This is a genomic window from Clostridium sp. L2-50 (assembly GCF_000154245.1).
Taxonomy (GTDB): domain Bacteria; phylum Bacillota; class Clostridia; order Lachnospirales; family Lachnospiraceae; genus Coprococcus.
Genome location: NZ_DS480316.1, coordinates 57,672 through 115,342 on the forward strand (window position 1 = coordinate 57,672; position 57,671 = coordinate 115,342).

The 57,671-nt window shown below is 40.0% G+C and carries 48 protein-coding genes and 1 pseudogene (2 of these 49 cut by a window edge); 45 read left to right on the forward strand and 4 right to left on the reverse strand.

All coding sequences use genetic code 11. The annotated features are described in order from the left end of the window. The 4 genes and pseudogenes from CLOL250_RS03450 to mnmA all read left to right on the forward strand — a co-directional run. Window positions 1–1,509, forward strand: partial view of an MATE family efflux transporter gene (locus tag CLOL250_RS03450; protein WP_274922232.1) — the 3' portion only. Its footprint begins 21 nt before the window's first position; 1,509 of the gene's 1,530 nt are visible here — the last part of the coding sequence; the start codon falls outside the window, past its left edge; its stop codon occupies window positions 1,507–1,509. 124 nt (window positions 1,510–1,633) lie between these two features. Continuing rightward, window positions 1,634–2,820 (forward strand): annotated as a pseudogene (nifS, locus tag CLOL250_RS03455) (cysteine desulfurase NifS). A 99-nt stretch (window positions 2,821–2,919) separates the two neighbouring features. Next, a complete protein-coding gene (gene nifU, locus CLOL250_RS03460; RefSeq protein WP_044944931.1) occupies window positions 2,920–3,360 on the forward strand; it encodes a Fe-S cluster assembly scaffold protein NifU in 441 nt (146 codons plus the stop codon). A gap of 75 nt (window positions 3,361–3,435) precedes the next feature. After that, on the forward strand, window positions 3,436–4,524 hold the full coding sequence (gene mnmA / locus CLOL250_RS03465) for a tRNA 2-thiouridine(34) synthase MnmA (protein ID WP_008400721.1): 1,089 nt from the start codon (window positions 3,436–3,438) through the stop codon (window positions 4,522–4,524). Window positions 4,525–4,755: 231 nt separating this feature from the next. Here the strand turns inward: mnmA and CLOL250_RS03470 are convergent, their stop codons facing one another. Then, entirely contained in the window at window positions 4,756–5,571 is an 816-nt protein-coding gene (locus CLOL250_RS03470; protein ID WP_008400722.1) for a histidinol-phosphatase HisJ family protein, read from the reverse strand. Window positions 5,572–5,986: 415 nt separating this feature from the next. Here CLOL250_RS03470 and gap point away from each other — a divergent pair, with 415 nt between their 5' ends. The 8 genes from gap (at window position 5,987) to eno (ending at window position 14,617) form a co-directional block, all read left to right on the forward strand. Then, window positions 5,987–7,024: a type I glyceraldehyde-3-phosphate dehydrogenase gene (gap, locus tag CLOL250_RS03475; RefSeq protein WP_004852921.1), complete on the forward strand. Its 1,038-nt coding sequence runs from the start codon at window positions 5,987–5,989 to the stop codon at window positions 7,022–7,024. A gap of 145 nt (window positions 7,025–7,169) precedes the next feature. After that, entirely contained in the window at window positions 7,170–8,381 is a 1,212-nt protein-coding gene (locus CLOL250_RS03480) for a phosphoglycerate kinase (protein ID WP_008400723.1), read from the forward strand. A gap of 78 nt (window positions 8,382–8,459) precedes the next feature. Continuing rightward, a complete protein-coding gene (gene tpiA, locus CLOL250_RS03485; protein ID WP_044945023.1) occupies window positions 8,460–9,212 on the forward strand; it encodes a triose-phosphate isomerase in 753 nt (250 codons plus the stop codon). Window positions 9,213–9,476: 264 nt separating this feature from the next. Beyond that, entirely contained in the window at window positions 9,477–10,250 is a 774-nt protein-coding gene (locus CLOL250_RS03490; RefSeq protein WP_008400726.1) for an ABC transporter permease, read from the forward strand. Window positions 10,251–10,260: 10 nt separating this feature from the next. Beyond that, the gene (locus CLOL250_RS03495) at window positions 10,261–11,025 is read left to right on the forward strand and encodes an ABC transporter ATP-binding protein (protein WP_008400727.1); all 765 of its coding nucleotides are present in this window, start codon (window positions 10,261–10,263) and stop codon (window positions 11,023–11,025) included. Between the two features lie 13 nt (window positions 11,026–11,038). Beyond that, window positions 11,039–12,583 carry a 2,3-bisphosphoglycerate-independent phosphoglycerate mutase gene (gene gpmI, locus CLOL250_RS03500; RefSeq protein ID WP_008400728.1) on the forward strand — a complete coding sequence of 515 codons (1,545 nt, stop codon included), beginning with the start codon at window positions 11,039–11,041 and terminating at the stop codon, window positions 12,581–12,583. 21 nt (window positions 12,584–12,604) lie between these two features. Beyond that, entirely contained in the window at window positions 12,605–13,030 is a 426-nt protein-coding gene (gene mscL / locus CLOL250_RS03505; protein WP_008400730.1) for a large conductance mechanosensitive channel protein MscL, read from the forward strand. 297 nt (window positions 13,031–13,327) lie between these two features. Then, window positions 13,328–14,617: a phosphopyruvate hydratase gene (eno, locus tag CLOL250_RS03510; protein ID WP_044944935.1), complete on the forward strand. Its 1,290-nt coding sequence runs from the start codon at window positions 13,328–13,330 to the stop codon at window positions 14,615–14,617. 14 nt (window positions 14,618–14,631) lie between these two features. Here eno and CLOL250_RS03515 read toward each other — a convergent pair whose 3' ends face one another. After that, entirely contained in the window at window positions 14,632–15,897 is a 1,266-nt protein-coding gene (locus CLOL250_RS03515; protein ID WP_008400734.1) for a tRNA(Met) cytidine acetate ligase, read from the reverse strand. Between the two features lie 418 nt (window positions 15,898–16,315). Between CLOL250_RS03515 and recA the strand changes: the two genes are divergently transcribed. The 12 genes from recA (at window position 16,316) to CLOL250_RS03575 (ending at window position 28,215) form a co-directional block, all read left to right on the forward strand. Next, the gene (gene recA, locus CLOL250_RS03520; protein ID WP_008400736.1) at window positions 16,316–17,350 is read left to right on the forward strand and encodes a recombinase RecA; all 1,035 of its coding nucleotides are present in this window, start codon (window positions 16,316–16,318) and stop codon (window positions 17,348–17,350) included. A gap of 29 nt (window positions 17,351–17,379) precedes the next feature. After that, the gene (locus CLOL250_RS03525) at window positions 17,380–17,997 is read left to right on the forward strand and encodes a regulatory protein RecX (RefSeq protein ID WP_008400737.1); all 618 of its coding nucleotides are present in this window, start codon (window positions 17,380–17,382) and stop codon (window positions 17,995–17,997) included. A 131-nt stretch (window positions 17,998–18,128) separates the two neighbouring features. Beyond that, a complete protein-coding gene (gene rny / locus CLOL250_RS03530; RefSeq protein ID WP_008400739.1) occupies window positions 18,129–19,682 on the forward strand; it encodes a ribonuclease Y in 1,554 nt (517 codons plus the stop codon). Between the two features lie 142 nt (window positions 19,683–19,824). Continuing rightward, window positions 19,825–20,382: an NUDIX hydrolase gene (locus tag CLOL250_RS03535; RefSeq protein WP_008400740.1), complete on the forward strand. Its 558-nt coding sequence runs from the start codon at window positions 19,825–19,827 to the stop codon at window positions 20,380–20,382. Window positions 20,383–20,436: 54 nt separating this feature from the next. Next, window positions 20,437–20,898, forward strand: a complete 462-nt coding sequence (locus tag CLOL250_RS03540) for a hypothetical protein (protein WP_044944938.1) — start codon at window positions 20,437–20,439, stop codon at window positions 20,896–20,898. Window positions 20,899–21,090: 192 nt separating this feature from the next. Beyond that, window positions 21,091–21,969: a site-specific tyrosine recombinase XerD gene (xerD, locus tag CLOL250_RS03545; protein ID WP_008400742.1), complete on the forward strand. Its 879-nt coding sequence runs from the start codon at window positions 21,091–21,093 to the stop codon at window positions 21,967–21,969. Window positions 21,970–22,154: 185 nt separating this feature from the next. Beyond that, the gene (locus CLOL250_RS03550) at window positions 22,155–23,003 is read left to right on the forward strand and encodes a formate/nitrite transporter family protein (RefSeq protein WP_008400743.1); all 849 of its coding nucleotides are present in this window, start codon (window positions 22,155–22,157) and stop codon (window positions 23,001–23,003) included. 190 nt (window positions 23,004–23,193) lie between these two features. Further along, window positions 23,194–23,589: a hypothetical protein gene (locus CLOL250_RS03555; protein ID WP_008400744.1), complete on the forward strand. Its 396-nt coding sequence runs from the start codon at window positions 23,194–23,196 to the stop codon at window positions 23,587–23,589. Window positions 23,590–23,645: 56 nt separating this feature from the next. Next, the gene (locus tag CLOL250_RS03560) at window positions 23,646–24,848 is read left to right on the forward strand and encodes an FtsX-like permease family protein (RefSeq protein WP_008400745.1); all 1,203 of its coding nucleotides are present in this window, start codon (window positions 23,646–23,648) and stop codon (window positions 24,846–24,848) included. Continuing rightward, window positions 24,849–26,162, forward strand: a complete 1,314-nt coding sequence (locus tag CLOL250_RS03565) for an ABC transporter permease (RefSeq protein ID WP_008400746.1) — start codon at window positions 24,849–24,851, stop codon at window positions 26,160–26,162. Continuing rightward, a complete protein-coding gene (locus CLOL250_RS03570; protein WP_008400747.1) occupies window positions 26,163–26,840 on the forward strand; it encodes an ABC transporter ATP-binding protein in 678 nt (225 codons plus the stop codon). Continuing rightward, the gene (locus CLOL250_RS03575; RefSeq protein WP_008400748.1) at window positions 26,806–28,215 is read left to right on the forward strand and encodes a hypothetical protein; all 1,410 of its coding nucleotides are present in this window, start codon (window positions 26,806–26,808) and stop codon (window positions 28,213–28,215) included. The genes CLOL250_RS03570 and CLOL250_RS03575 overlap by 35 nt, the downstream gene beginning before the upstream one ends. Before the next feature lie 229 nt (window positions 28,216–28,444). On the opposite strand, the gene aroC is transcribed toward CLOL250_RS03575, so the two are convergent. Beyond that, window positions 28,445–29,542, reverse strand: a complete 1,098-nt coding sequence (gene aroC, locus CLOL250_RS03580) for a chorismate synthase (protein WP_008400749.1) — start codon at window positions 29,540–29,542, stop codon at window positions 28,445–28,447. 354 nt (window positions 29,543–29,896) lie between these two features. Here aroC and rpsO point away from each other — a divergent pair, with 354 nt between their 5' ends. From rpsO to CLOL250_RS03680, 20 genes are all read left to right on the forward strand, one after another. Next, the gene (rpsO, locus tag CLOL250_RS03585) at window positions 29,897–30,163 is read left to right on the forward strand and encodes a 30S ribosomal protein S15 (protein ID WP_008400751.1); all 267 of its coding nucleotides are present in this window, start codon (window positions 29,897–29,899) and stop codon (window positions 30,161–30,163) included. A gap of 231 nt (window positions 30,164–30,394) precedes the next feature. Next, a complete protein-coding gene (locus tag CLOL250_RS03590; protein WP_008400752.1) occupies window positions 30,395–32,497 on the forward strand; it encodes a polyribonucleotide nucleotidyltransferase in 2,103 nt (700 codons plus the stop codon). A 33-nt stretch (window positions 32,498–32,530) separates the two neighbouring features. Further along, the gene (locus CLOL250_RS03595; protein ID WP_044944943.1) at window positions 32,531–34,927 is read left to right on the forward strand and encodes a GH36-type glycosyl hydrolase domain-containing protein; all 2,397 of its coding nucleotides are present in this window, start codon (window positions 32,531–32,533) and stop codon (window positions 34,925–34,927) included. 168 nt (window positions 34,928–35,095) lie between these two features. Continuing rightward, complete coding sequence (locus tag CLOL250_RS03600) at window positions 35,096–35,755, forward strand: ClpP family protease (protein ID WP_008400754.1); 660 nt, start codon at window positions 35,096–35,098, stop codon at window positions 35,753–35,755. 125 nt (window positions 35,756–35,880) lie between these two features. Then, window positions 35,881–36,756 carry an undecaprenyl-diphosphate phosphatase gene (locus CLOL250_RS03605; protein WP_008400755.1) on the forward strand — a complete coding sequence of 292 codons (876 nt, stop codon included), beginning with the start codon at window positions 35,881–35,883 and terminating at the stop codon, window positions 36,754–36,756. 26 nt (window positions 36,757–36,782) lie between these two features. Further along, the gene (locus CLOL250_RS03610; protein WP_008400756.1) at window positions 36,783–39,485 is read left to right on the forward strand and encodes an FtsK/SpoIIIE family DNA translocase; all 2,703 of its coding nucleotides are present in this window, start codon (window positions 36,783–36,785) and stop codon (window positions 39,483–39,485) included. Window positions 39,486–39,596: 111 nt separating this feature from the next. After that, window positions 39,597–41,267, forward strand: a complete 1,671-nt coding sequence (locus tag CLOL250_RS03615) for a formate--tetrahydrofolate ligase (protein ID WP_008400758.1) — start codon at window positions 39,597–39,599, stop codon at window positions 41,265–41,267. A 17-nt stretch (window positions 41,268–41,284) separates the two neighbouring features. Continuing rightward, window positions 41,285–42,127, forward strand: a complete 843-nt coding sequence (gene folD / locus CLOL250_RS03620) for a bifunctional methylenetetrahydrofolate dehydrogenase/methenyltetrahydrofolate cyclohydrolase FolD (protein ID WP_008400760.1) — start codon at window positions 41,285–41,287, stop codon at window positions 42,125–42,127. Window positions 42,128–42,145: 18 nt separating this feature from the next. Next, window positions 42,146–43,462: a 30S ribosomal protein S12 methylthiotransferase RimO gene (gene rimO / locus CLOL250_RS03625; RefSeq protein ID WP_008400761.1), complete on the forward strand. Its 1,317-nt coding sequence runs from the start codon at window positions 42,146–42,148 to the stop codon at window positions 43,460–43,462. Next, the gene (gene pgsA, locus CLOL250_RS03630; protein WP_008400762.1) at window positions 43,459–43,989 is read left to right on the forward strand and encodes a CDP-diacylglycerol--glycerol-3-phosphate 3-phosphatidyltransferase; all 531 of its coding nucleotides are present in this window, start codon (window positions 43,459–43,461) and stop codon (window positions 43,987–43,989) included. The genes rimO and pgsA overlap by 4 nt, the downstream gene beginning before the upstream one ends. Window positions 43,990–44,264: 275 nt before the next feature. Next, a complete protein-coding gene (locus CLOL250_RS03635; protein WP_008400763.1) occupies window positions 44,265–45,677 on the forward strand; it encodes an acyl-CoA carboxylase subunit beta in 1,413 nt (470 codons plus the stop codon). Window positions 45,678–45,693: 16 nt separating this feature from the next. After that, window positions 45,694–46,626 carry an OadG family protein gene (locus CLOL250_RS03640; RefSeq protein WP_008400764.1) on the forward strand — a complete coding sequence of 311 codons (933 nt, stop codon included), beginning with the start codon at window positions 45,694–45,696 and terminating at the stop codon, window positions 46,624–46,626. Between the two features lie 18 nt (window positions 46,627–46,644). Next, complete coding sequence (locus CLOL250_RS03645; protein ID WP_008400765.1) at window positions 46,645–47,028, forward strand: biotin/lipoyl-containing protein; 384 nt, start codon at window positions 46,645–46,647, stop codon at window positions 47,026–47,028. Window positions 47,029–47,066: 38 nt separating this feature from the next. Then, window positions 47,067–48,197, forward strand: a complete 1,131-nt coding sequence (locus CLOL250_RS03650; protein ID WP_008400766.1) for a sodium ion-translocating decarboxylase subunit beta — start codon at window positions 47,067–47,069, stop codon at window positions 48,195–48,197. A 39-nt stretch (window positions 48,198–48,236) separates the two neighbouring features. Continuing rightward, window positions 48,237–49,643 (forward strand): oxaloacetate decarboxylase subunit alpha, encoded by a 1,407-nt coding sequence (locus tag CLOL250_RS03655; RefSeq protein WP_008400767.1) that lies wholly within the window; start codon window positions 48,237–48,239, stop codon window positions 49,641–49,643. A 170-nt stretch (window positions 49,644–49,813) separates the two neighbouring features. Next, the gene (locus tag CLOL250_RS03660) at window positions 49,814–51,196 is read left to right on the forward strand and encodes a TrkH family potassium uptake protein (RefSeq protein ID WP_008400769.1); all 1,383 of its coding nucleotides are present in this window, start codon (window positions 49,814–49,816) and stop codon (window positions 51,194–51,196) included. Window positions 51,197–51,206: 10 nt separating this feature from the next. Further along, the gene (locus tag CLOL250_RS03665) at window positions 51,207–51,854 is read left to right on the forward strand and encodes a potassium channel family protein (protein ID WP_044944946.1); all 648 of its coding nucleotides are present in this window, start codon (window positions 51,207–51,209) and stop codon (window positions 51,852–51,854) included. After that, window positions 51,851–53,101 (forward strand): NAD(P)/FAD-dependent oxidoreductase, encoded by a 1,251-nt coding sequence (locus tag CLOL250_RS03670; RefSeq protein ID WP_008400771.1) that lies wholly within the window; start codon window positions 51,851–51,853, stop codon window positions 53,099–53,101. Before CLOL250_RS03665 ends, CLOL250_RS03670 begins: the two co-directional genes overlap by 4 nt. 26 nt (window positions 53,102–53,127) lie before the next feature. Next, window positions 53,128–53,781, forward strand: coding sequence for a (d)CMP kinase (gene cmk / locus CLOL250_RS03675; protein ID WP_044944949.1), 654 nt, complete (start codon window positions 53,128–53,130; stop codon window positions 53,779–53,781). Window positions 53,782–53,801: 20 nt separating this feature from the next. Beyond that, window positions 53,802–55,754 (forward strand): bifunctional 4-hydroxy-3-methylbut-2-enyl diphosphate reductase/30S ribosomal protein S1, encoded by a 1,953-nt coding sequence (locus CLOL250_RS03680; RefSeq protein ID WP_008400773.1) that lies wholly within the window; start codon window positions 53,802–53,804, stop codon window positions 55,752–55,754. 150 nt (window positions 55,755–55,904) lie between these two features. Here CLOL250_RS03680 and CLOL250_RS03685 read toward each other — a convergent pair whose 3' ends face one another. Continuing rightward, window positions 55,905–56,969 (reverse strand): ribonuclease H-like domain-containing protein, encoded by a 1,065-nt coding sequence (locus tag CLOL250_RS03685; RefSeq protein WP_008400774.1) that lies wholly within the window; start codon window positions 56,967–56,969, stop codon window positions 55,905–55,907. A 210-nt stretch (window positions 56,970–57,179) separates the two neighbouring features. Between CLOL250_RS03685 and ruvA the strand changes: the two genes are divergently transcribed. Then, a protein-coding gene (ruvA, locus tag CLOL250_RS03690; RefSeq protein WP_008400775.1) for a Holliday junction branch migration protein RuvA crosses the window boundary here: on the forward strand, window positions 57,180–57,671 show its 5' portion. It continues 111 nt past the right edge of the window; only the first 492 of its 603 coding nucleotides appear in the window; its start codon is at window positions 57,180–57,182; its stop codon lies off the right edge, out of view.

Sequence of the window (57,671 nt, forward strand, 5' to 3'; positions counted from 1 at the left end):
GAAGAATTAAAACGAGAAGAATTAAGTCAGGAAGGGCAACTGTTAAAAACAGAGGTTGACAACGCAAAATTGACAGGCGACAGTATGGATGTAAAAATGACAGATGCAAGTGAAGAAAGCAAAACTAACAATACTACCGGAGAAAATAAGATGGGAACCATGCCGATGGGGAAGTTATTGATATCAGTATCACTTCCGATGGTAATTTCAATGTTGGTACAGGCACTTTATAATGTAGTCGATAGTGTATTTGTATCGCATTTTGATCAGGATGCACTGACGGCAGTATCGACAATATTTCCGTTACAGAATCTTATGATCGGAGTTACCTCCGGTCTCGGTGTCGGTTTTAATGCATTGATATCCAAGTCACTTGGTGAAAAAAATCAGAAAAAAGCAAATGATGCAGCCAGACAGGGAATCTTTCTGGAACTTATTGGATTTGCAATTTTCTTATTGATCGGTTTATTTGGGATCGATGCATTTATGAAGAGTCAGACGGATGTTGCAAAAATCATTGATTATGGAGTGGATTATGGACGTATCTGCTGTATCTGTTCCTTTGGTATCTTTGCACAGATGACATTTGAACGTATGCTGCAGTCAACAGGACGGACGCTTTACACAATGAAGACACAGGCACTTGGAGCCGTTATTAATATTATACTTGATCCGATTATGATCTTTGGATATTTCGGACTTCCGGCAATGGGTGCTGCAGGTGCGGCAATAGCAACAGTTATCGGACAGTGTATTGCGGCATCACTTGCAATCTATTATAATCTGAAAAAAAATCCGGATATCCAGTTATCATTTAAAAGCTTTCGGCCGGAGGGAGATGTGATCGGCAGAATTTTGTCCATTGCTGTTCCTTCAATCGCGATGGTTGCGGTAGGTTCAGTTATGACATATGGATTTAATCGTATTTTATTTACATTTACACCGATCGCAGTTTCAGTGTTTGGTATTTTTTATAAAGTACAGAGTATGGCATTTATGCCGGTATTTGGTCTGAATAATGGTATGATCCCTATCGTATCATATAATTACGGAGCAAAACAACCGGATCGAATGCTCAAAGCTGTTAAATATACAATGATGGCTGCGATCTGTTTCATGCTTTTGTGTCTGACTGCGATGCAGGTAATTCCGGGATTGATCCTTAAGGTATTCGATGCACAGGAGGACATGATGGCGATCGGTATTCCGGCACTTCGAACAATGAGCATTTCATTCCTGTTTGCAGGAATCTGTATTGTATGTTCCGGTATGTTCCAGGCGCTTGGTAAAGGTGTGTACAGTCTGATCGTATCTCTAGCCAGACAGTTGATCGTGCTGCTTCCGGTTGCTTATGCATTTGCAAAATTGACACACAATCTCGAGCTGGTATGGTTGTCTTTCCCGATTGCGGAGGTTGTCAGTGTGATTCTTTCGGTCTTCATGGCGCTACAGACAAAAAAGAAAATTATCGATCCTTTGAAGAATTCGGTGAAAGTAGTACAGGAATAAGCAGAACATTTGTCAGTAAAGAGCATATTCTATAAAATAGCAAAATAATTTATAAATGATCTGTAGAAAATGATGGTTCAGGATATAGCTATAGTACATAAAGAATCAGAAAGAAGGAAAAGAAATGAGTGATTTGGTCTATCTTGATCATGCGGCAACAACGGCAGTTCATCCGGATGTTTTAAAAGAAATGCTGCCATATTTTACAGATAAATTCGGAAATCCGTCCAGTGTTTATGGATTTGCGGCAAATAATAAAAATAAATTGACAGAGGCAAGAGAGACGATAGCCGGAGTTCTTGGTGTAAAACCGGAAGAAATTTATTTTACGGCAGGTGGGTCTGAGTCCGATAACTGGGCGTTAAAATGTACGGCAGAAGCCTATGGAGTACATGGGGGACATATCATTACGACTAAGATTGAGCATCATGCGATCCTGCATACCTGTAAGTATCTGGAGAATAGAGGGTATGATGTAACGTATCTGGATGTAGATGAAAATGGATTGGTTGATCTGAATATACTTGAGGCAGCCATCCGGCCGGACACCTTTCTGATCTCGATCATGTTTGCAAATAATGAGATTGGAACGATTGAACCAATAAAAGAAATCGGAGAGATCGCACACAGACACGGTATTTTGTTTCATACGGATGCAGTTCAGGCATTTGGACAGATCCCGATTCGCGCAGATGAAATGAATATTGATATGTTAAGTGCGAGCGGACATAAGTTTAACGGACCAAAGGGAATTGGTTTTTATATATCAAAAAAGGCTTAAAGTTAAAGAGCTTTATTCATGGTGGCCAGCAGGAGCGAGGACGCAGAGCCGGTACAGAAAATGTACCGGGAATCGTAGGTATTGCAAAAGCGTGTGAGATCGCAATGGCAGAAATGGAAGAACGGATGAAAAAGGAGACGGAGCTCAGAGATTATCTGATCGAACGGATATTGAAGGAAATCCCGTATACCAGACTGAATGGACATTCAAAGAAACGACTGCCAAATAATGTAAATATCAGCTTTCAGTTCGTGGAGGGAGAATCCATTCTGATCATGCTAGACATGGCGGGTATCTGTGCATCCAGTGGCTCTGCCTGCACATCGGGTTCTGTTGATCCTTCTCATGTGTTGCTTGCGATCGGACTTCCGCATGAGATTGCGCACGGTTCTCTGAGGCTAACCCTTGGATATGAGAATACGAAAGAAGAAATGGATATGGTTGTCGATAATCTGAAACGGATCATTACAAATCTTCGGAATATGTCACCTTTATATGAGGATTTTGTCAAGAAAAATCATATACAGTAAGATTGTTAGAAATGAAAGATCAGATTCGGTCGGAGTGAATATAAGAATGCAATTGTGAAATGCGTGAGATAAAACGCCCCAAGTGTGAAGGAGAAAGATATGTACAGTGATAAAGTGATCGATCATTTCCAGAATCCAAGAAATGTCGGAGAGATTGAGGATGCCTCCGGTGTCGGTACGGTTGGAAATGCTAAATGCGGGGATATGATGCGGTTGTATCTGAAGATTAATGAGGAACAGGTGATCATAGACTGCAAATTTAAGACCTATGGGTGTGGAGCTGCAGTAGCATCCAGTTCCATGGCAACGGAGATGATCAAAGGAAAAACAGTTGCTGAGGCAATGAAGCTTACAAATAAAGCAGTTATGGAAGCATTGGATGGGCTTCCACCGGAAAAAGAACATTGTTCCCTGCTTGCAGAAGAAACACTGCATGCAGCTTTGTGGGACTATGCAGAAAAACATGGAATCAAGATTCCGGGACGTGTAAGACCGGTACAGGATATTGAAGACCGGATGGTGAGAGAACTGGAAGATTAAACAGTATTTGTATACTTGACAGCCGGAGAAATCCGGTTCTATACTGCAAGCAGGAATTGCAGGAAGGAAGATAAGATGGATAAAAAGACAGTATGTGTCGGTATGTCAGGAGGCGTGGATTCTTCTGTAGCCGCATATCTTTTAAAAGAACAGGGATATAACGTGATTGGTGTGACTATGCAGATCTGGCAGGATGAGGATGCAGATCAGATCAGTGAGCATGGCGGCTGCTGTGGCTTGTCGGCGGTAGATGATGCGAGAAGAGTAGCTGCACAGCTTGAGATTCCTTATTATGTAATGAACTTTAAAGAGGATTTCCGAAAATACGTCATTGACTATTTTGTAGATGAATACCGGAACGGAAGAACTCCGAATCCATGTATCGCATGCAACCGGTATGTAAAATGGGAGTCACTGTTAAGAAGGTCTTTAAGTATCGGTGGAGACTATATTGCTACCGGACATTATGCTAGAGTGGAACAGCTTTCAAGTGGCAGATATACCTTACGCGTGGCAAAAGGAATCGAGAAGGATCAGACCTATGCACTTTATAATCTGACACAGGATCAGTTATCAAAGACGTTGATGCCGGTTGGGGAATATAATAAGACACAGATCCGGCAGATTGCCGCAGATATCGGTATCCAGGTAGCAAATAAACCGGACAGTCAGGATATCTGTTTTGTACCGGATGGTGATTATGCCGGATATCTGGAACGGGAAGAGGGCTTAAAGGCAGTACCTGGAAATTTTGTAGATATGAATGGAAAAGTCCTTGGTACACATAAAGGTATAATCCATTATACGATCGGACAACGGAAGGGACTTGGACTTGCAATGGGACACCCGGTATTTGTTGTGGATATTATCCCGGAGACAAATGAAGTGGTGATCGGAGAAAATGCAGATACATTTTCAAAAGAACTGATCGCAGATAAAACGAACTTTATGTCTGTCGAGCGGCCGGAAGATGGGATGCAGGTGATCGGAAAGATCCGGTATGCACATAAGGGCGCGCCATGCAGGATCTACATGTTGGATGCTGACAGGGTCCGGGTTGTATTTGATGAACCGGTCCGGGCAGCGACCAAAGGACAGGCGGTTGTCTTTTATGAAGATGACCATATTGTCGGAGGCGGTACAATAAAAGAGATCATACGATAGGAATAAAAATGACGCTGGTGTGGATGCTATTATTTAAAAAATTATTATTGTTCTGCCACATACTCACCTATTATTACGCAAGACACTTCCGTTCTAGTCCTCGTGCAGCGGTTCTAAGCTCGCCACAAAGTGGCTTGCTAAGTACCGGCCTCGGACAAGGCTTGCTCCATAATAGTGAATATGTGGTAGAACAGCAAGATTTTTTGTAATAGCATCCACACCAGCGTCACTTTATAATTTATGAAATACAGGCTGCATCTGTTCAAAGGTGCAGTAATAGCGGAAACCTGTGGCGGTCAGAATGTCTCTGGCATAGGTTTCAAAGTCATAGCCAATGTATTTTGGAATATGTGCATCGCTTCCGACAGTGATGATCTCACCACCTAACTCCTTGTAGAGTTTAAGAATAGACGGATGAGGATGTGCATAAGTCATGTTTTTATACAGGCTTCCGGTATTGATCTCGATGCCCTTCCCATGTTCGATGATTGTTTTCAGAATTGCTTCAAAGACATCTGCATAATCAGAAAAGCGGAAGGCTGCTTCGCCGGATGGACAATAACGGACGGCATAGTCCAGATGGCCGTATATGGAATAATTATCAAAGGTCTGCACATTTGCAAGAATGGATTCAAAATATTCCAGTAGTGCTTCTTTTTCCGAACGTCCTTCATAGTAAGCGGGATAGTAGGGATCTTTGCCATATACAAGATGAGAGGACCCTATAATAAAGTCAAAATCATGATATTTATCTGTGTAAGCAATGATCTTGTCTGCGATATGAGACATCAGACCGAGTTCGATGCCGAGGTGGATCGTAAGTTTGTCTTTGTACTGTTCCTGCAACTTTCTTACAGCAGAAATATATCGGTCTGTATCTAACAGAAAGGTATGGCCTTCCTCGTCTTTTGGATAATCAATATCATGATGATCTGTAATGCAGATCTCAGACATACCAAGATGAATTGCCTGTTCAGCAATATCTGTAAGTCCTGTTTCAGAATCATCGGAGAATCCGGAATGTAAATGATGATCGCAAAGCTTCATATGTAAAACCTCCTGTTGACTGCAGATGTTGTGAAAATTAATGTTATTATAGCACGTTAGAAAATAAAACACAGCTACAGGGACTGAAAAAATAGTGAAGAAGAGCCGAAGATAAGAAGAAATCATACAAAAGAAGCATATATTGGTAACACAAGAATCATGTGTGAAATATCTCGAAATACGGGTTTAATGGTTGCAATAAATATGAAAATATCATAAAAAGTTGATTCTTTGTACATTTTGCAATATAGTGTTTGTTTATTTTTGCGTGAATTGGACAATTTTTTTTTGAGAAAGACTTGAAATTTACACACAAATTAGGTATGATTTTGTTGTGTGAATAGCACGATTAATTACTGCGCTTTGCAGTATATTATAAATACTTTTATTATTCAAAACTTAGGAGGAATAAAAAATGGCAGTAAAAGTAGCAATCAATGGTTTTGGACGTATTGGTCGTCTCGCATTCAGACAGATGTTCGGAGCAGAAGGATATGAAGTTGTTGCAATCAACGATTTAACAAAGCCTTCAATGCTTGCAGATCTTCTCAAGTACGATACAGCACAGGGTGGTTACTGTGGTAAGATTGGTGAGAACCTTCATACAGTTTCAGCTGATGATGAGGCTAACACAATCACAGTTGATGGTAAGACACTTACAATCTACAAGGAAGCAGATGCAAACAATCTTCCTTGGGGTAAGATCGGTGTTGACGTAGTTCTTGAGTGTACTGGTTTCTACTGCTCAAAGGAAAAGTCAATGGCTCATATCAATGCAGGTGCTAAGAAGGTTGTTATCTCAGCTCCAGCAGGAAATGATCTTAAGACTATCGTATTCTCAGTTAACCAGGATACATTAACAGCAGATGATCAGATCATCTCAGCTGCTTCATGTACAACAAACTGTCTTGCACCAATGGCTAAGGCTCTTAATGATTATGCTCCAATCCAGTCAGGTATCATGTCAACAATCCACGCTTACACAGGCGATCAGATGATTCTTGACGGACCACACAGAAAGGGCGACTTAAGAAGAGCAAGAGCAGGTGCTGCTAATATCGTTCCTAACTCAACAGGTGCTGCTAAGGCTATCGGTCTTGTTATCCCAGAGTTAAATGGTAAGTTAATCGGATCAGCTCAGAGAGTTCCAGTTCCAACAGGTTCAACAACAATCCTTACAGCAGTTGTTAAGGGTGCTGACGTAACAGTTGATGGAATCAACGCTGCAATGAAGGCTGCTGCATCAGAGTCATTCGGTTACAACACAGATCCTATCGTTTCATCAGATGTAATCGGTATGAGATATGGTTCATTATTTGATTCAACTCAGACAATGGTATCAAAGATCGCTGATGACTTATATGAGGTTCAGGTTGTATCATGGTATGATAATGAGAACTCATACACAAGCCAGATGGTTAGAACAATTAAGTACTTCGCAGAGTTAGCATAATTGACTGACAAATTGTAGTAATTAATTTGACCTTACAAGGGGTCCGGTCTTCATGGACCGGACCCTATATTTCTTTTACGGAGATGTATTTGCACTCTGTACAAATATGAAGATAAAAGTATAAAAATCAGGAGGTTTAATAGTAATGTCATTAAACAAAAAATCAGTAGATGATATTAATGTAAAGGGACAGCGTGTCCTTTGCAGATGTGACTTTAATGTACCATTAAAGGAAGGTAAGATCACAGACGAGAATCGTCTTGTAGCAGCACTTCCTACAATCAAGAAATTAATTGCTGATGGTGGAAAGGTTATTCTTTGCTCACACCTTGGCAAGGTTAAGACAGAAGAAGACAAGAAGACAAAGACTCTTGCACCGGTTGCGGTAAGACTTTCAGAGCTTCTTGGACAGGAAGTTAAGTTTGTTGCTGAGCCTGAAGTTGTTGGACCAAAGGTAAGAGAAGCTGTAGCAGCTATGAAAGATGGCGAAGTTATCTTACTTGAGAACACACGTTTCAGACCGGAAGAGACAAAGAACGGTGAAGCATTCTCTAAGGATCTTGCTTCTATCTGTGATGTATTTGTAAATGATGCATTTGGTACAGCTCACAGAGCACACTGCTCAAATGTAGGTGTTGCAGGTCTTGTTGATACAGCAGTTGTTGGATACTTAATGCAGAAGGAGATCGACTTCCTTGGAAATGCGGTAGAGAATCCGGTAAGACCATTCGTAGCTATCCTTGGTGGAGCAAAAGTTGCAGACAAGTTAAATGTTATCTCTAACTTACTTGAGAAGTGCGATACACTGATCATCGGTGGTGGTATGGCGTATACATTCTTAAAGGCAAAGGGATATGAGATCGGTAAATCATTAGTTGACGAGTCTAAGATCGACTACTGTAAGGAAATGATGGAAAAGGCTGAGAAGCTTGGTAAGAAGTTATTACTTCCGGTTGATTCCGTTATGATCGACGATTTCCCTAATCCGATCGATGCTCCGGTTGAGACAGAGATCTTTGATGCAGACAAGATGTCAGCAGACAAAGAGGGCTGTGATATCGGACCTAAGACAATCAAATTATATGCAGATGCTGTTAAGACAGCTAAGACAGTTGTATGGAACGGACCTATGGGTGTATTCGAGAATCCTACACTTGCTGCCGGTACAAAGGCTGTAGCTGCTGCTCTTGCTGAGACAGATGCTACAACTATCATCGGTGGTGGTGATTCTGCTGCTGCTGTTAACCAGTTAGGATATGGTTCTAAGATGAGCCACATCTCAACAGGTGGTGGAGCTTCCCTTGAATTCTTAGAGGGTAAGGAACTTCCGGGCGTTGCTGCTGCAAACGACAAATAAATTATGTACATGCTCCATCTGAATCGGATGGAAAAATATGCAGATAATGAAAATAATATTTTCAAGGAGATAAAAGACATGTCAAGAAAGAAAATCATCGCTGGTAACTGGAAGATGAACATGACTCCAAGCCAGGCTGTAAAATTATGTGAAGAGTTAAAGCCATTAGTTGCAAATGACGACGTAGATGTTGTATACTGCGTACCTGCAATTGATATTGTACCTGTAGTAGAAGCTGTTAAGGGCACAAATGTAGAAGTTGGTGCTGAGAATATGTACTTCGAAGAAAAGGGTGCATACACAGGTGAGATTTCAGCAGAAATGTTAGTTGATGCCGGTGTTAAGTATGTCATCATCGGACATTCAGAGCGTCGTGACTACTTCAAAGAGTGTGACTGTCTCTTAAATAAGAAAGTTAAGAAGGCATTTGAAGCAGGCCTTACACCTATCCTTTGCTGTGGTGAGTCATTAGAGCAGAGAGAAATGGGTATCACACTTGACTTCATCCGCCTTCAGATCAAGAGTGATCTGAAAGATATCACAGCAGATCAGGTTAAGAGCATGGTAATCGCTTACGAGCCGATCTGGGCTATCGGAACAGGCAAGACAGCTACATCCGATCAGGCACAGGAAGTATGTAAGGCAATCCGTGACTGCATCGCTGAAGTATATGATACAGACACAGCAGAAGCTGTAAGAATCCAGTATGGTGGATCTATGAACGCCGGTAACGCAGCAGAGCTTCTTGCAAAGCCTGATATTGATGGTGGTCTTGTAGGTGGTGCTTCACTGAAGGCTGACTTTGGAAAGATTGTAAATTACAATAAGTAATTAATTTTGCAGTAATTTTTGTAACTCATATATTTGAAATATACAAAGTTAATGCAATAAAGATACCGTAAAATACCAGATGACGACAAAATGTGCACTGTGTATTTTGCGGTATTTTTATTTTAATTGGTAATTCGTGCTAAATGAATAGATTCATACAATGTTTTTGTACATCCCGGCAATCTATACTTCGTTGACGATTATGTTTAACTGTGATATAATTCAAACGATTTTTGAACAAATTAAAAGAAAAAGGATGTAAATATGGAATATTTAAAGACATTCTGGAGCAGAAGATATCTGCTTGCTGAACTGGTAAAGAAGGGAATCAAATTAAAATACAGACGTTCGTATCTTGGTATTTTATGGTCCTTGCTGGAACCGTTGATGACAACAGCAGTATTAACTGTTGTATTCGGAACATTGTTTGACAACAAAAATAAGTTATTCCCGCTTTATATTTTAAGCGGACGTTTGTTGTATTCGTTTTTTAGCAGTGGAACAAAGGCATGTTCCAAGGCAATTCGTGCAAATGCCGGTATGATTAAAAAGGTATATGTACCAAAGTATCTGTATCCAATGTCATCGGTTCTTTTTAATTTTATAATTTTTATGATATCATTATTAGTAATGATACCATTATTTGTTTTTTGTCATCATGTGCCGAAGCTGCAGATACTTCTGATGTTTATCCCGTTGTTGATTCTGCTGCTTATGACATTCGGTGTTGGAATGATCCTAGCAACTGTTACGGTATTTTTCCGGGATATGGAATATCTGTGGGATGTATTTCTAATGATCATTATGTATACATGTGCGATTTTCTATTATCCGACGCGTTTGTTAAAAAGTGGATATTCCTGGCTGTTAAAGTATAATCCATTATATTGTGTTATACACAATTTCCGTGCATGTGTGATGGGTGATCCATTGAATTGGAATTATATGCTGTATGCATTTATTTTTTCGATAGTTGCTATTATAATCGGAACATACACGTTCTATAAGAAACAGGATAAATTTATTCTTCATATTTAAGGGGACAGGAATGGGTAAAGAAGCACTTATTGTTGATAATGTCAGTATGAAATTCAACCTGAGCAGTGAAAAGGTTGATAATATAAAAGAATATATTATTAAATCTATTAAACATCAGATCAGTTATGATGAATTCTGGTCTTTAAGGAATGTCAGTTTTACAATGAACAAGGGTGAACGAATGGGAATCCTTGGATTAAACGGTGCTGGAAAGAGTACGCTGTTAAAGGTTATTTCCGGCGTTTATAAACCAACGGAAGGTAAAGTGATCCGTCATGGGAAAGTGGTGCCTCTGTTGGAGCTTGGGGCAGGCTTTGACCAGCAGTACACCGGTAAAGAAAATATATTTTTATATGGAACTGTTCTTGGATATACAAAGGGGTATCTGGAAGAAAAATATGATGAGATCGTAGAATTTTCCGAGCTTGGGAAATTTATCGATGTGCCGATCAAGAATTATTCATCCGGTATGAAGTCCAAACTTGGATTTTCGATTGCAACGATTGCGAATCCGGATATTTTAATCCTGGATGAAGTGTTATCCGTAGGAGATGCAAAGTTCCGAAAAAAGAGTGAGGCTAAGATCATGCAGCTTATGGAGGGTGGAACAACCGTTTTATTTGTTTCTCATTCTCTTGCACAGGTTCGAAGAATCTGTGATCGGGCAATGATCCTTGACCATGGCACGTTAAAAGCCATTGGAGGAATAGATGAGATATCAAATCAGTATGAAGCGATGATAGAAGCGACGGATACTGGTAAAAAGAAAAAGTAGAAGGAGAATAACAATGAGTAAAAAACCTGTAGTTTTAATGGTACTTGATGGTTATGGAATTAGTGATAAGACAGAAGGCAATGCGATCGCACTTGCAAATACTCCTGTTATGGATAAGCTAAAGGCTGAGTATCCTTATGTAAAGGGGGCTGCTTCCGGTCTTGCAGTTGGACTTCCGGACGGACAGATGGGTAACTCTGAGGTTGGTCATATGAATATCGGTGCAGGAAGAATTATATATCAGGAATTAACCAGAATTACAAAGTCCATTCAGGATGGTGAATTCTTTGATAATGCAGAAATGTTAGAAGCTATCGAGAACTGCAAGAAGAACAATTCTGATCTTCATGTATGGGGATTATTATCAAGTGGTGGTGTACACAGCCATAATACACATTTGTATGCGATCCTTGAGTTGTGTAAGAAACAGAATTTTGAAAATGTATATGTTCATCCGTTCTTTGATGGTAGAGATACTGCTCCTGCATCAGGAAAAGGATTTTTAGAGGAATTGATTGCAGAGATGAAGAAGATCGGCGTAGGTAAGGTCGCTTCTCTATCCGGTCGTTATTATGCTATGGATCGTGATAACAGATGGGATCGTGTTGAACTTGCGTACAAGTCACTTGTAACAGGTGAGGGTGTACAGGCAGAAGATCCTGTTGCTGCAGTACAGGCATCTTATGACAAAGAAGTATATGATGAGTTTATCCTTCCTACCGTTATTACAGAGAATGGTAAGCCAGTATCACTTGTAAAGCCAAATGATTCGGTTATTTTCTTTAACTTTAGACCAGACAGAGCAAGAGAGATCACCAGAGCATTCTGCTGTGATGATTTTGATGGCTTTAACAGACCAAACGGAAGATTCCCACTGGTATATGTATGCTTCAAAGATTATGATGAGTCTATACCAAACAAGATTGTTGCATTTAAGAAAGAAGAAATCGACAATACATTTGGTGAGTATCTTGCAGCAAATGGCAAGACACAGGTTCGTCTTGCAGAGACAGAGAAGTATGCACATGTTACTTTCTTCTTTAATGGCGGTGTAGAAGAACCAAATAAGGGTGAAGACAGAATCCTTGTAAAATCCCCTGCTGTTGCAACCTACGATCTTCAGCCTGAGATGAGTGCTCCGGAAGTATGTGAGAAGCTGGTGGATGCTATCGGTTCTGATAAATACGATGTGATCATTATTAACTTTGCAAATCCTGATATGGTAGGTCATACAGGTGTTATTCCGGCAGCAATCAAGGCTGTAGAGACTGTTGATGCTTGCGTAGGAAAGGCAGTAGAAGCAGTTAAGAAGGCAGATGGTGTATTATTTATCTGTGCAGATCACGGTAATGCAGAGCAGATGATCAATTATGAGACCGGTGAGCCACATACAGCTCATACAACAAACCCGGTACCATTTGTACTTGTAAACTATGATGAGAGCTATGGTTTAAGAGAAGGTGGATGTCTTGCAGATATCGCACCTACACTTCTTGAGATCATGGAGCTTCCACAGCCAAAGGAAATGACAGGTAAATCACTGCTTATTAAGAAATAAAAAATAGGAACGTACAAATAAATGAAGAAATTTTTTCAGGAGTTTAAAGAATTTGCATTAAAGGGAAATGTTCTGGATATGGCGATCGGTGTTATCATCGGTGGTGCATTTTCAGGACTGGTAACGTCGCTGACAGACTGTTTTATCAATCCGATCATTGGATGCATCGGTGGTGCTGAAGTACAGGGTAAGATTCATCTGCTGGGAGATCAGTATATTGATTATGGTTCTTTCATTACAGCAGTGATCAACTTCATCATCATGGCGTTTATCATTTTCCTTCTGATGAAGGGAATAAAAAAGCTGTTATCTCTCGGTAAGAAAGAGGAAGCTGCGGCACCTTTAACAAGAAAATGTCCATATTGTTATGGTGACATTGATGTTAAGGCTACAAAGTGTATGTATTGTACATCTAATGTTGAACCGACAGTAAAAGCAGAAGAATAAAAATGATTGATATTCTGCATTATTCGTATTCATGCATCAGAATAAGAATGAATTGAAAATACCCGCCGGAGGATCATAGTAACAGATGATTTCTCCGGCAGGTATTTTTTTATTGCAGGAAAGTTTTTTGTCAGATAAAAACATTTTATTAAGATCATATAGAGTTTCTACGATCTGTTTACATCATATAAAATCCGATTCGTTATAAGATGAATACTTTGATAAAAAGTGTGAATACTATAAAAGAATAAAAATTGCCAATAATTGTACGGATAGAAAGGCAGAATGGAGAATCATATGAACAGATTGGAAATAATTGAAATTAAAGCAAGAGAAATACTTGATTCAAGAGGAAATCCGACAGTTGAAACAGATGTTACACTGGCATGTGGATGTAAAGGCCGGGCAATGGTTCCGTCCGGTGCATCAACTGGACAGTATGAAGCACATGAACTCCGTGATGGAGAGAAACGATATATGGGGCAAGGCGTATATGGGGCATGTAATAATGTAAATAACAGAATTGCAGATAAGTTGATCGGTATGGATGTTTCAAGACAGAACGAGATCGACAGGATCATGATAGAAGCAGATGGAACAGATAATAAGACACGTTATGGTGCAAATGCAATGCTCAGTGTGTCTCTGGCCTGCGCAAAGGCGGCTTCGATGGCACTTGGAATGCCGCTTTATAGGTATTTGGGAGGTGTTAATGCAAAAAGACTTCCTGTTCCGATGATGAATATATTAAATGGAGGAAGACATGCCGATAATACAGTAGATTTTCAGGAGTTTATGATCGCTCCAGTTGGGGCAGAATCCTTTCGGGAAGCGATGGAGATTGCCTGTGAAATCTATCATACATTAAAGATAGAATTAAATATCAGAAATTTAAGTACAGGTGTCGGGGATGAGGGAGGTTTTGCGCCGAATCTGGCAACGACATATGATGTATTAAATCTTCTTGTGGAAGCAATCGCAAAAGCCGGATATAATCCCGGCGTGGATGTGCAGATAGCAATGGATGCAGCTGCATCTGAATTATATGATGTAGCATCTGACCGGTATATCTTCCCGGGAGAGTCGAAAATGACCGGAAAAGAGATCCGAAGAAATTCAGAGGAAATGGTACAATTTTATGAGGATCTTGTTACCAGATATCCGATTTATTCAATTGAGGACGGACTGGATGAAAATGATATGAACGGATGGAAGGTTCTGACATACAGACTTGGAAAACAGATACAGCTTGTAGGAGACGATCTGTTTGTTACAAATAAAAAGCGTTTGTTAAACGGAATTGAAGATGGGATTGCAAATTCAATTCTTGTAAAGGTAAACCAGATAGGAACACTGACAGAAGCAATGGATGCAGTTGAGACAGCTCATAAAGCAGGGTATTCATCTGTGATATCACATCGTTCAGGAGAAACAGAGGATACGTTTATTGCAGATCTTGCAGTAGCCATGAACTGTGGGCAGATAAAAACCGGTGCTCCGGCGAGAAGTGAAAGAACTGCAAAATATAATCAGCTGATCCGGATTGAGGAGGAACTCGGTAAATCAGCTGTATATGGTATAGATTAGATTTACGTTATTATTTATCTTACAGGGGTCTGTACAGTAAAATCATCCGGAAGCTTATTTCCGAATTTATTATAAACTGTATGATTATAAATTCTTGTAGCTGTTATATCATAAGAAAGCATTTTATATCCTACAGAATCTAATTGCCTGATGCCGTCTGCTGTTTTTGTAAAAACAGGAAAGGCGGCATTTTTCTTTATTTTCTTTAAGACAGCCGATCCGTTTCTGCGAAGGGCAAGGATATGTCCGTAAAAGCTCCAGCCTTTATCCTTGAACTGTTCCATATCTGTTTTCTTCACATCAAGCAGCAAATGCAGAATCGCACGGTTGATACGTGTCTGAGTGATCTCTTTTGATTTTGCGGATTCAAGGATGTCATGATAGCAGCTGCATGTATCTGCCTTTCTGAGCTTATTATAAAGCTCAGGTGTCATATCGGCTGTATCCGGCATGGTTGTTTGCTGCAACAGCCGGTACTGTAATAAAGCAGAGAGATCATTTTCAAATACAGGGAATGATCTGCCATATTCAGACAAAAATAAAGAGGCAGATGCATCCGGCAGGATCTTCTTTATGGTATCAATAATATTTGAAGATATCTCAGCTTTATTTGTTTCCTGAATAAGAGATCGAATGGCGGAAGCGGAGCAGATCGTACCATTAATATCGGTGCTGTTATACGCAGCTTGTTCGCGTTTGATAATGTATGGTTTTATCGATGAATTCAATTTCTTTAAGGCGGCAAGATATTCGATCGCAAGAATATTGTTTGGTTCAGCAATAACAGAAACAGCATCCGGTAAAAGGCCGGCAAATGCTTTTGCACGTGCAGCCGGATAACTGTTACCATCTGTGATGTACTGTCGGATCAAATCTGAAAATTCGGTAGGCTCATCTATAAGAAAATTTGCAATTGTATTTAAAAGATCAACATCATCACATTCCGCACCAAAGACTAGATAATCAACAGCATGAAGTTTTTCAAGCAGGGAGACTCCGGCAAATGCGAAATCTCCGGCACTGGCTGTCGCAAAGACCATTGGAAGTTCAAATACAGCATCAATGCCGTTTGAAACAGCCATATCCGCACGCAGATATTTGCTGCAAACAGCAGGAAGACCACGCTGGATATAATCACCGCTCATAACAGAGATAATATGCTCGCATCCAAGCGTGGAACAAATCTGTTCCGCCTGATACAGATGTCCGTTGTGAAAAGGATTGTATTCTGCTATGATTCCGGCTGTTGACATATTATACCTCCGTGTTTTTTTCTTCATTATTTCATATGCTTCGCATATTCAATGCACTCGAAAAAAAACATCCCTTGCAAGCAAGTGGATTTTTCTTCATTATTTCATATGCTTCGCATATTCAATGCATTCGAAAAAAAACATCCCTTGCAAGCAAGTGTTTTTTTTCTTCATTATATTTTATATTTTATTTTCTGTAAAGTATGGTATAATTGAAATGTGCATGGTCGGCGTAGTCTGGCCTTTTTTTCGTGAAGATGTACGATTTTTATCACATGGGTTCATGTATGATGAAACAGAAGATTTCGGGAGCTGTTAAACAGAACGGATAAGAAGAAGTCTTGCAGAAAAAACAGGAGTGAATTCGATTTTCAGGATTGACATTTAAGAGAAAGGCTAGTAGTATAATAACAGGAATCGAACATTTGTTTATGGAGGTAGAAAGATGATAAAAGATGATGATAAGAAGAAGGCATTGGATGCTGCATTAGCACAGATTGAGAAGCAGTATGGTAAAGGATCTGTTATGAAGTTAGGAGATTCTTCAGCCAATATGAATATAGAAGTAATACCAACAGGATCATTAAGCCTTGATATTGCACTTGGACTTGGCGGAGTTCCGAGAGGAAGAATTATAGAAGTATTCGGACCTGAGTCCAGTGGTAAGACAACAGTTGCTTTGCATATCGTTGCCGAGATCCAGAAAAGAGGCGGTATTGCCGGATTTATTGATGCTGAACATGCGCTTGATCCGGTATATGCGAAGAATATAGGTGTTAATATTGACGATTTATATATATCGCAGCCGGATTGTGGTGAACAGGCACTTGAGATCACAGAGACGATGGTTCGCTCCGGTGCGGTAGATGTAATTATCGTTGACTCTGTAGCGGCTCTTGTTCCAAAGGCAGAGATCGATGGAGAGATGGGTGATTCACACATGGGCCTTCATGCCAGACTGATGTCACAGGCACTTCGTAAGCTGACGGCTGTTGTCAGTAAGACGAACTGTGTTGTTATCTTTATCAACCAGTTACGTGAAAAGGTTGGTGTTGTATTTGGTAATCCTGAGGTAACGACCGGTGGACGTGCGTTGAAGTTCTACGCATCCGTGCGAATGGATGTCAGAAGAATCGATACTCTGAAGATGGGTGGAGAGATCGTAGGTAACCGTACCAGAGTTAAAGTAGTAAAGAATAAGGTTGCTCCTCCGTTTAAAGAGGCAGAATTTGATATCATGTTTGGAAAGGGCATTTCCAGAGAAGGTGATATACTGGATCTTGCCGTTGCAAATGATATCGTTGATAAATCCGGTGCATGGTATGCTTACATGGGCGATAAGATCGGACAGGGACGTGAGAATGCGAAGGCATTTCTGGCAGAGAATCAGGCAATCTGTGATGAGATAGATGAGAAGATCCGGGAGAAGCTTGGTCTGGTTGAATCTGAGGATGCTGAAGAAAAAGGAACAGAGAAATAGGAACAGAGAAATAGAAAGGCTGTTTATATATGCTGGTAACGGATTTAAAACGGATTGATGATAAAAGATTCTGTCTGTATCTTGATTATGAGGCGTTTGGACCATTGTATGCTTCGGATATCAAGCGGTTAAAGCTGATTGTAGGAGAGAATACAGATGCGGAGAAGCTTACACAGTTCCGAAAAGATTATTTCTTTAAGAGAGCAATGGATAAAGCCATTGCGGCGATTAAATATTCAGAAAAATGTGAATATGATATCAGGCAGAAGCTACAAGAGCTTTGTTATGATAACGAAGTAATTGAAACTACGGTTGAGAAATTAAAAAAATATAAATATGTAGATGATGCCAGATATGCATCTGTATATGTCAGAAGTCATATTAATCGTAAAAGCAGAAGGGAAATCACATATGCGTTATCAGCAAAGAAGATATCGGATGAATGGATTGAGGAAGCCTTTGAAGAAAATCCGCTTCCTGACGAACACGAGATAGTAATGAGATTGATACAAAAGAAATGTCCGGCTTCAGAATTGAAGGACAGAAGGGATAAGGTTATTGCATATCTGCTTCGAAAAGGATATCCATATAGGTTGGTTGCGACCTGCGTAGATGATATTTTAAGAGATGAAACAGCGGTTATATAAGAAAATTTGCACAGAAAATGAGGCAGAAAATTGTTGTTTTTGTTTGTTTTCACTTGACATAATTAGTAAAAAATATTAAACTGAAATAGTTGTATAAGTGTACAATGAAAACTTAATAAGGAGGTGCTCCTGTGAGTGATGTTGCGTGGATAATCATTTATATTTGCATCCTTGTTGTATGTATTGTAGCTACATGGTTCATCGCTATTGCATATAGAAAAAATATTGCAGAAGCAAAGATCGGTAAAGCAGAAGTTGCAGCAAGAGAAATTATAGATGAAGCTCAGAAAGATGCTGAAGCAAAGAAACGTGAGATCTTACTCGAAGCTAAGGAAGATGCTTTAAAGACACGGAATGATCTTGAAAAAGAAGTCAAGGACAGACGTGGTGAAATTTCCAGAATGGAGAAACGAGTTCTTGCACGTGAAGAAAGCATTGACAGAAAGACCGAAGCAATCGAGAAAAAGGAAGCAAGTCTTGCATCCAAGGAAGGTCAGCTCGAAAAGCAGAAAGCAAGAGTGGAAGAGCTTCAGGCAAAACGTTTACAGGAACTGGAAAGAATTTCAGGTTTAACCTCTGAACAAGCAAAGGAATACTTATTAAAGACTGTTGAAGATGAAGTAAAACATGAAACAGCAGTCATGGTCAAGGAATTAGAAACCAGAGCTAAAGAAGAAGCGAACAAGAAGGCAAAGGAGTATGTTGTTTCTGCAATTCAGAAATGTGCAGTTGATCACGTTGCTGAGACAACAATTTCACTGGTACAGTTGCCAAATGACGAGATGAAGGGAAGAATCATTGGTCGAGAGGGACGTAATATCCGTACACTCGAAACAATGACAGGTGTAGATTTGATCATCGATGATACACCGGAAGCAGTTATCCTTTCCAGCTTCGACCCGGTAAGAAGGGAAGTTGCAAGAATTGCACTTGAGAAGCTGATTGTTGATGGAAGAATCCATCCAGCAAGAATCGAAGAAATGGTAGAAAAAGCGCAGAAGGAAGTTGAAACCATGATGCGTGAAGAAGGTGAAGCCGCAACTCTGGAAGTTGGTATTCATGGTATTCATCCTGAATTAGTAAGACTTCTTGGTAAGATGAAGTTTAGAACAAGCTATGGTCAGAATGCATTAAAGCATTCGATTGAGGTAGCACATTTATGTGGTTTATTGGCCGGAGAGATAGGTGTTGATGTCAAGGTTGCGAAACGTGCCGGATTACTTCATGATATCGGTAAATCAATCGATCATGATATGGAAGGTTCCCATGTACAGATTGGTGCAGACTTATGTAGAAAGTACAAAGAGTCTCCGATTATTGTAAATGCAGTGGAAGCCCATCACGGTGATGTTGAGCCAGAATCTTTGATAGCATGTCTTGTACAGGCTGCTGATGCAATTTCAGCTGCAAGACCGGGTGCTAGACGAGAAACACTGGAAACCTATACTACACGTCTTAAGAAACTTGAGGATATTGCAAATTCCTACAAGGGCGTGGAGAAGACATATGCTATTCAGGCAGGTAGAGAGATTCGAGTAATAGTTGTTCCTGAACACGTCAATGATTCCGATATGGTATTACTGGCAAGAGATATTGCAAAGCAGATTGAAAATGAGCTTGAGTATCCTGGTCAGATTAAGGTTAATATTATTAGAGAGTCTCGCGTAGTTGATTATGCTAAGTAAAAGTTTTACAGCCTGTGGAAGAAATTCCACAGGCTGTTTTTAACTATAAAGAAGATTTAAGTATATATAATTGTTTATAAATGGATGGAAGATTTACAGGAGGCGTTATTTATAGAGAGGATGTTTAGATAAGGAGAGAAATATGGAAGAACGATTTATCAGAGAGAAAAAGGAATTGGCTTATCATGCACATATATTTGATGTATATAATGATTATCTGATCCTGCCGGATGGACAGAAGGTGATATATGATCTTATCGATCATATACCCGGGTGCTGTGTTCTGCCGGTGGATGAGAATGGACAGTTGATATTTGTCAGACAATATAGAAATGCAGTGGATGATATGACATTGGAAGTGCCTGCCGGTTGTATGGATAAAGGGGAAACACCGGAACAGTGTATCAGACGCGAATTAAAAGAAGAAACAGGATATACAGCAGAACAGCTTATGTTTGTGACAAAAACATGTCTGGCGATAGGAACCAGCAATGAGATGACATATGTTTATATAGCAACTGGTCTGACGCATGGGGAACAGATGCCCGATCGGGAAGAATTTATCAAACTTGAAAAGTACTCACTGGAAGATACAATGCAGATGATTGAAGATGGAAAAATCATCGATTCAAAGACATTGATAGCAATCTATGCATATGCGAATCATGTATTAAAAAAGCAGATCAGACAGGGTATATAATATTTCATTCCGACATATAAAATACAAGTATCCTGAATGCATGGGGAGGGTGTAATGAAGAAGAATCTGCTTATCTATGTTTACGTTATTGGTCTGATCCTTGGAACTGTGCTGATAAATACGCAATTTGATATGACAGCATTTATTTCCGGTGAACCGATGGCGTGGAGCTTGCCTGTTTATGGGATGCTTGTGTTAAAACGTGGGTTGGGGCTTATATTATGCTATTGGTTTATATATATTCTTCCTGAAAAAATAAGAATGCCCGCGCTCGCCTGTCTGGCGGGATGCATAATCGGAGTGACGGTATCCATACGGGCATATAGCGGATATTTTTTTGGATGTCTGCTGTATGGTATGATAGTTTGTGTAATGGTGATGGTTTATATGGGATTGATTCGTTGGATTCTTGTAGATGGGTCGGAAAAATGTGGTATTCGTGAGCCGCAAGGGCGAAAAAAATCTGGTGAAACGATTAGTTATTATTACAATTGTATTAATAAACTGTATTTTTGAGTTAAAAATTCTGAAATTTTTTTGAAAAGAGTTTTACTACATGTGGTATACATAATTCTGGAGGAACACATGATTTGGTAAAAATAAAGAAAATACTGAAAAACCTTGATTTTACTTGTAAAAATTATGTTTGATTTTATAGAAATTTGTATTTATAATGATATTTAGTCTACATAATAAGGGGAAAAATGCGTGGAAATTTACATAGAGAAATATGTTGATTATCTCAAAAATATTAAGAAATCAAGTGAAAATACAGTAGCTTCTTACCGGCGTGATCTGGTTAAGTTTTCTGATTTCTATCGGGAGAATGGAACAGAGGATATTCGTTCGATAAATGAGACAAATATCAACACTTATATTCTGTATTTAGAAAAAAACGGAAAATCAATGGCAACTGTATCAAGAAGCATAGCGTCGATCAAGTCGTTTTTTGGATTCCTTTTTCGGGAGAAGATATTAATGGATGATCCATCGGTTAATATAAAACCTCCAAAGATTGAAAAGAAAATGCCGGATATCTTAACGATAGAGGAAGTGAACCGGCTTCTTGACCAGCCGGGAGACCAGTCTCCAAAGGAGATCCGTGACCGTGCAATGTTGGAACTGTTATATGCAACAGGAATACGTGTATCGGAGCTTGTTACATTGAAGATTACAGATGTGAATCTGAAGATGGGGTATATTGAATGCCATGACCTCAGAAAGTCGAGAATTATTCCAATCGAAGATTCGGCACAGCGCGCGCTTGATAATTATATCTCGAATGTTCGAGGAGATATGTGTAAGAATTCAGAATATTTATTCTCAAACTGCAAGGGAACACCGATGACCAGACAAGGCTTCTGGAAGATCATCAAGGTATATGCCGATAAGGCAGGAATTGATAAGGATATTACACCACATATGATTCGTCATTCGTTTGCGTCACATCTTGTAAACAATGGTGCAGATTTAAAGGCTGTACAGGAAATGTTGGGACATGCAGATATCTCAACGACACAGATTTATCTGAACAGCAAGCAGAGCCGCTTAAAAGAGGAATATCAGAAAGCACATCCGCGGGCATAAGCTGAATGCACATAGCAAAAAACATATTTGTGGGCGGTTATGCTGTATACAAGGTTAATACGCAGTAAAGTATGGATTGTACGAAAAAAAATACATGGAAATAGTTGCATCTTGTCTGTAAAATAGAATATAATCCTTTCGGTTGATAAAAGTTTAAAAGTGAAGGACGACAGGAGAAAGAAAAAATGGAGAACAATTATTACTCACCGGTACAGATTCTGGAAAATAATATAAAGGCAGGTATCAATAAAGCAAACATGGGCCTGCTTAAGATGATATTGCTTGGTATGTTCGCAGGTATGTTTATTGCGATCGGAGCAGAGGGTTCAAACCTTGCAGCTCATAATCTGACAGGCGTTGGTGTTGCAAGAACGTTAACCGGCGTGATCTTCCCGATCGGTCTTATGATGTTAGTTGTAACCGGCGGTGAGTTATTTACTGGAAACTGTATGCTTACAATGGCACTTGCAGACCATAAGATCAAAGCATTACAGATGATAAAGAACTGGGGCGTTGTGTATTTCAGCAATATGCTTGGATCTATATTGACAGCAGCTTGTGTATATGCTTCCGGTCAATATGATTACTCAGATGGAGCACTTGGTGCATTCACGATCAAGGTTGCCATGGGTAAGGCAGATATCGATATCAGCAAAGCAATCTTTTCCGGTATCCTTTGTAATATTCTGGTATGTATCGCAGTATTGATGAGCAGTGCAGCGAAAGATCTGATCGGTAAGCTGTTTGGAGCATTTTTTCCAATTTTAATCTTCGTTATCTCAGGGTTCGAACACTGTGTTGCAAATATGTACTACATTCCGGCAGGAATCATTGCATCAGGCAACAGCAAATATGTAGATAAAGCCTGTGAGCTTTATGGATATACATCAGCACAGATTTCAGATACACTTACAGTTGGCGGTTTTGTTCATAACCTGTTGCCGGTTACACTTGGTAACATTATTGGTGGCGGCATCATTGTATCACTGGGACTGTATGCAGCGCATCTGGTACTTGATAAGAAAGAGAAATAAAAAAGAAAACAGTATTTTAGATATGATAAAAAAGACCTTGTAGTTATGTACGACTACAAGATCTTTTTTTGTAATTTTAATATACTATATGTCAACATATATTTAGAAAATATAAATATATGTTGACATATGTAATACGTATATGCAATACTATAATTGCAACCATTATATTGCATAAAAGGGAGGAAAAATGAAGAAGATAAAAAGAAATATAATATTATTAGCATGTTGTATTACATTATTTAGCTCATTTGTTGTTTCGGCAACATCGGCGAGCAACTCTATAACTGATGGGGTTGCAACATTAACAGGATCGGCGCGTATGTATGATTATAGTAAGAAAAAAGATAAATGCATCATGACTGCAGCATTTGGGGGAGGAAATGCATCTGAAGTTACATCAGGTTCGATATCTGGTAAAATACAGGGTATAGATGTAAAAGTAAAAAGATTGGATACAGGTTATTTAGATAAAAGCAATAAAACCTATTCTGATTCAAAAATTGTTAGTGATGCGTACAGTGTTTTTACTGTTACAATATCATTAAAAGGTGCAGATTCTAAAGAAATATATGCACACGATTAATATATAATACAAGAAGATGTACATATAATGGTTGTAGATTATCAAAGGAAGTTAAAATGAGGATAAGAGATAAAGAATTTTTTAGATTGTTTTTGATCGTATATACACTTATGTTTGTGATTATTTTTCAGTGCTTTGATATTATTAATAAAATGCAGGCTGAGTTAAAGGGAAGGTTATATAATGGCAATTATTCTAATTTGGCGGGAATTGAAACAAAGTGTGATGTATGTATGAATCATCTTAAGGCAGAATATAATCAGGCGGGTGAACTTGAAGCTATGTCGATTGATGTTCCAGATAAGCATAGACAGAAGGAACATCTTGAAACTGCCAAAATGATTATAAAAGCAATGTATGGAAGAAAGTTCACAGTGTATTCATATGCCAATGTTCGGGTTAGTGGAATGCTTCAGGAAAGGTCAGAACTGGCAGTTTTTTCATTGAAGGATGAATTGCCATTTAATATCACTAAAGGACGATCAATATGTTCGGACGATTTAGAGAAAAAAGCTCGTGTTGCAATTGTATCTGAGGATATGATAAATACAATGGTGAAAAAAGAAGAATATTATTACATAAAAATTAATAATGAAGAGTATCAAGTTGTTGGAATTTATGAACCTGTTGCAGATAAGGCAGATGTGTGTTTTGCCTATTTTCCTCAAACAGAATATCAATTTGAGGAATTCTGCAGGAATTTTATAGATAATATTTTTTCAATTTCTAATATGAAGTGGGGAATATTTGGAGTTTATATTGGATCAGAAAATAGTTTTGATATAAATGAAATAGATGAATTTATTTCGGAACTTGAAAAAATATCCGATACAACATTTGATATAAAAGTAATAGATCGTTCGATTGCATCACCGAATGAAAAAATAAAAGTGTTAATTATAATATATGTATTATTGTTATTCTTTTGTATTGTTGTTTATATTCAGGTGATTGATATGTTTACAAAAAAAAGATATAAAGATTATGTAATATATCGTGCCTGTGGTTGCAACTGCAATATGATCGCAAGAAGATTATTTATGGAGATGCTGCCAATGTTTATCTGTTCATTTATTGCAGTTTTTATTGCAAATAGCGTATATAATGTCTGGCTGACAGATTCTGTATGGTATAGTATTTCATATGAAGGTGTTGCGTTTATGGCAGGAACATCGGTTGTTCTTGTTTATATGTCAATTTTCATCATAATTATGAAGTTGCGTCGGATTAATCTGGCAGAAGGGATTATGGATCTATAAATGAAACTTAGGTATTTATGGAAAATCACGTTGGATAATGAATGGAAACAAGGAATTCGAAGTTTTTTTAATGTTATTCTATATATTGTTGGAATTACAATAATTGGACTTCTGGTGTATTTTGTCAGTCTTGAAACAGATACGAAGAAGTCGGTAGAGCGTTCTATACGAAAAGAAATAAAAACATTAGGAAGCATAAGTATTGAAGGGAATCCTTCAGATATTCAGTATAATTCAAATTTTAATCTTTTGAAAGTTGTTAAAAGTTTTAGTGGCATAGATGCATGTTCATCTGGATGGGGAAATGGTTCACTGGCAATATCCGGAGACTGGCGTATCGAATATGATGCATCGGAATACAGAGATGAAGACTTGAAATTACTGCAAGATATACAAAAAAAGAATGTTTATGATCCCGGATATGCAATACAGGGGAAAAGTTTGGAAACTACCTGGCTAGACGCTGGAGCGTGGGATATGATGAAAATTGATCTGCTGCAAGGCAGATGTCCTTCTGAGATTGATTATGCTTTATATGGTGACGCGATTCCAATCTATCTGGGGTATCGTTATAAAGATAAAGTGCAGCCGGGAACCCGCCTTATACATGGAGAAGAGGTTTATGTTGTAGAGGGGATTCTGAAGAAGAACAGTGTATTAGCTCCAAATAGTGATGATCTGATGAACATGTATCCGGAAGACCAGAATGCGATACCCTATCAAATACTTGATTATAGCATTTTGATAATTTTAAATTCAGAAATGGACAATACATATAATTGTTTTTTTACATTAAAAGATGGTTATTCATTTGATGATGTTCAAAGTTATCTGGATGCGTTAAATTTGAACCCGGATGTAGAATTTTACATCAATAGTGTAGAAAAATATCTGGATAATATGAGCAGGGAATCAGAAAGAAAAGAAATGACTGGGTTATTTGTGTATGTCACTGTGATTGTGTGTTTGATTCTGTCGTGCTTTGAAATTAACACGATATTGGCACAGAGAAGAGAGTTTGGGATACTTCTTGCTTATGGGTTATCGCATAGAGATATTATAAAGATGGTATTGATCGATAATATAAAAAAAATGATCATTGCAATTCTGATTATGACGTGCGTAATAGCCGGTAAACTGGCAGCGAACATTATGGTAGAGAATATGACATTTTATATGTTGAAGAATACGATTTACAGTCGGTTAATCTTGACGATTGGAATGATAGGGATATTGCTTGTTCTTTTGGTCTGTATTGTACCGTCAATTCTGTTAAAGAAAATATCTCCGGCGGAATTACTTGGAGGAAAATAAATGATTCAATTAAAAGAAGCAAAAAAAATATACAAAAATGGCAGGACAGAATATCCTGCGTTGAATGGGATAGACCTGACTATAGAAAATGGAGAATATGTTGCAATTATTGGAACATCCGGATCGGGAAAAAGTACACTTTTAAATATCATAGGTGGGATGGATCAGACAACAGATGGTCAGTATCTGTATGATGAAAAGAATGTTAGCAAAATGAATTCTCATGCGCTTCATTTGTTTCGAAAGGAATATGTGAGCTTTGTATTCCAACGATTTGCACTATTGAATCAGTATAGTGTATATGAAAATGTCGAAGTACCGCTTTTGGCAAAGGGAATAGAGAAGAAAGAACGTAAGAAAAAAGTTCTTTCCGCATTGATGCAGGTTGGAATTCAGGATTTGTATAAGAAAAAGCCAAGTGAACTTTCGGGTGGGGAACAACAGCGGTGTGCAATTGCCAGAGCTTTGGTTATGGATACTCCTGTTGTACTTGCGGATGAACCGACAGGTTCTCTGGATAAAAACTCAGGCATTAAGGTTATGGAACTTTTAGAAGGACTGCATGAGCAGGGAAAGACCTTGATAATTGTAACACATGATATGGATATAGCAGAACATGCTGATCGTATAATACAGATTGAGGATGGAAAGATTGTTGCTGATACAAAAAAGAATTAAAAAATATTTATTATTGATAGGCGGAATTGTTATATTGCTTTCAGGTTGTGAAAAAAAAGAAAGTGATGATATGTTTGTGCTGGATCAGGAGGAAATGTCGATACAGGGAGAAGTTCAAAATAGTGAATTAGGGAAAAAAATGAAGGTACCGCAAAGCATCGATTGCAAGATGAAAACAGAAGATGCCGACTTACAAGCAATATTGATATCAGATAAGTCTGTCTGTATTCCAGATGTAGAACAACTTTATACAATGAAGTGCAGCAGAGAGAGACTGGATGCATCATACAAAAAGAAGATTTCAGAAGCAATATTTGGCGAAACAGTCCTGTATATATATGATGGCACCCCATTAATATCTGAATGTGATGAACAAATCCAATATTGCAAAAACAAGCAAAATATTTCGGATACCTTTTATAAACAATATTACCAGGCGAGTATTGAGGAGCTAGAGCAACAGAAAAAAACTGCACAGGAGATAAGAGAAAAGAATATTGATTTTTCGGCGGATCAGTACATTGGTATGATTAACGATCAAAAATATCTTCTTACATTTTATGGAAACGAAGACTATTGTGAATCCTTTGAACTAATGTTGTATCCGGAGAATTCAATGGAGAAATTTTTTGAGATTGATAACGGATATGGATTTGTTCAACCGACAGATATCTTGTCTGAAAATGAGTTGCTGTATTCGGATCTTTTGAATTATAGTGAAAATGAAGAAGATCTTTCAGCCGGGAATCGATGTAGTAAAACAATAGAGGAAGCGATAGATACCGCTTTGGGCTATGCTGGTGCATGTGTCTCATTGCCTGTTGATACGGGATGTGTAGAACCATTTTGTGTATCCTATATAAAGGGTGAAACAGAGGAAGAAGTACTTTTGTGTGATGGATATTCTATAACATTTCTTCCGAAAATTGAACAAGTTACTCCTTTTGTGTCAGATTTGTATTATGTAGAAAGTATAGCAGGCCAATATGACAACAGAAATGACAGCCAATCAAGCATTATGACAAATGGTTCAATATTACGCATTGTAATATCTTCGAAAGGTGTGGTTGGCATTGGTTGTGTAATGCCGGTGAAACAGGATGAAAAAGCGAAAAAAGTGGAACAGCTTTTAACGTGGGATGAGATTATGGAAGCCTTGAAAAATGGCTTGCCGGAATACATCAAAAAGCATGGTGCGTCATATTCGCAAATTGCATTTAATCATGTAGAACTAACATACTATTTAGAAGAAACAGAGGAGGGATATTGTTATATTCCTGTATGGCTTTTGGCAAATATTGATGCGCAGTTACAGGTTCCAGATCAGCTTATTCTACTGGATGCAAGAAATGGAAGATTTGTAGAAATAAAATAATATTCCAGATATACAAAATACAACTGCCCTATATAGAATAACATTGTGAAGATTTCGTTTTTCGATGTATATTGCCAGTAAATACAAATGCTTGTTTGATCCGTAGGTGAGTTAACACAGGAGTATTACGAATCAGGCATATGCATCGAATAGAAATCGCAACAAGTTATCTGTATAGGGCAGTTTGGTTGTATGTAGGGAATCCCATGCTGTAGAGGAAAGCCCTCCACTATTTATAGAACTCCACCAGCTTGTCCATTCTTGCGGACATATTATCAAACAGCGCATTCACGATCGTGATCGCAGCCATAGATTCTACAACGACTACAGCACGGGGACCGATGATCGGGTCATGTCTGCCACGGATCGATACATCGATATTTTCACCGGATTTGTTGATCGTTTTCTGCGTGCTGGCTATCGATGGCGTTGCCTTGAAATGGCAGGTGAGTAACAGATCAGAACCGTCGCTGATTCCGCCAAGGATGCCGCCGGCATGGTTCGAGTTCTTATTTATAACACCATCTTCGATATGGAAACCGTCATTATCATAAGAACCGGTATTTTCGGATACCATGACGCCATCCCCGATCTCAACCGCTTTCACAGCACCGATCGACATAAGGGCTTTGGCGAGATTTGCATCTAATTTATCAAAGACCGGATCACCCAGACCTGCCGGAACACCGGATACGATACACTTGACAGTAGAACCGATCGAATCATTTTGTGCCATGATATCAGAAAGATATGCAGATGCAGCTTCGTAGCTTTTTGCATCCGGCATGTTCAGCTCATTCTTTGAGATATAGTCTGCATCAAAGTCGACAGGGTCGGATACGATATCACCAATCGATGAGACATAGGTTGTAAATGAGATATTCAATGTCTTTAAGATCTTTGCAGCGATCGCACCGGCAGCAACTCTGCCGATCGTTTCTCTGCCGGAGGAACGGCCACCACCACGGTAATCACGAAAACCATATTTCTGATCGAAGGTATAATCAGCATGTCCCGGACGATAGTAGGTAGCGATATCCCCATAATCACCGGAGCGCTGGGAGGTGTTCCGAACCATCAGTGAGATCGGAGTGCCGGTGGTCTTTCCCTCGAATACACCGGAAAGGATCTCTATCTGATCGGATTCCTTTCTTGGCGTTGAGAACTGGGAGAAGCCCGGACGTCTGCGGTTTAAGTATACCTGAATATCATCCTCGGTGAGCGGAAGACCGGCAGGACAGCCGTCAACGACAACACCGAGTGCTTTTCCGTGGGATTCCCCCCATGTAGTGATCTTGAATTTATTTCCAAATGTTGAACCTGACATAATATGTTATCTCCTTTATGTAGAATAAACACAGACGGCATGTTGCATTTGATGTATCTGTGTCAGATGCCGGAAGAACAGTATATTTATATTGCTCTCCATACCATCACGATGCTATTATATAGTAGTTGAAAAACAAAAAGCAACAGAAAATGCTTTTTATATAGCAGTTGAAAAACAAAAAATGCTATTTGTGCTGTGAAAAACACAGAAAACACGGAAAACCTTGATTTTAAAGTTGACACACCTTTGAAAGTGTGGTAGTCTGACAAAGGTCAGCCTGTACTTAGTTTAAGGAGTCTCCGTCCTTTTACCCAGTTCAGGCCAAGTATAATATTATGGAGGATTGTTATTATGATAACAAAAGAGCAGAAACAGGAAATCGTTGCTAAGTACGGCAAGGATGCAAATGACACAGGTTCAGCAGAAGTACAGATCGCACTTCTTACAGCAAGAATCAATGACTTAAACCAGCACTTCAAGGCTAATCCTAAGGATCACCACTCAAATCGTGGTCTGTTAAAGATGGTTGGTCAGAGAAGAAACATGCTTGCTTACTTAAAGAGCAAAGACATTGAGCGTTACAGAAAGCTGATCGAGAGCCTTGGCTTAAGAAAATAATTTCTGCATCACAGATAAGAAAGACAGGTTGTTCCGATGTATGTTGGGATGACCTGTTTTTTTTTGACCTGTTTTTTTTGATTCAATCTTGTATTTGACATATGAGTATGCTAAACTTTAAGAGATTGCGGCATGGCAATTCGAGACTTCTACAAGCTGTATCTATAAGGTGCGTCTTGTAGTTGTTTCGAGCCTGCTGCGGTTAATAACAGAAAAACAGGAGAAAAGAAAATGAGCAAAGAATTCAAGACTTATTCTATGGACATTGCTGGCAAGACACTTCGTGTTGATATCGGCAGAGTAGCAGCACAGGCAAACGGCGCCGCATTTATGCATTATGGTGATACAACTGTATTATCAACAATTACTGCATCCGAGAAACCAAGAGACGGAATCGACTTCTTCCCATTAAGCGTTGAATATGAAGAGAAGATGTATGCAGTAGGAAAGATCCCAGGCGGATTCAACAAGAGAGAGGGAAAAGCATCTGAGAATGCAGTACTTACATCTCGTGTTATCGACCGTCCGATGCGTCCGTTATTCCCTAAGGATTACAGAAATGATGTTACATTAAACAACCTTGTTACATCTGTTGACCCTGAGTGCAGACCGGAGCTGGTTGCCATGCTTGGTTCTGCAATTGCAACAGCTATTTCAGATGTTCCATTCTGCGGACCATGTGCAATGACACAGGTTGGTATGATCGATGGAGAATTCATCATTAACCCATCCCAGAAACAGTGGGACGAGGGTGATCTGAAGCTTACAGTTGCATCTACAAGCACAAAGGTTATCATGATCGAGGCTGGTGCAAATGAGATCCCTGAGGACAAGATGATCGAAGCAATCTACAAGGCACATGATGTAAACCTTTCTATCATTGAATTCATCAACAAGATGGTAGAAGAAGTTGGTAAGCCAAAGCATGATTATGTAAGCTGTGCAATTCCGGAAGAATTATTTGCAGCTATGAAAGAGATCGTAACTCCTGCTGAGATGGAAGTTGCTGTATTTACAGACGAGAAGCAGGTAAGAGAAGAAAATATCAGACAGATCAGAGAGAAATTCGAAGAAGCATTTGCTGACAATGAAGAATGGCTTGCTCTGATTCCTGAAGCATTATATCAGTATCAGAAGAAGACAGTAAGAAAGATGATCTTAAAAGATCGTAAGAGACCGGATGGACGTGCGATCAACCAGATCAGACCACTTGCTGCAGAGGTTGATATCATCCCTAGAGTACATGGTTCTGCAATGTTCACTCGTGGACAGACACAGATCTGCGATATCGTAACTCTGGCTCCATTATCAGAGATCCAGAAGATCGATGGCTTAGATGAGAATGTAGTATCTAAGAGATATATGCATCATTATAATTTCCCATCATATTCTGTAGGTGAGACAAAGGTATCCAGAGGACCGGGACGTCGTGAGATCGGACATGGTGCACTTGCTGAGCGTGCATTACTTCCTGTATTACCATCTGTAGAAGAGTTCCCATATGCGATCCGTGCCGTATCCGAGACATTTGAGTCAAATGGTTCTACTTCCATGGCATCTACCTGTGCATCCTGTATGTCACTGATGGCTGCCGGTGTACCATTAAAGTCAATGGTTGCAGGTATTTCCTGTGGTCTGGTTACAGGCGATACAGATGATGATTATGTAGTATTAACAGATATTCAGGGTCTGGAAGATTTCTTCGGAGATATGGACTTCAAGGTAACAGGTACTTATAAGGGTATCACAGCAATCCAGATGGATATCAAGATCCACGGACTGACAAGACCGATTGTAGAAGAAGCTATCGCAAGAACAAGAGAAGCAAGATTATTCATTATGGATGGCGTTATGAGCAGTGCAATTCCTGCACCAAGAACACATGTTAATGAATTTGCTCCAAAGATCGTTCAGATCAAGATCGATCCTGATAAGATCGGTGAAGTAATCGGTCAGAGAGGAAAGACGATCAATACGATTATCGAGGAGACAGGCGTTAAGATCGATATCGATGATGACGGCAATGTATCTGTATGCGGTGTTGAGCAGGAGAGCATGGACAAGGCTATGAACATGATCAAGATGATCGTTGAGCCGCTTGTTGTTGGTGATGACTACAAGGGTAAGGTTGTTAAGATCCTTGACTGCGGTGCGATCGTTTCACTTGCACCAAACAAAGATGGTCTGATCCACATTTCAAAGCTTTCTGACAAGAGAGTTGCAAAGGTAGAAGACGTTGTAAATGTAGGCGACGATGTTGTTGTTAAGGTTATCAAGATCGATGAAAGAGCTGGACGTATCAGTCTCAGCTTAAAGGATGTTGAGAATAAATAAATAAATACAAAAATTATACGGGAGGGTATGTGTGTGAAATACGGACATTTTGATGAAACCAGAAAAGAATATGTAATAGACAGACCGGATACTCCTGCACCTTGGGCGAACTACCTTGGTTCGCCTGCCTATGGTGCGATCATCTCTAATAATGCAGGCGGTTACAGCTTTGAAAAGAGCGGTGCAAACGGAAGAATCATCCGTTACATCTTCAACAGCTTTGATCAACCTGGAAGATATGTATACTTAAGGGATGACGATACTTCAGATTTCTGGTCAGCATCCTGGCAGCCGGTAGGCAAGAGCCTGGATGAGTATAAGAGCGAGTGTCATCACGGAACTGCTTATACCAATATCATGGCAGATTATTCCGGTATCCATTCTGAGGTACTTTATTATGTACCGCTGGATAAGACACATGAGGTATGGAATGTAACTCTTACAAACAAATCCAATAAGACCAGACATCTGTCTGCGATCGGTTTCTGTGAATTTACAAACGACTGCAACTATGAGCAGGATCAGGTAAACTTACAGTATACATTATTTATTTCAAGAACCTACTACAGAGATCAGAAAATCCTTCAGGTGATCAATGAGAATGTAGTGAATGATTCAGTGGATGGAAATGCTGTAAACAAGCGTTTCTTCGGACTTGCAGGCAGTGAAGTTGCTTCTTACTGTGGAGATAAAGAAGAATTCCTTGGTATGTATCACACATATGCTGATCCGATTGCTGTTATCAATGGTGACTGTGGTAATAAATTAAATTATAACGAGAATTCCTGTGGTGCACTTCAGACAAAGATCACACTTGAGCCGGGCGAATCAAAGACATTTTCATTTATTCTTGGCATGAAGGATGAAGCTACAGCAAATGAGATCATGAAAGCCTATGAAGATGAGAAGACCTGCGCTGCAGAGCTTCAGGAGCTGATCGATTACTGGCATGGCAAGTTAGATAATTTCCAGGTTAAGACACCAAGCGAGTCATTTAACAACATGATCAATACATGGAATTCTTATCAGTGCTTTATGACCTTTATCTGGTCAAGAGCTGCATCCTTTACATACTGTGGTCTGAGAAACGGTTATGGCTACAGAGATACCGTACAGGATATTCAGGGTATCATCCATCTTGCACCGGAAATGGCACTGGAAAAGATTCGTTTCATGTTATCCGCTCAGGTAGATAATGGTGGCGGACTTCCGCTGGTTAAGTACACACACAACCCTGGTCATGAGGATACACCAGATGATCCATCTTATGTAAAAGAGACCGGACATCCTGCATATCGTGCAGATGATGCATTATGGTTATTCCCGACCATTTACAAATATATCGCAGAGTCAGGTAATATCGGCTTTATAGATGAGGTTATCCCATTTGCAAATAAGGATGAAGGAACTGTATACGAGCATTTGAAGAGAGCAATCGACTTCTCTATGAACCGTCTGGGTGACAATGGAATGCCTGCAGGACTTCATGCGGATTGGAACGACTGCTTAAGACTTGGCAAGCGTGGAGAGTCTACATTTGTAGCAATGCAGCTTTATTATGCAATGACTGTAATTAAGTATTTTGCAGAGTTAAAAGATGATGCAGATTATATTGACTATATCAATGAGATCCAGTATAAGATGGGTAACACCATTCAGGAGAAGTGCTGGGAGGATGACCGTTATATCCGTGGATATAAAGAGGGCGGTATGGTGATCGGTTCCAAGAATGATCCTGAAGCAAGCATGTGGCTGAACCCTCAGTCATGGGCAGTTATCAGTGGCCTTGCTACCAGAGAACAGAGCGAGCTTGCATTGGAATCTGTTCACAGAGAATTAAATACACCATATGGTGTCAGACTGATGTTCCCGCCATATAAGGAGCATGCGTTTGACGGAGCATTAATGCTTCTGTTCAATGCAGGAACAAAGGAGAATGCAGGTATCTTTTCACAGCCACAGGGCTGGATCATCCTTGCTGAAGCATTGATGGGACATGGTAATCGTGCATTTGAATACTTTGACGAGAGTTCACCGGCGTCTATGAATGATAAGGCCGAGGTTCGTAAGTTAGAGCCTTACTGCCATGGTCAGTTCACGGAGTCAGTTGGAAGTCCTTATGAAGGCCGTTCCCATGTTCACTGGCTGACAGGAACAGCATCTACCTGTATGGTTGGATGTGTTGAAGGTATCATGGGTATGCGTCCTGATTTCTATGGAATTAAGATCGCGCCTGCAGTACCATCTGACTGGAAAGAGTTCGATATCACAAAGAACTATCGTGGTAAGAAGTTAAATATTCATGTTACAAATCCGGACGGACATGAAAGTGGCTGCCAGAGCATGACTGTAAATGGAAAGGTAATGGAAGATAACTACATTCGGTTTGATGAACTGGATGATGTAAATGAGATTACACTCGTTATGTAATTTATGAATAATTTCATATAAAGTATCAAACAATAGGCAGGAAGAAATGAAAAAATCTTCCTGCCTGTTATTTTTTTGCAAAAAAGTTATGGTTGAATGGAAAAGCAAAAATGATATTCTATTTATACAGGCGGAACATTTCTGACGATAAGAAAGGAAGTCGTTTATATGGATCAGGAATTAAAAAGACAGGACCTCATTGTAGAAAATGGTCAGATCATCATAAATGGAAACAAAGAAAAATATAATATATTGTTACTTGATATCATCGGGGAGATTGAGGGGCATGTCAGTCTGCCATCTGATACCAAGACTACAAAATATGAGCATGTATTGCCGGAGCTTGCGGTTGTTCAGGATGATGAGAGCATCAAAGGTGTACTCGTATTATTAAATACAGTGGGCGGGGATGTAGAAGCTGGTCTTGCAATAGCAGAGATGCTGGCATCGATCAGCAAACCGGTTGTTACACTGGTGCTTGGAGGAAGTCATTCGATCGGTGTGCCGCTTGCGGTATCGGGTGATGTATCATTTATCGTACCGACAGCAACAATGGTCGTACATCCTCTCAGAGTGTCTGATACCGTATTAGGTGTGAGACAAAATTACGAATATATCGAACGGATGCAGGATCGAATCATACAGTTTACGTCCTGCCATTCCAAGATCGATGAAGACTCATTAAGATCGATCATGTTCAATACACAGGAATTATCCAAAGATATCGGTTCGGTTCTCGTCGGAAAAGAAGCAGTCAAATGCGGCATTATTGACCGGATAGGAGGAGTATCGGATGCATTAAACATACTCTATGACTTGATAAATTGATGGAATGATAGTAAAATAGGCTGATGGTTCGTTTTTTTACGGCTTTTGGCCAGTACATAGAAAAACGGTATAGATAGAGAAAAATAATAAAACAGTGCTGGTTCATACAGCAGATCGGAGCAATTATGTCACTATTAGAATCAATCATTATGGGAATCATTCAGGGAGCAACCGAGTTTCTTCCCGTCAGCAGCTCAGGACATCTCGCAATTTTTAAGAACATGTTTCATGTAAATACAGATACAGGTATCATGTTTGATATTCTACTTCATTTTGGTACGTTGGTTGCCATCTTTATTGTGTATTGGAAGGATATTGTTGAACTGATTGTAGAAGGATTTACTATTATCGGTCTTGCCTGCTGCAATGTAGGGAGATTTTTTGCAAATCTGTTTTCCAAGGAGAAGAAACCATATCGTAAGATCATTGAAACGGAATACCGTAAATTTGTAATGCTTGTTATTTTATCAACACTTGTAACTATGGTGATCGCACTTCCGTTTGAGAGCAAGATTGAAAATGCCGGAAATACTTTATTAGTTCCGGGATTTTGTCTCTGTATCACATCTGTGATCTTATTTATTGCTGATCGTGTTCAGAAGGGTAATAAAGGACCTGCAGAGGCTACATATAAGAATTCGTTATTTATCGGTCTGGCGCAGGGTATTGCAACTCTTCCCGGTATTTCCAGATCGGGTTCTACGATTACAGCAGGTCTGGCATGTGGATTCAACAGAGAATTTGCAGTAAAATATTCATTCATCATGTCGATTCCGACAATCCTTGGAGCATGTATTCTTCAGATTCCGGATCTGGCAGGAGCAAGTCTTACCGGGTCAGAGATCCTGAATTATGTGAGCGGTATGATCGTTGCGGGCGTTGTAGGCTTCCTTTGTATCAAAGTGATGCTGAAATCAGTAAAGAACAATAAATTCAAAGGATATTCCATCTATTGTTTATGCGCAGGTGTGATATCTGTTGTTTATTATTTTGTACGTTAATTTAAGTAAGTAAGTGGGAGAAGAAAATGGCTGAAACCAGAAAGAAAAATGGGACGGGAAAGAAAAATAGTACAGCTAAAAGGTCAAATACAGTATCAAACCCCAATACATCAAAAAAGCAGATGGAACAGCAGATAGAAGAAGATAACAGGGAAGTACGTCTGGAAGTAATCCTTTTAGTCATTCTTGCTTTTTCCATATTTTTGATGATCGCTAACTTTGGCAAATGTGGAAAGGTCGGCGATGCAATGTCCGGGTTTCTGTTTGGGGTGATCGGATTTGCTGAGTACATATTCCCGGTGTATCTTTTTATATCATCGGCATTTGTTATTTCCAATTTGGGCAATAAAAAGGTCAGAAATGAAGTAATCTATATCGGTGTGGTTCTGATGATCATATCGATGATCAGCCAGATGATCTTCACAACTGATTATTTATCGGTAAAACAGTTATATCTGGATGGATATAAGGAGCATATGGGCGGTGGAATTATCTGTGGCGGTCTGTTCTTTATCTTCCGGAATACGATCGGTATTGTGGGTGTAACATTGGTAATTATACTTGGTGCGCTTGTTATGTTTGTTCTGATCACAGGAATCTCTGTGATTGATACCTTTAAGAATCTGATCAACAGTTTTTACAGGGAAGAAGAGTATGAAGAACCGGAGCAGGAACACAGACCGGTCAAGAAGAATAAGAAAAAGTCTGCAAACAATCAGGTAAGGCTTGAGAATCTGAAAGTTTATGAAAGCGATGAAAAACATAAGGGTAAAGCGAAAGACTTCTTTGAGAATGAGGATGAGATCCATGAAATAAATGTACCGGATGACGATTTCCTTACATTTAATAATGATGTAGAGAAGATTGTACTTCATGATGAAAGAGAAGAACAGATACCGGTATCGTTTTCGAAGAAAACGTCGGTTACAAAGAGCAGGAGAAAATCAGAGCCTGCTTCTGTGAAAACGGCAGCCGGTGTTTCGTCGGCAGTTCCTATGGGTGATACACAGGAGATTCCTGTTCAGCAGACAAAAGACATTTTTGATGCTGAATTTGATGATGAGGAAGATGTTCTTTCCGGTGCGATCAATGGAAATGAGCATCCGGAGGTTGTCAGTGTGATACCGGATGATTATGATCCGGATATGGATTCTGCATTTTCCAGTGTGACAGGAAAGGCAGAGAACTCTCAGACGGTGAAGAAGCCTGCACCGGCGGCAGACAAGCCCGGACAGAAGAACTATAAAGAGGGAGCGAAGTATAAATTTCCGGGACCCAATCTTCTGGCACAGCCGCCGAAGAATCACAATGCGAACCGGGATGCACAGGTACGCTCTACAGCGATCAAGCTGAAGAATACATTGGAAAACTTCGGTGTTAATGTTACGATCACAAATTATAGCTGCGGACCGGCGGTTACCCGGTTTGAGATGCAGCCGGAGCAGGGCGTGAAGGTCAGTAAGATCCTTGGTCTTGCCGATGATATTAAGTTAAATCTTGCAGCTGCGGATATTCGTATCGAAGCCCCGATCCCCGGTAAGGCAGCAATCGGAATCGAAGTGCCAAACAAAGAAAATTCAATCGTTGCATTCCGTGAACTGGTGGAATCGGATAATTTCAAGAATTCCAAATCTAAGATCGCGTTTGCAGTCGGTAAAGATATCAGTGGACAGGTTATCGTTACGGATATTGCCAAGATGCCGCACCTTCTGATCGCCGGTGCGACAGGTTCCGGTAAATCGGTCTGTATCAATACGCTGATCATGAGTATCTTATATAAGGCAAAACCGGAAGAAGTAAAACTGATCATGATCGATCCGAAGATGGTTGAGCTTGCCTGTTATAATGGCATCCCGCATCTGCTGATCCCGGTTGTAACCGATCCTAAGAAGGCATCCGGCGCACTTAACTGGGCAGTAGAGGAAATGACCAGAAGATATCAGATGTTCGCAGAATGTGGAGTCAGAAATATACAGGGATATAATGACAAAGTAGAACAGGCACTTGCTTCCGGATCAGTAGATGATGAGAAGCTAAAGAAGATGCCGACGATCGTTGTGATCGTGGACGAGCTTGCCGATCTGATGATGGTTGCTCACGGAGAAGTGGAAGATGCGATTGTCCGTCTGTCACAGCTTGCCAGAGCGGCAGGTATCCATCTGGTTATAGCAACTCAGCGCCCATCGGTAGATGTTATTACCGGTCTGATCAAGGCAAATGTTCCGTCGAGAATTGCATTTGCTGTATCATCCGGTGTAGATTCCAGAACCATCTTAGATATGAATGGTGCAGAGAAGCTTCTTGGTAAGGGTGATATGTTATTCTATCCGACCGGTTATCCCAAACCGGTTCGTGTGCAGGGAGCTTTTGTTTCGGATGAAGAAGTGTCAGCCGTTGTGGAGTATCTGAAGAAACAGAACGGTGTCGGAACTTATGATGATGATATATCTAAGTCTATTACACAGACCGGAGCGGCCGGTGCACCCGGTATGAGCGGTGGAAGTGATAAGGATGATTATTTTGTAGAAGCCGGACGCTTTATCATTGATAAAGAAAAGGCCTCGATCGGAATGCTGCAGCGCGCGTTTAAGATTGGCTTTAACCGTGCGGCACGTATCATGGATCAGCTTGCAGGTGCCGGGGTTGTAGGCCCGGAGGAGGGCACAAAGGCAAGAAAGATACTTATGACGCAGGAAGAATTTGACGAATATATAGATAATAATCTATAATACAGATTCAAATGATATTTATACAGGGAAAATGCCGGTGAAGGGATATAGCGTGCATAGGCAGATTTTACCTGATATAGGATAAAATTACACTCAGGGAGGACATATTAAATGTTAAACGACATCGAAATTGCACAGCAGGCAGAGATGAAGAATATAAAGGAGGTTGCGGCAAAGCTTGACATCAAAGAAGATGATATCGAGATGTATGGCAAATATAAAGCAAAGTTGTCAGATGAGCTTATCGCTTCCGTACAGAAAAATGAGAATGGTAAGCTGATCTTAGTTACAGCGATCAATCCGACTCCGGCAGGAGAAGGAAAAACAACGATCACAGTCGGACTTGGTGAAGCTATGGGAAGACTGAATAAGAAAGCGGTTATCGCACTTCGTGAACCATCACTTGGTCCGTGCTTTGGTATCAAGGGCGGTGCTGCCGGCGGCGGATATGCACAGGTAGTACCGATGGAGGATCTGAATCTTCATTTTACGGGTGATTTCCATGCGATCACATCTGCAAACAATCTGCTTGCAGCAATGATGGATAACCATATTCATCAGGGAAATGCACTCGGCATTGATGTGAACCGTATTGTATTTAAAAGATGTATGGATATGAATGACCGTGCACTGCGTCATACTGTGATCGGACTTGGAAAGCGTGTAGACGGTGTACCGAGAGAAGATGGCTTTGTGATCACAGTTGCATCAGAGATCATGGCGATCCTTTGTCTGGCAGCGGATTTCAATGATTTGAAGGAAAGACTTGGTAGGATCATTGTTGCATATAATTATCAGAACGAGCCTGTAACAGCAAAGGATCTGAAAGCGGTTGGTGCTATGGCTGCACTATTAAAGGATGCGATCAAGCCGAATATGATCCAGACGTTGGAGCATACACCTGCACTTGTGCATGGTGGACCATTTGCAAATATCGCACATGGCTGTAACAGTGTAATCGCAACAAAGACAGCATTAAAGCTGGCAGACTATGTAATTACAGAGGCTGGATTCGGAGCAGATCTTGGTGCAGAGAAGTTCTTTGATATCAAGTGCCGTATGAACGGACTGAAGCCGGATGCAGTTGTTCTGGTTGCGACCGTAAAGGCATTGAAGTACAACGGCGGTGTACCGAAGACAGAGCTTGGTCAGGAGAATCTGGAAGCATTAAAGAAAGGTATCGTAAACCTTGAAAAGCACATCGAGAATCTTCAGAAGTATCAGGTTCCTGTTGTCGTTACTTTAAACCGTTTCATCACAGACACAGATGCGGAACTTGCGTTTGTGGAGAAATTCTGTAAGGACAGAAACTGTGATTTCGCTCTTGCAAATGTATGGGAAAAAGGCGGCGAAGGCGGTATCGAGCTTGCAAATGCAGTATTAAATACACTTGAGAACAAAAAGAGTGATTTTAAAGTTTTATATAAAGATGAGTTGTCAATTAAAGAAAAGATCTCATGCATTGCAACAGAGATTTATGGTGCAGCAAATGTAACATACAGTCCGGAAGCAGATCGTGCGATCGCTAAGATTGAAGAAATGGGATTTGGAAACTTCCCTGTATGTATGGCAAAGAATCAGTATTCACTTTCGGATGATCCGAAGAAGCTTGGAAGACCGGAAGGATTTGATATTAATATCCGTGAAGTATATGTCAGTGCAGGTGCCGGCTTTGTGGTTGCAATCACAGGAACAATCATGACAATGCCTGGTCTGCCTAAGGTACCGGCCGCTGAAAATATCAGTGTAAATGATGACGGTGTAATCTGCGGATTATTCTAAGGAGGAATAAATTGAATATGGTTCAACTGATTGATGGAAAAGCAATATCAAAACAGATAAAAGATGAATTAAAGGAACAGGTAGCAGAGCTTTCGGCAAAAGGTATAAAGATTTGTCTGGCAGTTATTCAGGTAGGGAATGATCCGGCATCTTCCGTATATGTCGGCAATAAGAAAAAGGCATGTGCTTATATCGGTATTGATTCTTTGTCTTATGAGCTTCCGGAAGAGACAACGGAGAAAGAACTGTTAGAGCTGATCGATAAATTGAATAAGGACGATGCTGTAAATGGAATTCTGGTACAGCTTCCGGTTCCAAAACATATCGATGAGGACAAGATCATCAAAGCAATCTCACCATTAAAGGATGTTGATGGCTTCCATCCGATGAGCGTCGGAGCATTAAGTATCGGTCAGCCTGGATTTGTATCCTGCACACCGGCTGGTGTGATCCAGCTCTTAAAGCGTTCCGGAATCGAGATCGCAGGAAAAGAATGTGTTGTGATTGGCAGAAGCAATATCGTAGGCAAGCCTATGGCAATGCTGTTATTACGCGAGAATGGAACGGTTACGATCTGTCATTCAAAGACAAAGGATCTGAAAGAGGTATGTAAGCGCGCAGATATTCTTGTAGTTGCGATCGGCAGACCGAAGATGATCGATGCATCCTATATCAAAGAGGGTGCAACAGTGATCGATGTCGGAATACACAGAGACGAGAATAACAAATTATGTGGTGACGTTGATTTTGAATCAGCAAGCAAAGTTGCAGGAGCAATTACACCTGTACCGGGCGGAGTTGGTCCTATGACGATCGCAATGCTTATGCATAACTGTGTAGATTCGATCAATATAAAATAACCTGAGGAAAGAACATATATGAAAGTATTGATGGTATCATTGGGCTGCGATAAGAACCTTGTGGACAGTGAGGTAATGCTCGGACTTCTGCATAAGGCAGGACATGAGATCACAAATGATGAACATGAGGCAGAGGCAGTTGTTATCAATACCTGTGCATTTATCAAAGATGCGCAGGAAGAAAGTATTAATACGATAATAGAATACGGAGAGCTGAAGAAGACAGGATCATTAAAGAAGCTGATCGTTACCGGCTGCCTGTCACAGCGATATAAAGATGATATCCTTGCAGAACTGCCGGAGATTGATACAATTGTCGGAGCTGCAAATTATGACGCGATCGTGGATGCAATCGGATCTGAAGAAGAACATTCCTTTGTTACAGATATCAATTATATGCCGGAGGCAGTTGGTGGACGTATCGTTACAACCGGAGCTTCAATGGCATATTTAAAGATCGCAGAAGGCTGTGGCAAGATGTGTACTTATTGTGCGATTCCATATATCAGAGGAAAGTACAGAAGTATTCCGATGGAACAGCTTCTGGCATCTGCAAAAGAGCTTGCTGCACAGGGAGTAAAAGAACTGATCCTTGTTGCACAGGAAACAACACTCTATGGAGTGGATCTGTATGGTGAAAAGACACTTCCGAAATTATTACATGAACTCTGCAAGATCGAGGAAATCCAGTGGATACGTTTGATGTACTGCTATCCGGAGGAGATCACAGACGAGCTGATCGATACGATCGCGGAGGAAGAAAAAGTCTGTCATTATCTTGATATACCGATTCAGCATTCAGAAGATCCTGTATTGCGACGCATGGGAAGACGTACCTGTAAAAAGGATATTGTAGAATTGATCGCAAAGCTTCGGATCCGGATTCCTGATATTGCGATCCGTACAACGCTGATCGCAGGATTTCCCGGTGAAACAGAAGCGGATCATGAAGCGCTTATGGAGTTTGTGAATGAGTCGGAATTTGACCGCCTGGGTGTGTTTACATATTCACCGGAGGAAGGGACTCCGGCAGCATCATTTCCTAATCAGATTGAAAATGAGGTTGCAGAAAAATGGCGGGATGATATAATGGCATTGCAGCAGGAAGTATCATACGACAAGAATCAGGAGCTGCTTGGCAAGAGTCTTACAGTACTGATCGAAGGCTATGTTGCAGAAGACGATGTATATGTCGGAAGAACTTATCGGGATGCGCCCGATGTAGATGGTATGGTATTTGTTGATGCACCGTATGAGCTGATGTCCGGCACCTTTGTACAGGTTCGGATCACAGATGCAAATGAATATGATCTGACAGGGGAGATGATAGAATGAATTTACCAAACAAATTAACAATATTGAGAGTTATAATGATTCCATTTTTTGTTGTGTTTATGTATCTTGATTTTGCAGCAGCCAAATGGATTGCGCTTGGTATCTTTATCGCTGCAGCGATCACGGATACATTAGATGGACAGATCGCAAGAAGATGTAATCTGGTCACAACATTTGGAAAATTCATGGATCCGTTAGCAGACAAGCTTCTGGTATGTTCTGCAATGATCGCACTGGTCGATCAGGGACGGATTCCTGCATGGATCGTTATTATCATCATTGCGAGAGAATTTATCATTAGCGGATTCCGGCTGATTGCAGCAGAAAAGGGTGTTGTTATTGCGGCTGGTATCTGGGGCAAATTAAAGACTGTTGTCCAGATGGTCATGGTTTGTTTCCTGATCGGTAATCTTGGTGGAAAAGTGATATTTGTAATCGAACAGGTGCTGATCTACGCTGCACTTGTATTAACGGTCATTTCACTGATCGATTATCTGGTATCAAACAAAAATGTCCTGAAGGATTAATATAAAGTTAAAAGCTGTATAGTTATGAACAACTAACCACAAAATAGACAATTATGGGGAAAATGGGGTATTTTCTGACAATTACTTCCACTTTCCCCTTTTGTTTTTTAAGTAAAAATAGCAGGGATGTTCGATTGTTAAAAAGTGCTGAAAAAACTGTGTCGTAATGATAATTTTACTTGAAATAAATTCGTAAAGGCTTTACAATAAAATCGGCATAAATTTGGAATTACTTTTATGTAACTCCTAAAAATAAATTTAATGGAGGACTAGAAATGAGCAACAAACTCACCCTGTCAGCAAGCGATAGAATTAATGCATTGCTTGATGACGCAAGCTTTGTTGAAATCGGTGCTTATGTGAAAGCAAGAAATACTGATTTTAACATTCAGGATAAGGATACTCCAAAAGATGGTGTTATCACCGGATATGGTGTTATCAATGGCAATTTAGTGTATGTATACAGTCAGGACGCTAAAGTTTTAGGCGGTTCTGTTGGTGAGATGCATGCTAAGAAGATTGCAAAAATTTATGATATGGCTATGAAGATGGGTGCACCTGTCATCGGTATGATCGACTGTGCAGGACTCAGACTTCAGGAAGCTACAGATGCACTGAATGCATTTGGTGAAGTATATGGCAAGCAGGTTATGGCTTCAGGTGTTATTCCTCAGATCACAGCTGTTTTTGGTGCATGTGGCGGCGGTGCTTCCCTTGTTCCATCATTATCAGACTTCACTTTCATGACAAAGGAAGGTGCAAAGTTATTTGTAAATTCTCCAAACGCTTTAGCAGAGAACAATATTACAAAGTTAGATACTTCCGCAGCTGATTATGTAAGTGAGAATACAGCAAATGTAGATGGTGTATTTGAGACAGAAGAAGAATTACTTGGTATGATCCGTGCATTGGTTGAGGTTCTTCCAAGCTGTAATCTGGACGACAAGGAAGCTTCTGCAAATGACAATCCAAACAGAATTATCCCAAATCTTGATTCTTACAAGAACGATCCAAGAGCAGTGATCCAGAATATTGCCGATGATTCTCTTGTGCTTGAGATGAAGAAGGAATATGCAGGAGATGTTGTTACAGCTCTGATCCGTATGGATGGTATCACAGTTGGATGTGTTGGTAATCAGGAAGATACGATCACAACAGCGGGTGCATATAAAGCAGAAGAATTTGTAGATTTCTGTGATGCATTTAACATTCCTGTTCTTACACTTGTAAATGTAACAGGTTTTGCTGCAACAGTTGAAGAAGAGAAGACCATCTCAAAGGCTCTTGCAAAACTTACAAATGCATATGCAGATGCAACAGTTCCAAAGGTTACGGTTGTTATGGACAAGGCCTATGGAACAGCATATACGGTTATGAACTCCAAGGCAATCGGAGCTGATATGGTATATGCATGGCCGGATGCAGTGATCGGTACTATGGATCCTGAGATGGCAGTTAAGATCATGTATGAAGATGAACTTGCAGCAGCAGACGACAAGCTTGCCTTCATCAAGGAGAAGAAAGCAGAATATGTTGCAGCTCTTTCAGGAGCAGCTTCGGCAGCATCCAGAGGATATATCGATGATATCATCGAGCCTGATGCTACAAGAAAGAGAGTGATCGCAGCGATCCAGATGCTCCTTTCAAAGGAAGAGATGAGACCTTATAAGAAACACGGTACTATATAAAAGGAGTGACAACTAAATGAAGAAAAAATTATTATTAATAGTTTCTATGTTAGCTGTTACTTTTATGTTTGCCGGATGTAGTGCTTCTGATGATAACGGAGTAAAATTTGCTTATAACGATCAGGAGATCGCTCAGGTAGCAAAAGATGCCTGTGAGACATATCAGAAATATGCAAGCGCAGATGAGACCTATAACTATGTTATAGAAGCAGGCGAGGATGCAGGGGTTTCTGAAAATGAGATAGAAGCAGTCAAGTCATTCCGTAATATCGGTGATGAGTGCGGTGAGTTTAAAGATTTTACAGGTGAATACAAGATTACAGAGACAGAAGGAAATGTAATCGTTACTCTTTATGCTGACTGTACAGAAAAAGAAGCGTTGATCAAGGTAACATTTGTAGACAACAGTGCAACATATAACTTACAGAGATATCAGTTAATGAATCAGTATGGTTACAGTGAAGAGCAGGCTGATGAAGCCCTTTCTTCACAGGGTATGTACCCATATAAGTCAACTGATGTTGAGATTGCAGCAAACATGACATTTGAAGATAAGATGAAGGCAGCCGGAACCAACACCCTGATCGGTATGGCAACTGTATTCGTTGTTCTTATCTTTATATCATTTATCATCTATCTGTTAAAATTTGTTCCCGGCTTCTTTGATAAAGAAGCAAAAGCAGCCAAGAAGGCAGCTAAAAAAGCAGAAGAAGCAGCTAAGGCAGAGCCTGTTGCTGAGACAAAGGAAGAAGATGCAGGATCTGCACCGGCAGGACAGATTGTTGACATCGTTAAGACAGAAACAGGTGAAAGCGTAATGAATGATTCTGAACTGGTTGCAGTTATCACAGCCGCAGTTGCTGCTGCATCAGCAGGACAGAATGCATATACAACGTATCCAAGCAAAGATAAGCTTGTGACACGTCCGATCAGACGTATTAAGAGATAATAATAGGAGGATATATCGATGAAGAATTATAGAATTACAGTAAATGGTACATCATATGATGTTTCAGTTGAAGAATTAGCAGGTGGCGTTGCCCCTGTAGCAGCACCAGTTGCAGCAGCTCCTGTAGCAGCACCGGCACCAGCGGCAGCACCGGCACCAGCACCGGCAGCTAAGTCAGCAGGCGCAGGTTCCATTAAGGTTGCTTCTCCGATGCCTGGCAAGATCCTTGATGTTAAGGCAAATGTTGGTGATGCAGTTAAGAAGGGACAGGTTATTCTGATCCTTGAAGCTATGAAGATGGAAAACGAAGTTGTTGCTCCGGAAGATGGTACAGTAGCAAGCATCGACGTTGCATCAGGTGCAACTGTTGAAGCAGGAGATACATTAGCAACTCTGAACTAATGCTGTACTTGTATAAATCTGATAGGAGGAACGACTAAATGAGTAGTATAGTTGACGTATTGTCAAATTTAGCAAATCAGACAGGTTTTGCAAGTCTTGACTGGAAAAATTACGTTATGATCCTTGTAGCGTTCGTTTTCATGTTCCTTGCAATTAAGTTTGGTTTTGAGCCACTTCTTCTGGTACCAATCTCATTTGGTATGTTACTTGTTAACATGTTTCCAGATATAATGGCAGAAGGCGGATTATTACATTACTTCTACATGTTGGATGAATGGAGTATTCTTCCTTCACTGATCTTCATGGGTGTAGGTGCCATGACAGATTTTGGCCCGTTGATCGCAAACCCTGCAAGCTTTCTTCTTGGAGCTGCAGCACAGTTCGGTATCTACGGCGCATATTTCCTTGCTTTCCTGATGGGATTCAATGGTAAGGAAGCAGCAGCTATTTCTATTATCGGTGGTGCAGATGGTCCTACATCTATCTTCCTTGCCGGTAAACTTGGAATGGGTGGTACATTACTTGGACCAATCGCAGTAGCAGCATATTCTTATATGTCACTGGTTCCGATCATCCAGCCACCTATTATGAAAGCACTTACAACAAAGAAAGAGCGTCTGGTCAGAATGCCACAGCTTCGTCCTGTAACCAAGCTGGAAAAGATCCTTTTCCCAATTATCGTTACAGTCGTAGTTGTTCTGATCCTTCCTACAACAGCACCACTGGTTGGTATGCTGATGTTAGGTAACCTGTTCCGTGAGTGTGGTGTTGTAAAACAGCTTACAGAGACAGCATCCAATGCTATGATGTATATCGTAGTTATCTTACTTGGTACATCTGTTGGTGCAAGTACAAGTGCAGAAGCTTTCTTAAAGATCAGTACTTTAAAGATCGTATTACTTGGTCTGATCGCATTTGCATTCGGTACAGCAGCCGGTGTATTATTTGGTAAGTTAATGTGCCTGGTAACAAAGGGTAAGGTTAATCCGCTGATCGGTTCAGCCGGTGTATCTGCCGTACCTATGGCAGCCAGAGTTTCTCAGAAGGTAGGTTCCCAGTATGATCCTACGAACTTCCTTCTGATGAATGCAATGGGACCAAATGTTGCAGGTGTTATCGGTACAGCAGTTGCAGCAGGAACATTCCTTGCAATCTTTAATGTACAGTAATGATCATAATCATATGAGAATATATTCAGGAGGTTCGAAATGGCAGAAAAGAAACCGGTTAAGATTACCGAAACTGTATTACGTGATGCGCATCAGTCACTGATCGCTACCCGTATGACAACAGAACAGATGCTTCCAATCATCGATAAGATGGATAAGGTTGGATATCATTCTGTTGAGTGCTGGGGTGGTGCTACATTCGATGCATGTCTCAGATTCCTTAAGGAAGATCCATGGGAGAGACTTAGAAAATTAAGAGATGGTTTTAAGAATACAAAGCTTCAGATGTTATTCAGAGGCCAGAACATTCTTGGTTACCGTCATTATGCAGATGATGTGGTTGAGTATTTTGTTCAGAAGTCAATCGCAAATGGTATTGATATTATCAGAATTTTCGACTGCTTAAATGATATCAGAAACCTTGAAACTGCTGTTAAGGCATGTAATAAGGAAAAAGGTCATGCACAGGTTGCACTTTCCTATACATTAGGTGATGCTTATACACTTGATTACTGGAAAGATATGGCTAAGAGAATTGAGGATATGGGTGCAGATTCTATCTGTATCAAGGATATGGCAGGTCTTCTTGTTCCATATAAGGCAACCGAGCTTGTTCAGGCATTAAAGGAAGGTTCTTCCCTTCCAATCCAGCTTCATACACATTATACATCAGGTGTTGCTTCCATGACATATATGAAGGCTGTTGAAGCAGGATGTGATATCATCGATACAGCAATTTCACCATTAGCACTTGGTACAAGCCAGCCTGCAACAGAAGTTATGGCTAAGACATTTGAAGGCACACCATATGATCCTGGATTTGATCAGAACCTTCTCGCTGAGATCGCTGATTACTTCAGACCATTAAGAGAAGAGTGGATTAAGTCCGGCCTTCTGAATCCAAAGGTTCTTGGTGTTAATGTTAAGACATTATTATATCAGGTACCGGGTGGTATGTTATCAAACCTTGTATCACAGTTAAAGGAAATGAACGCAGAAGATAAGTTCGAACAGGTTCTGGAAGAAGTCCCTAGAGTTCGTAAAGACTTCGGTGAACCACCTCTTGTTACTCCATCCAGCCAGATCGTTGGTACTCAGGCTGTATTAAATGTTGTTACAGGCGAGAGATACAAGATGTGTACAAAAGAGGCAAAAGCACTGGTTGCCGGCGAGTATGGTCAGTCTGTAAAGCCTGTTGATCCGGAAGTTAGAAAGAAAGTAATCGGTGATCAGGAGCCTATCACATGTCGTCCTGCTGATCTTCTTGAAAACGAGCTTGGTAAGATCGAGAAGGAAATGATTCAGTACAAGGAACAGGATGAAGATGTATTAACATATGCATTGTTCCCACAGGTTGCTGTTGATTTCTTCAAGTTAAGAGAAGCAAAGAAGACAAAGGTTGATGCAACACTTGTAAACAAAGAGGATAAGGCATATCCGGTATAAGATTATAAAGTGTTATGTCGTTTGAAAAATGGCATATGCAGGTATACTATGGGAAGAGCAGACTGGTGGTATCCGGTCTGTATCTTCCCATGTTTATATCATGAATTTTGTTATCTGTCAGATATAGCAGAGGCAGGGGATTGTTTTGAGTAGAGGTCTAGGGAAATATCATGAATAAGAAGAAATATGTGAACCGAAATTATCTTACAACAACAAGAATTATAGCATTGGGCTTTCTTATCACAGTTATTGTAGGAACGATATTATTATCATTGCCGATTGCATCTGCAAACGGAACATGGACAGATCTCCTGACGGCTGCGTTTACATCGACGACATCCGTATGTGTGACAGGGCTGGTGGTTGTCGATACATTTTCCTATTGGAGTTTGTTTGGTAAAGGTGTGATATTAATTTTGATCCAGATCGGCGGACTCGGAATCGTTTCGATCATCACACTGTTTATGTTGTTATTCAGAATGAAGATAACCTTGAAAAGTACAATGCTGTTGCAGGATGCATTTAATCTGAACAGTAAGCAAGGACTTTTGAAGTTTACGATAAAAGTAATAAAGGGAACGTTTCTGATCGAAGGAATTGGAGCATTTATTTACAGTTTTTATTATTGCAGAGAATACGGATTATTAAAGGGAATCTGGTTTTCAGTATTTCATGCCGTTTCAGCATTTTGTAATGCCGGTCTCGACATTATGGGTGCGGACAGTTTGATTCCTTACCATTCCAATCTTTTGATGATGCTGAATACTTCTTTTCTGATCATTATGGGTGGAATCGGATTTATTGTATGGTGGGATACGGTTGAAGCGTTTCGAAGAATCCGTACAAAGAAATGCAGTATCCGGTCGGCATGGAATGGTGTTCATTTACAGACGAAGATCGCAATTTTTATGACATTGCTGTTATTGATCGGTGGTACAGTTGTTATCTATTTCCTTGAACGCTCTAATCCGGACACTCTTGGTAATTTATCCGAAAAAGACCGGATATTAAATGCTTTTTTTCAGTCGGTAACACTTCGTACGGCAGGATTTGCGGCTGTACCACAGGCAGCACTTCGACCGGTAACGGCTTTCTTCGGGGCGTTACTTATGATGATCGGCGGTTCGCCGGTTGGAACAGCTGGAGGAATGAAGACCGTAACCATTGCAGTTATTTTCTTTACATTTGCTGCCATGATCAGAAATCATGAGGATACGGAGGTCTTCAAGAGAAATATTCCGGTATCCGTTGTAAAAAAAGCAGTTGCAATTGTATTCTTAAGTATGAGTACAATATTTATAATGACGATATTATTGATGGCGACCAATGATGTGAATCTGCTGGATGCCTTGTTTGAGGTTGCAAGTGCTGTCTGTACAGTTGGATTATCCAGAAATCTGACGCCTGTTTTGAATACGGCAGGACAGATCATCATTATGATCTGTATGTATATCGGACGAGTTGGACCGATATCTATGGTGGTAGCATTTAATACACAGAACGGAAAACATCGGCTTCTTCATTATCCGGAAGAAGATGTGATCGTTGGATAAGGAGGAAAGTATGAAAAAATCATTTGCGGTAGTAGGGCTTGGGCGATTTGGAACAAATGTTGCCCTCACTTTGATGGAATCCGGTGCGCAGGTTCTGGCGATCGACAGTAATCCTGAATGTGTGAAGCGGATTTCATCACAGGTTACCTGTGCGGTGACGATCAATGTATGCGAGACAGAGAGTCTGAAAGAAGCAGGACTTGAGAATATGGATGGTGTTGTAGTTGCAATGGGTGATAATCTGGAAGCCAGTGCAATGACGATCATAACAGCAAAAGAACTGGGTGTTCCATATATTCTTGCTAAATCGAATAACGATGAAGCAGCAAAGATCCTGTCCAAGATCGGAGCGGATAAAGTTATCTATCCGGAAAAGGATGCCGGAATTAATGTTGCAAAAAAGCTCTTATGTAGCAATTTTCTGGAATTCTTTGAGATTTCGGATAACATCAATGTAGCAGAGATCTCGGTTCGACCGGAATGGGTCGGCAAGACATTAAAAGAACTTGATTTCAGAAGAAGTTATAATATGAATATCATTCTGGTAAAGGAAGACGGACGTTCGATTGACCATATCACCCCGGAGCTACAGTTAAAAGAAAGCTACAGACTGTTAGTGACTATATCGAATGAAGGTTTAAAGAGGATGATGCAATGAAAAAAATAATAGTAGTCGGTGGTGGTGCGGCCGGCATGATGGCTGCGATCACAGCTGCGGAAAATGGCTGCGAGGTTGTATTATTTGAAAAGAATGATCGCCTTGGAAAGAAGTTATTCATTACAGGTAAGGGGAGATGCAACCTGACAAATGCAGGGGATGCAGACCGCTTTTTTCAGTCGGTGACAACAAACAGTAAATTCATGTACAGTCCGTTTTATACCTTTGATAATCAGATGACGATTGATTTCTTTGAGAAACTTGGACTAAAGACAAAGGTAGAACGCGGAGATCGTGTATTTCCGGTCAGCGATCATTCATCTGACGTGATCGGAGTATTAAAAACGAAATTAAACCGAAATCAGGAGATCATAGTAGAACTACAGACGGAAGTTCAGAAGCTTATTATAGAAGATCAGGTAGTAAAAGGCGTACAGATCAAGACGGCACATGGAAAGAAAGATGTGTATGGAGATGCAGTCGTCATAACAACCGGCGGGATATCGTATCCGCTTACCGGATCAACCGGAGACGGATATCGGTTTGCCGAGAGCGCAGGGCACACGATCAAAGAGCTTTTACCATCACTTGTTCCATTTGAATTAAAGGATGAATTCTGCAAAGAACTTATGGGACTATCGTTAAAAAATGTAGAGCTTGTGATTAAATGTGGAAAGAAGTGTCTGTTTGAAGAACAGGGAGAGCTGTTGTTTACACATTTTGGCATCAGCGGTCCTCTGGTAATAAAGGCATCGGCATATCTTCATAAATATCTGGATAAGGATTTAAGCATGTATATCGATCTGAAGCCTGCGATGACAGAAGAAATGCTGGATGATCGTATCCTTCGGGATTTTAGCAAATATGCTAATAAAGATTTTCATAATTCACTTGGTGATCTGCTTCCGGTCAAACTGATCGATGTAGTCATAAAACGTTCAGGAATCGATCCGTATAAGAAGGTGAATTCAATCACAAAGGAAGAACGAAAGAATTTAGTAACCGTACTCAAACAGTTTACACTTTCGTTCCGGGGACTTCGCGGTTTTGAAGAGGCAATCATTACAAAAGGCGGCGTCAACGTAAAGGAGGTTGTTCCGTCAACAATGCAATCAAAACTTGTAGATCATCTGTATTTTGCAGGCGAGGTTTTGGATGTAGATGCACTGACAGGTGGATTTAATCTGCAGATCGCATGGTCAACCGGATATCTGGCGGGACTTGCATGTTCAGAAGGTAGTAACTAAAGTAAATGGATAAAAGGAGAGAAAAAATGAATATAGCAATTGACGGACCTGCAGGAGCAGGGAAAAGTACAATAGCAAAATTGGTAGCAGGAAAACTCGGATATATCTATGTAGATACCGGAGCGATGTATCGTGCAGTTGCACTTGCATTATTGAATGCAAAGACAGATGTAACGGATGCAGATGCAGTGGCCGAAGAGATCGCAGGGATCGAGATCACAATCTGTTATGAAGATCATGCACAGCAGGTATATCTGAATGGCGAGAATGTAACCGGAAGTCTCAGAAAAGAAGAGGTGGGTAACATGGCATCCAGATCATCTGCAATCCCATGTGTAAGAGAAAAGCTGTTAGATCTTCAGAGAAAGCTTGCAAGAGAAAATGATGTCGTTATGGATGGACGAGATATCGGTACAAACATTCTTCCAAATGCAGAAGTAAAAATCTATCTGACCGCTTCTTCCGCAGTTCGTGCAAAGAGAAGATATGATGAACTGACAGCCAAGGGAGAAACACCGGATATCAATAAAATCGAAACAGACATTATCACAAGGGACAAACAAGACATGGAACGTCCGATTGCACCACTGAAGCAGGCAGAGGATGCTGTATATCTTGACAGTTCAGATATGAGTATCGATGAGGTTGTAGCTAAGATCATCAGCATTGCAGAAAAATAAAACCGGAGTATGGACAAAATATGGAAATTATATTAGCAAAGTCGGCAGGATTCTGTTTTGGTGTACAGCGAGCCGTTGATACAGCGTATAAAGAAGCAGGGAAACAGCATGTATATACTTATGGTCCGATCATTCATAATGAAGAAGTGATCGAAGACCTGAGAAAAAAAGGAATATTGGTGATCGATGATCTTGCCGAACTTGATCAGCAGAAAGATGCAACGGTTATTATCCGGTCACATGGAGTATCGAAAGATGTTATGGATCAGTTGGAAGCCAGACATGTCAACGTGGTAGATGCGACCTGCCCGTTTGTAAAAAAAATCCATACGATCGCACAGGATGAGAGCAAAAAAGGAAACCGTATTATCATAGTTGGTAACAGGGATCATCCGGAAGTCGAGGGTATTATTGGCTGGTGTGAGACGAAAGCATATACGGTACAGAGCGTTTCAGAGGCAGAAGATTTGGTGAAAAATATAGAAAATGAGCCGAATTTTGAGCAAATTAACTTTAGTTTAGTATCACAGACCACCTTTAATAAGAATAAATTTAAAGATATTGTTGATATTATTCGAAAAAAATTGTATAATGTGTTTGTTCATGAGACAATCTGTAATGCAACGGCAGTTCGACAGACGGAAGCAAGGAACATTGCAAAGACTGTAGATGCCATGATCGTTATAGGTGGTCGAAATAGTTCTAATACTCAGAAGCTATATGATATTAGTAAACAAGAATGTGAGAATACTTACTATATACAGACACTCGTTGATTTGGATTTGACTACTTTTGAATCCGTTAGTAGGGTAGGTATTACTGCGGGGGCATCTACCCCAAATTATATTATTAAGGAGGTTCATAGTAGCATGGCAGAGTTAAGTTTTGAACAGATGTTAGAAAATGATGAAAGCAAGGCGTCAATCAGACAGGGAGAGATTATCGATGGAACAATTATCGGTGTTAAGCCGGATGAGATCGTAGTTGATATCAAGTATAAGTCAGATGGTATCATTACCAGAAATGAATATACAAATACTCCAAACGCTGATTTAACAGAGTTGGTAAAAGTTGGGGATCCAATCACTGTTAAGGTTATCAAGACAAATGATGGCGAAGGACAGGTTGCTCTTTCATACAAGAGAGTTGCAGCAGAGAAAGTAAACGAGAAATTAGAAGAAGCATTTAATAATGGTGATATCCTTACAGGTAAGGTTGTTCAGGTTGTAAATGGTGGTTTAAATGTTCTTTACGAAGAGACAAGAATTTTCATTCCAGCAAGTCTTGTATCTGACTTATATGAAAAGAACCTTGATAAGTACTTAGACCAGGATATCGAATTCCAGCTTACAGAGTTCAATCCTAAGAAGAGAAGAATCATTGGTAACAGAAAGAAACTCATCGTTGAGAGAAAAGCTGCAGCTGCAAAAGAATTATTCGAAAAGATTGAAGTTGGCATGACAGTAGAAGGTACAGTAAAGAATGTAACAGATTTCGGTGCATTCATTGACCTCGGTGGTGCTGATGGACTTCTTCATATTTCAGAGATGTCATGGGGCAGAGTAGAAAGCCCTAAGAAGATGTTCAAGGTTGGTGACACTGTTAAGGCATTCATTAAGGACATCAATGGTGACAAGATTGCGTTAAGCTTAAAGTTTGATGAGACAAATCCATGGTTAAATGCAGAAGAGAAATATGCTGTTGGAACAGTTGTAACAGGTAAGATCGCACGTATGACTGACTTTGGTGCATTCGTTGAATTAGAGCCGGGCGTTGACGCATTACTTCATGTTTCACAGATTTCATATGATCATGTTGCAAAACCGGAAGATGTATATAAGATTGGTGATGAGATCGAAGCTAAGGTTGTTGATTTCAAACCGGAAGAGAAGAAGATCAGCCTGAGCGTAAAGGCATTACTTCCGGCTCCGGAGGAAACAGAGGAAGTTGAAGAAGCTCCTGTAGAAGAATAATCAAAGATTATTTCTTATAAAATGTAAAAATACCCACTGTTGAAATTTCATCAGTGGGTATTTTACTGTTTTATGTATATTATATTTTGCCTATAACCTTGCTCTTATTCCGCATTCTTGCAATTTCCGCTTTTGCAGTATGTCCCGGAACTATTTGATCTGCTTTAAAATATTGAGGAGATATTCTTTTAACTGTATCCTGTCATTGATGAAAGCATCATCCAGTTCGATGTATCCGTCTTTATCGGTATGTTCGTATTTGAATATATGAGGCATTTTAAATTTGTTCTGTCGGATGAATACACTTGACTTTGTTGTGTACGCAGTTTCCGGGCGGGCTTTTTCTTTATAGGCGTTTTCTACATAACAGGCAACATCCTTGTGGATGGCAGTCTGTTCTAATGGCAGATAGAAATAATTCTTATAGTCCTTATAAAAATATTTCAGTGTATCATGGATAGCCGGAATATTGATCGTCACGATTTCATCTTTGCCTGAAATATGTATATCATTGCAGTTGGTATCAAATGGAATCGCAAGTTTTCTTGTCTGCATACAGATCATAAACTGTGTATCGGTGCAGGTGGTTTCCGATATCTCAAAGTCGCCATCAAAGAAAGAAGTAAGGGTAAGTGCACCTGATACATAAAACAAGCCATAGATATCATCCTTATTATGAGACAGAAGCATATCCAGTAGTTGCGTATCCTTTGTACTTAGGTAGTCATGATATGTATCGATCAGAAGGCCACCTGAGTGAAATTCGTCCCGTTCTATTCCCATAACAGATTCCAGGGCGGATTGTTTCATTGAATCCATCCGGAGCAGCTTTTTATATTTTCTTATTTTACGGTATACATCAATACTGATAATTGAATCGAAGGATATCTCTTGCCGGAACTGTCTGTATTTTTCCTTTATATATGGAAGATCGAAGGTGTCACCGTTATATGTAACAAGATATTTGTAGTCAGACAATATATTTTTAAATACAGCGAGTATCTTTGGTTCGGAACAGCCATCATCATTGAATAATAAAGTGATGCGAAGCTGTTCATTATTTAAAATCGTTCCATATCCGATCAGATAGAGATCTGATCGGGCAGCACTTAATCCGGTTGTCTCGATGTCGAAGAACAGATATTGATCCGACGTTTCTTTCATCCAGTTCAGGTTAACCGAAGAAAGCGGCATGGTATAGCTATATTGAATCATAGTGTTTAACCTCAAATGTAAAATATATCATGTAATTTAGATTGAAAATTAAATTAGTTTTATAGTAGTAATTTAAAATACATCCTTATATGTAAAAAATCAATCGAATAATTTCATGATATGCCTCTGCGGTCAAAAAATCAATCAGATATTTCCATAACGAGAAAACTGTGTTATACTTGGCATAGTAAAATTCGGAGACATATCATTATGATAGCATATATTGCAGGAGCACTTGTTAGTGCAGGAGAGAATTATATAGTAATCGATAACCACGGAATGGGGTATCGGATCTTCGTATCCGGTAAGTTCCTTGAGCGCATTCCGGCATATGGAACGCAGATTAAAGTATACACACATATGTATATAAGAGAAGATGAATTGACATTATATGGGTTTCATTCAGAAGAGGAATTATCTGTATTCCGTATTCTGATCGGAATCAGCGGGGTAGGCCCGAAGGTCGCTATGGCGATCCTTACAGCTCTTACGATCCAGGAGCTTCAGCTCGCGGTGATCTCAGAGGATGCAAAGACGATATCAAAAGCAAATGGTGTCGGCACCAAGGGTGCATCAAGGATCATACTGGAATTAAAAGATAAGTTAAAGATGGAAGATATGATGGATGCAGCCTATGAGCAGTCGATCGCACAGAATACACAGGATGTAAATGCAGCAAGGGATGCGATACTTGCACTTGTA

Bases quoted from the DNA above. Each gene is read 5' to 3' on its own strand.
- CLOL250_RS03605 (WP_008400755.1), top strand. From the start codon at position 35,881: ATGTCACTATTAGAATCAATCATTATGGGAATCATTCAGGGAGCAACC.
- CLOL250_RS03600 (WP_008400754.1), top strand. From the start codon at position 35,096: ATGGATCAGGAATTAAAAAGACAGGACCTCATTGTAGAAAATGGTCAG.
- CLOL250_RS03470 (WP_008400722.1), bottom strand. From the start codon at position 5,571: ATGAAGCTTTGCGATCATCATTTACATTCCGGATTCTCCGATGATTCT.
- CLOL250_RS03590 (WP_008400752.1), top strand. From the start codon at position 30,395: ATGAGCAAAGAATTCAAGACTTATTCTATGGACATTGCTGGCAAGACA.
- CLOL250_RS03665 (WP_044944946.1), top strand. From the start codon at position 51,207: ATGAAAAAATCATTTGCGGTAGTAGGGCTTGGGCGATTTGGAACAAAT.
- CLOL250_RS03670 (WP_008400771.1), top strand. From the start codon at position 51,851: ATGAAAAAAATAATAGTAGTCGGTGGTGGTGCGGCCGGCATGATGGCT.
- CLOL250_RS03660 (WP_008400769.1), top strand. From the start codon at position 49,814: ATGAATAAGAAGAAATATGTGAACCGAAATTATCTTACAACAACAAGA.
- CLOL250_RS03480 (WP_008400723.1), top strand. From the start codon at position 7,170: ATGTCATTAAACAAAAAATCAGTAGATGATATTAATGTAAAGGGACAG.
- rpsO (WP_008400751.1), top strand. From the start codon at position 29,897: ATGATAACAAAAGAGCAGAAACAGGAAATCGTTGCTAAGTACGGCAAG.
- CLOL250_RS03575 (WP_008400748.1), top strand. From the start codon at position 26,806: ATGGAAAGATTGTTGCTGATACAAAAAAGAATTAAAAAATATTTATTA.
- CLOL250_RS03610 (WP_008400756.1), top strand. From the start codon at position 36,783: ATGGCTGAAACCAGAAAGAAAAATGGGACGGGAAAGAAAAATAGTACA.
- CLOL250_RS03560 (WP_008400745.1), top strand. From the start codon at position 23,646: ATGAGGATAAGAGATAAAGAATTTTTTAGATTGTTTTTGATCGTATAT.
- CLOL250_RS03490 (WP_008400726.1), top strand. From the start codon at position 9,477: ATGGAATATTTAAAGACATTCTGGAGCAGAAGATATCTGCTTGCTGAA.
- mnmA (WP_008400721.1), top strand. From the start codon at position 3,436: ATGGATAAAAAGACAGTATGTGTCGGTATGTCAGGAGGCGTGGATTCT.
- CLOL250_RS03535 (WP_008400740.1), top strand. From the start codon at position 19,825: ATGGAAGAACGATTTATCAGAGAGAAAAAGGAATTGGCTTATCATGCA.
- CLOL250_RS03555 (WP_008400744.1), top strand. From the start codon at position 23,194: ATGAAGAAGATAAAAAGAAATATAATATTATTAGCATGTTGTATTACA.
- CLOL250_RS03570 (WP_008400747.1), top strand. From the start codon at position 26,163: ATGATTCAATTAAAAGAAGCAAAAAAAATATACAAAAATGGCAGGACA.
- CLOL250_RS03650 (WP_008400766.1), top strand. From the start codon at position 47,067: ATGAGTAGTATAGTTGACGTATTGTCAAATTTAGCAAATCAGACAGGT.
- eno (WP_044944935.1), top strand. From the start codon at position 13,328: ATGAACAGATTGGAAATAATTGAAATTAAAGCAAGAGAAATACTTGAT.
- CLOL250_RS03655 (WP_008400767.1), top strand. From the start codon at position 48,237: ATGGCAGAAAAGAAACCGGTTAAGATTACCGAAACTGTATTACGTGAT.
- CLOL250_RS03635 (WP_008400763.1), top strand. From the start codon at position 44,265: ATGAGCAACAAACTCACCCTGTCAGCAAGCGATAGAATTAATGCATTG.
- gpmI (WP_008400728.1), top strand. From the start codon at position 11,039: ATGAGTAAAAAACCTGTAGTTTTAATGGTACTTGATGGTTATGGAATT.
- pgsA (WP_008400762.1), top strand. From the start codon at position 43,459: ATGAATTTACCAAACAAATTAACAATATTGAGAGTTATAATGATTCCA.
- cmk (WP_044944949.1), top strand. From the start codon at position 53,128: ATGAATATAGCAATTGACGGACCTGCAGGAGCAGGGAAAAGTACAATA.
- CLOL250_RS03640 (WP_008400764.1), top strand. From the start codon at position 45,694: ATGAAGAAAAAATTATTATTAATAGTTTCTATGTTAGCTGTTACTTTT.
- CLOL250_RS03550 (WP_008400743.1), top strand. From the start codon at position 22,155: ATGGAGAACAATTATTACTCACCGGTACAGATTCTGGAAAATAATATA.
- recA (WP_008400736.1), top strand. From the start codon at position 16,316: ATGATAAAAGATGATGATAAGAAGAAGGCATTGGATGCTGCATTAGCA.
- CLOL250_RS03645 (WP_008400765.1), top strand. From the start codon at position 46,645: ATGAAGAATTATAGAATTACAGTAAATGGTACATCATATGATGTTTCA.
- CLOL250_RS03680 (WP_008400773.1), top strand. From the start codon at position 53,802: ATGGAAATTATATTAGCAAAGTCGGCAGGATTCTGTTTTGGTGTACAG.
- tpiA (WP_044945023.1), top strand. From the start codon at position 8,460: ATGTCAAGAAAGAAAATCATCGCTGGTAACTGGAAGATGAACATGACT.
- nifU (WP_044944931.1), top strand. From the start codon at position 2,920: ATGTACAGTGATAAAGTGATCGATCATTTCCAGAATCCAAGAAATGTC.
- folD (WP_008400760.1), top strand. From the start codon at position 41,285: ATGGTTCAACTGATTGATGGAAAAGCAATATCAAAACAGATAAAAGAT.
- aroC (WP_008400749.1), bottom strand. From the start codon at position 29,542: ATGTCAGGTTCAACATTTGGAAATAAATTCAAGATCACTACATGGGGG.
- gap (WP_004852921.1), top strand. From the start codon at position 5,987: ATGGCAGTAAAAGTAGCAATCAATGGTTTTGGACGTATTGGTCGTCTC.
- mscL (WP_008400730.1), top strand. From the start codon at position 12,605: ATGAAGAAATTTTTTCAGGAGTTTAAAGAATTTGCATTAAAGGGAAAT.
- CLOL250_RS03685 (WP_008400774.1), bottom strand. From the start codon at position 56,969: ATGATTCAATATAGCTATACCATGCCGCTTTCTTCGGTTAACCTGAAC.
- rimO (WP_008400761.1), top strand. From the start codon at position 42,146: ATGAAAGTATTGATGGTATCATTGGGCTGCGATAAGAACCTTGTGGAC.
- CLOL250_RS03540 (WP_044944938.1), top strand. From the start codon at position 20,437: ATGAAGAAGAATCTGCTTATCTATGTTTACGTTATTGGTCTGATCCTT.
- CLOL250_RS03495 (WP_008400727.1), top strand. From the start codon at position 10,261: ATGGGTAAAGAAGCACTTATTGTTGATAATGTCAGTATGAAATTCAAC.
- CLOL250_RS03565 (WP_008400746.1), top strand. From the start codon at position 24,849: ATGAAACTTAGGTATTTATGGAAAATCACGTTGGATAATGAATGGAAA.
- CLOL250_RS03515 (WP_008400734.1), bottom strand. From the start codon at position 15,897: ATGAAGAAAAAAACACGGAGGTATAATATGTCAACAGCCGGAATCATA.
- CLOL250_RS03615 (WP_008400758.1), top strand. From the start codon at position 39,597: ATGTTAAACGACATCGAAATTGCACAGCAGGCAGAGATGAAGAATATA.
- CLOL250_RS03525 (WP_008400737.1), top strand. From the start codon at position 17,380: ATGCTGGTAACGGATTTAAAACGGATTGATGATAAAAGATTCTGTCTG.